General features: G+C 58.9%; 54 protein-coding genes, 3 tRNA genes and 2 pseudogenes (1 of these 59 running past the window's edge). 55 read left to right on the forward strand and 4 right to left on the reverse strand.

Annotated features, from left to right (window positions below):
• The first annotated feature begins 179 nt into the window (after window positions 1-179).
• The 3 genes from ABD112_RS08250 to ABD112_RS08260 all read left to right on the forward strand — a co-directional run bounded on the left by ABD112_RS08250 (window position 180) and on the right by ABD112_RS08260 (window position 465).
• Window positions 180-251, forward strand: a tRNA-Gly gene (locus ABD112_RS08250).
• A 40-nt stretch (window positions 252-291) separates the two neighbouring features.
• Window positions 292-362 (forward strand) — tRNA-Cys (locus tag ABD112_RS08255).
• 31 nt (window positions 363-393) lie between these two features.
• Window positions 394-465 (forward strand) — tRNA-Val (locus tag ABD112_RS08260).
• A gap of 70 nt (window positions 466-535) precedes the next feature.
• Here the strand turns inward: ABD112_RS08260 and ABD112_RS08265 are convergent.
• Complete coding sequence (locus ABD112_RS08265) at window positions 536-1,387, reverse strand: IclR family transcriptional regulator (RefSeq protein WP_343924886.1); 852 nt, start codon at window positions 1,385-1,387, stop codon at window positions 536-538.
• Window positions 1,388-1,517: 130 nt separating this feature from the next.
• Here ABD112_RS08265 and ABD112_RS08270 point away from each other — a divergent pair, with 130 nt between their 5' ends.
• The 23 genes and pseudogenes from ABD112_RS08270 to ABD112_RS08380 all read left to right on the forward strand — a co-directional run bounded on the left by ABD112_RS08270 (window position 1,518) and on the right by ABD112_RS08380 (window position 25,342).
• Window positions 1,518-2,183, forward strand: coding sequence for an ABC transporter permease (locus tag ABD112_RS08270; protein ID WP_343924888.1), 666 nt, complete (start codon window positions 1,518-1,520; stop codon window positions 2,181-2,183).
• Entirely contained in the window at window positions 2,176-3,219 is a 1,044-nt protein-coding gene (locus tag ABD112_RS08275) for an ABC transporter ATP-binding protein (protein WP_343924890.1), read from the forward strand. Before ABD112_RS08270 ends, ABD112_RS08275 begins: the two co-directional genes overlap by 8 nt.
• Window positions 3,216-4,007, forward strand: a complete 792-nt coding sequence (locus tag ABD112_RS08280) for an ABC transporter permease (RefSeq protein WP_343924892.1) — start codon at window positions 3,216-3,218, stop codon at window positions 4,005-4,007. Before ABD112_RS08275 ends, ABD112_RS08280 begins: the two co-directional genes overlap by 4 nt.
• Before the next feature lie 67 nt (window positions 4,008-4,074).
• The gene (locus ABD112_RS08285) at window positions 4,075-5,007 is read left to right on the forward strand and encodes a glycine betaine ABC transporter substrate-binding protein (protein WP_343924894.1); all 933 of its coding nucleotides are present in this window, start codon (window positions 4,075-4,077) and stop codon (window positions 5,005-5,007) included.
• On the forward strand, window positions 5,007-5,516 hold the full coding sequence (gene fae / locus ABD112_RS08290; protein ID WP_343924896.1) for a formaldehyde-activating enzyme: 510 nt from the start codon (window positions 5,007-5,009) through the stop codon (window positions 5,514-5,516). Before ABD112_RS08285 ends, fae begins: the two co-directional genes overlap by 1 nt.
• Before the next feature lie 3 nt (window positions 5,517-5,519).
• Window positions 5,520-6,626, forward strand: coding sequence for a mandelate racemase/muconate lactonizing enzyme family protein (locus ABD112_RS08295; protein WP_343924898.1), 1,107 nt, complete (start codon window positions 5,520-5,522; stop codon window positions 6,624-6,626).
• Window positions 6,627-6,657: 31 nt separating this feature from the next.
• On the forward strand, window positions 6,658-8,166 hold the full coding sequence (locus ABD112_RS08300) for an aldehyde dehydrogenase (protein ID WP_343924900.1): 1,509 nt from the start codon (window positions 6,658-6,660) through the stop codon (window positions 8,164-8,166).
• Complete coding sequence (locus ABD112_RS08305; protein WP_343924902.1) at window positions 8,163-9,116, forward strand: NAD(P)-dependent oxidoreductase; 954 nt, start codon at window positions 8,163-8,165, stop codon at window positions 9,114-9,116. Before ABD112_RS08300 ends, ABD112_RS08305 begins: the two co-directional genes overlap by 4 nt.
• Window positions 9,113-10,306, forward strand: coding sequence for an iron-containing alcohol dehydrogenase family protein (locus tag ABD112_RS08310; RefSeq protein WP_343924904.1), 1,194 nt, complete (start codon window positions 9,113-9,115; stop codon window positions 10,304-10,306). The genes ABD112_RS08305 and ABD112_RS08310 overlap by 4 nt, the downstream gene beginning before the upstream one ends.
• On the forward strand, window positions 10,303-11,790 hold the full coding sequence (locus tag ABD112_RS08315) for an NAD-dependent succinate-semialdehyde dehydrogenase (RefSeq protein ID WP_343924906.1): 1,488 nt from the start codon (window positions 10,303-10,305) through the stop codon (window positions 11,788-11,790). The genes ABD112_RS08310 and ABD112_RS08315 overlap by 4 nt, the downstream gene beginning before the upstream one ends.
• A gap of 137 nt (window positions 11,791-11,927) precedes the next feature.
• A complete protein-coding gene (gene thrS / locus ABD112_RS08320) occupies window positions 11,928-13,841 on the forward strand; it encodes a threonine--tRNA ligase (RefSeq protein WP_343925153.1) in 1,914 nt (637 codons plus the stop codon).
• A 3-nt stretch (window positions 13,842-13,844) separates the two neighbouring features.
• Entirely contained in the window at window positions 13,845-14,408 is a 564-nt protein-coding gene (locus ABD112_RS08325) for an HIT family protein (protein WP_343924908.1), read from the forward strand.
• 53 nt (window positions 14,409-14,461) lie between these two features.
• Entirely contained in the window at window positions 14,462-15,364 is a 903-nt protein-coding gene (gene pdxS, locus ABD112_RS08330) for a pyridoxal 5'-phosphate synthase lyase subunit PdxS (protein ID WP_343924910.1), read from the forward strand.
• A complete protein-coding gene (gene pdxT / locus ABD112_RS08335) occupies window positions 15,354-15,965 on the forward strand; it encodes a pyridoxal 5'-phosphate synthase glutaminase subunit PdxT (protein ID WP_343924912.1) in 612 nt (203 codons plus the stop codon). The genes pdxS and pdxT overlap by 11 nt, the downstream gene beginning before the upstream one ends.
• 18 nt (window positions 15,966-15,983) lie before the next feature.
• Window positions 15,984-16,598 (forward strand): hypothetical protein, encoded by a 615-nt coding sequence (locus ABD112_RS08340; RefSeq protein WP_343924914.1) that lies wholly within the window; start codon window positions 15,984-15,986, stop codon window positions 16,596-16,598.
• Between the two features lie 51 nt (window positions 16,599-16,649).
• Window positions 16,650-17,408 carry a YebC/PmpR family DNA-binding transcriptional regulator gene (locus tag ABD112_RS08345; RefSeq protein ID WP_343924916.1) on the forward strand — a complete coding sequence of 253 codons (759 nt, stop codon included), beginning with the start codon at window positions 16,650-16,652 and terminating at the stop codon, window positions 17,406-17,408.
• 3 nt (window positions 17,409-17,411) lie between these two features.
• Window positions 17,412-18,023 carry a crossover junction endodeoxyribonuclease RuvC gene (ruvC, locus tag ABD112_RS08350; protein WP_343924918.1) on the forward strand — a complete coding sequence of 204 codons (612 nt, stop codon included), beginning with the start codon at window positions 17,412-17,414 and terminating at the stop codon, window positions 18,021-18,023.
• Entirely contained in the window at window positions 18,020-18,637 is a 618-nt protein-coding gene (gene ruvA, locus ABD112_RS08355) for a Holliday junction branch migration protein RuvA (RefSeq protein WP_343924920.1), read from the forward strand. The genes ruvC and ruvA overlap by 4 nt, the downstream gene beginning before the upstream one ends.
• Window positions 18,637-19,668 (forward strand): Holliday junction branch migration DNA helicase RuvB, encoded by a 1,032-nt coding sequence (gene ruvB, locus ABD112_RS08360; RefSeq protein ID WP_343925155.1) that lies wholly within the window; start codon window positions 18,637-18,639, stop codon window positions 19,666-19,668. The genes ruvA and ruvB overlap by 1 nt, the downstream gene beginning before the upstream one ends.
• A 64-nt stretch (window positions 19,669-19,732) precedes the next feature.
• The gene (locus tag ABD112_RS08365; RefSeq protein ID WP_343924922.1) at window positions 19,733-20,188 is read left to right on the forward strand and encodes a preprotein translocase subunit YajC; all 456 of its coding nucleotides are present in this window, start codon (window positions 19,733-19,735) and stop codon (window positions 20,186-20,188) included.
• Between the two features lie 91 nt (window positions 20,189-20,279).
• On the forward strand, window positions 20,280-22,025 hold the full coding sequence (gene secD / locus ABD112_RS08370; RefSeq protein ID WP_343924924.1) for a protein translocase subunit SecD: 1,746 nt from the start codon (window positions 20,280-20,282) through the stop codon (window positions 22,023-22,025).
• A complete protein-coding gene (gene secF, locus ABD112_RS08375) occupies window positions 22,025-23,041 on the forward strand; it encodes a protein translocase subunit SecF (protein ID WP_343924926.1) in 1,017 nt (338 codons plus the stop codon). Before secD ends, secF begins: the two co-directional genes overlap by 1 nt.
• Before the next feature lie 112 nt (window positions 23,042-23,153).
• Window positions 23,154-25,342 (forward strand): annotated as a pseudogene (locus tag ABD112_RS08380) (RelA/SpoT family protein).
• On the opposite strand, the gene ABD112_RS08385 reads toward ABD112_RS08380, so the two are convergent.
• The 3 genes from ABD112_RS08385 to ABD112_RS08395 all read right to left on the reverse strand — a co-directional run bounded on the left by ABD112_RS08385 (window position 25,339) and on the right by ABD112_RS08395 (window position 28,103).
• Window positions 25,339-25,911, reverse strand: a complete 573-nt coding sequence (locus ABD112_RS08385; RefSeq protein ID WP_343924927.1) for a hypothetical protein — start codon at window positions 25,909-25,911, stop codon at window positions 25,339-25,341. The pseudogene ABD112_RS08380 and the gene ABD112_RS08385 sit on opposite strands and share 4 nt — an antisense overlap.
• An 82-nt stretch (window positions 25,912-25,993) precedes the next feature.
• On the reverse strand, window positions 25,994-27,223 hold the full coding sequence (locus ABD112_RS08390) for a DUF349 domain-containing protein (RefSeq protein WP_343924929.1): 1,230 nt from the start codon (window positions 27,221-27,223) through the stop codon (window positions 25,994-25,996).
• Window positions 27,224-27,308: 85 nt separating this feature from the next.
• A complete protein-coding gene (locus ABD112_RS08395; RefSeq protein ID WP_343924930.1) occupies window positions 27,309-28,103 on the reverse strand; it encodes a peptidylprolyl isomerase in 795 nt (264 codons plus the stop codon).
• Window positions 28,104-28,255: 152 nt separating this feature from the next.
• On the opposite strand from ABD112_RS08395, the gene ABD112_RS08400 reads away from it, so the two are divergent.
• From ABD112_RS08400 to ABD112_RS08540, 29 genes and pseudogenes are all read left to right on the forward strand, one after another.
• Entirely contained in the window at window positions 28,256-29,587 is a 1,332-nt protein-coding gene (locus tag ABD112_RS08400; RefSeq protein ID WP_343924931.1) for a replication-associated recombination protein A, read from the forward strand.
• A gap of 254 nt (window positions 29,588-29,841) precedes the next feature.
• A complete protein-coding gene (gene rpsD / locus ABD112_RS08405) occupies window positions 29,842-30,471 on the forward strand; it encodes a 30S ribosomal protein S4 (RefSeq protein ID WP_343924933.1) in 630 nt (209 codons plus the stop codon).
• 117 nt (window positions 30,472-30,588) lie between these two features.
• A complete protein-coding gene (locus ABD112_RS08410; RefSeq protein WP_343924935.1) occupies window positions 30,589-30,951 on the forward strand; it encodes a DUF948 domain-containing protein in 363 nt (120 codons plus the stop codon).
• A gap of 68 nt (window positions 30,952-31,019) precedes the next feature.
• On the forward strand, window positions 31,020-31,247 hold the full coding sequence (locus tag ABD112_RS08415; RefSeq protein WP_343924937.1) for a hypothetical protein: 228 nt from the start codon (window positions 31,020-31,022) through the stop codon (window positions 31,245-31,247).
• 46 nt (window positions 31,248-31,293) lie between these two features.
• Entirely contained in the window at window positions 31,294-33,948 is a 2,655-nt protein-coding gene (gene alaS / locus ABD112_RS08420) for an alanine--tRNA ligase (protein WP_343924939.1), read from the forward strand.
• Between the two features lie 3 nt (window positions 33,949-33,951).
• Entirely contained in the window at window positions 33,952-34,413 is a 462-nt protein-coding gene (gene ruvX / locus ABD112_RS08425) for a Holliday junction resolvase RuvX (protein ID WP_343924941.1), read from the forward strand.
• A gap of 2 nt (window positions 34,414-34,415) precedes the next feature.
• The gene (gene mltG, locus ABD112_RS08430) at window positions 34,416-35,816 is read left to right on the forward strand and encodes an endolytic transglycosylase MltG (RefSeq protein ID WP_343924943.1); all 1,401 of its coding nucleotides are present in this window, start codon (window positions 34,416-34,418) and stop codon (window positions 35,814-35,816) included.
• A gap of 11 nt (window positions 35,817-35,827) precedes the next feature.
• Window positions 35,828-36,694 (forward strand): shikimate dehydrogenase, encoded by an 867-nt coding sequence (locus ABD112_RS08435; RefSeq protein ID WP_343924945.1) that lies wholly within the window; start codon window positions 35,828-35,830, stop codon window positions 36,692-36,694.
• 81 nt (window positions 36,695-36,775) lie between these two features.
• Entirely contained in the window at window positions 36,776-37,981 is a 1,206-nt protein-coding gene (gene aroC, locus ABD112_RS08440; protein WP_343924947.1) for a chorismate synthase, read from the forward strand.
• Window positions 37,971-38,480 carry a shikimate kinase gene (locus ABD112_RS08445; protein WP_343924949.1) on the forward strand — a complete coding sequence of 170 codons (510 nt, stop codon included), beginning with the start codon at window positions 37,971-37,973 and terminating at the stop codon, window positions 38,478-38,480. The genes aroC and ABD112_RS08445 overlap by 11 nt, the downstream gene beginning before the upstream one ends.
• On the forward strand, window positions 38,477-39,553 hold the full coding sequence (aroB, locus tag ABD112_RS08450; protein WP_343924951.1) for a 3-dehydroquinate synthase: 1,077 nt from the start codon (window positions 38,477-38,479) through the stop codon (window positions 39,551-39,553). Before ABD112_RS08445 ends, aroB begins: the two co-directional genes overlap by 4 nt.
• Window positions 39,554-39,581: 28 nt before the next feature.
• Complete coding sequence (locus tag ABD112_RS08455) at window positions 39,582-40,037, forward strand: type II 3-dehydroquinate dehydratase (protein WP_343924953.1); 456 nt, start codon at window positions 39,582-39,584, stop codon at window positions 40,035-40,037.
• Between the two features lie 71 nt (window positions 40,038-40,108).
• Window positions 40,109-40,672, forward strand: coding sequence for an elongation factor P (efp, locus tag ABD112_RS08460; RefSeq protein WP_343924955.1), 564 nt, complete (start codon window positions 40,109-40,111; stop codon window positions 40,670-40,672).
• Window positions 40,673-41,086 (forward strand): transcription antitermination factor NusB, encoded by a 414-nt coding sequence (nusB, locus tag ABD112_RS08465; RefSeq protein ID WP_343924957.1) that lies wholly within the window; start codon window positions 40,673-40,675, stop codon window positions 41,084-41,086.
• A 92-nt stretch (window positions 41,087-41,178) separates the two neighbouring features.
• Window positions 41,179-41,979, forward strand: a complete 801-nt coding sequence (locus tag ABD112_RS08470) for an ABC transporter ATP-binding protein (protein WP_343924958.1) — start codon at window positions 41,179-41,181, stop codon at window positions 41,977-41,979.
• A gap of 46 nt (window positions 41,980-42,025) precedes the next feature.
• The gene (locus ABD112_RS08475) at window positions 42,026-43,066 is read left to right on the forward strand and encodes an aliphatic sulfonate ABC transporter substrate-binding protein (protein WP_343924960.1); all 1,041 of its coding nucleotides are present in this window, start codon (window positions 42,026-42,028) and stop codon (window positions 43,064-43,066) included.
• 13 nt (window positions 43,067-43,079) lie between these two features.
• A pseudogene (locus tag ABD112_RS08480) lies at window positions 43,080-43,906 on the forward strand (ABC transporter permease).
• 101 nt (window positions 43,907-44,007) lie between these two features.
• Window positions 44,008-44,535, forward strand: coding sequence for a bifunctional pyr operon transcriptional regulator/uracil phosphoribosyltransferase PyrR (gene pyrR, locus ABD112_RS08485; protein WP_343924961.1), 528 nt, complete (start codon window positions 44,008-44,010; stop codon window positions 44,533-44,535).
• Entirely contained in the window at window positions 44,532-45,479 is a 948-nt protein-coding gene (locus tag ABD112_RS08490; RefSeq protein WP_343924963.1) for an aspartate carbamoyltransferase catalytic subunit, read from the forward strand. Before pyrR ends, ABD112_RS08490 begins: the two co-directional genes overlap by 4 nt.
• Before the next feature lie 28 nt (window positions 45,480-45,507).
• Entirely contained in the window at window positions 45,508-46,863 is a 1,356-nt protein-coding gene (locus tag ABD112_RS08495) for a dihydroorotase (RefSeq protein ID WP_343924965.1), read from the forward strand.
• Window positions 46,856-47,350 (forward strand): PH-like domain-containing protein, encoded by a 495-nt coding sequence (locus ABD112_RS08500; RefSeq protein ID WP_343924966.1) that lies wholly within the window; start codon window positions 46,856-46,858, stop codon window positions 47,348-47,350. The genes ABD112_RS08495 and ABD112_RS08500 overlap by 8 nt, the downstream gene beginning before the upstream one ends.
• On the forward strand, window positions 47,347-48,486 hold the full coding sequence (carA, locus tag ABD112_RS08505) for a glutamine-hydrolyzing carbamoyl-phosphate synthase small subunit (RefSeq protein WP_343924968.1): 1,140 nt from the start codon (window positions 47,347-47,349) through the stop codon (window positions 48,484-48,486). Before ABD112_RS08500 ends, carA begins: the two co-directional genes overlap by 4 nt.
• Entirely contained in the window at window positions 48,486-51,800 is a 3,315-nt protein-coding gene (gene carB / locus ABD112_RS08510; RefSeq protein WP_343924970.1) for a carbamoyl-phosphate synthase large subunit, read from the forward strand. Before carA ends, carB begins: the two co-directional genes overlap by 1 nt.
• Entirely contained in the window at window positions 51,793-52,635 is an 843-nt protein-coding gene (pyrF, locus tag ABD112_RS08515; protein WP_343924972.1) for an orotidine-5'-phosphate decarboxylase, read from the forward strand. Before carB ends, pyrF begins: the two co-directional genes overlap by 8 nt.
• Entirely contained in the window at window positions 52,635-53,564 is a 930-nt protein-coding gene (gene gmk / locus ABD112_RS08520; RefSeq protein ID WP_343924974.1) for a guanylate kinase, read from the forward strand. Before pyrF ends, gmk begins: the two co-directional genes overlap by 1 nt.
• Window positions 53,557-53,817 (forward strand): DNA-directed RNA polymerase subunit omega, encoded by a 261-nt coding sequence (gene rpoZ / locus ABD112_RS08525; RefSeq protein ID WP_343924976.1) that lies wholly within the window; start codon window positions 53,557-53,559, stop codon window positions 53,815-53,817. The genes gmk and rpoZ overlap by 8 nt, the downstream gene beginning before the upstream one ends.
• A gap of 11 nt (window positions 53,818-53,828) precedes the next feature.
• A complete protein-coding gene (coaBC, locus tag ABD112_RS08530) occupies window positions 53,829-55,028 on the forward strand; it encodes a bifunctional phosphopantothenoylcysteine decarboxylase/phosphopantothenate--cysteine ligase CoaBC (RefSeq protein WP_343924977.1) in 1,200 nt (399 codons plus the stop codon).
• A 29-nt stretch (window positions 55,029-55,057) separates the two neighbouring features.
• Window positions 55,058-56,254, forward strand: a complete 1,197-nt coding sequence (metK, locus tag ABD112_RS08535) for a methionine adenosyltransferase (RefSeq protein ID WP_343924979.1) — start codon at window positions 55,058-55,060, stop codon at window positions 56,252-56,254.
• 2 nt (window positions 56,255-56,256) lie between these two features.
• Window positions 56,257-57,671, forward strand: the 5' portion of a protein-coding gene (locus tag ABD112_RS08540) for a primosomal protein N' family DNA-binding protein (RefSeq protein WP_343924981.1). Its footprint extends 562 nt past the window's final position; only the first 1,415 of its 1,977 coding nucleotides appear in the window; the start codon lies at window positions 56,257-56,259; its stop codon lies off the right edge, out of view.

The following is a 57,671-nucleotide window of genomic DNA, read 5'->3' on the forward strand; positions in this document are numbered from 1 at the left end:
CAACCGGCCACGCAAAATCCTCGGCTGGGCAACACCCGCCGAAGTCTTCCAAGAACTATCATCGAACCAAACCACACCGTGTTGCACTTCGAACTAGAACCCGGGGAATTGGCTCTCAGCGCAGACTTCGTATACAGTCATCTAGCACGCGAAAACGGGTAACCAAATCGGGTGTGAATGCGGATGTGGCGCAGTGGTAGCGCATCACCTTGCCAAGGTGAGGGTCGCGAGTTCGAATCTCGTCATCCGCTCGAGTGAGAAGTGTCAGCCTCGCTGGCGCTTCTCATGTGCGGTGGAGTGGCCGAGAGGCGAGGCAGCGGCCTGCAAAGCCGTATACGCGGGTTCAAATCCCGTCTCCACCTCGGTAATTAGTGGTTATTAACTAAATAGCATGAGCGATTGGCGCAGCGGTAGCGCGCTTCCCTGACACGGAAGAGGTCGCTGGTTCGATCCCAGTATCGCTCACGATGAAGCCCCGGTTAGCCGGGGCTTCTGCTTTTGACCCGCGGCTATTGAGCTCACCGCCTCCGATCCTCTACTTGCTCGGGCTTGCGAGCGCGGCAGAGAATTCTCGCGCCACCCGGGCCACGAAAGTTCCCGCTTCATCGAGGTGACCGCCGAGCCGAGCCTTCGGTGCGCTGACGTTGAGGGCAGCGACAAGGTTTCCCCGAAAGTCATACACGGGCGCTGATACTCCAACCACACCGATTTCGAATTCTTCATCGACGGTTGCGTAGCCGCGCGAGCGAATCAGCTCAATTTCGCGAATCAGGCTTTCTGCATCGGTGACTTTGAGATTGGATGCCGGCACGCTGTCGCCTCGCGTCGCAGTTCCGATCTGGGGTGCGGGCGACGAGACAATCGCGTCACCTCCGTTGGCTTCCAACATCTGGGAGAGTTCCTCATCACTCCAGGTGCTCACCAGCACGCGTCCGGCAGACGTGCGCCAGATTGACGTGCTCACGCCCTCCCAACCGAGGCCGCGAAATGCGTGCTCACTCAGTTCGCTCGTGAGCGTCAGTACGCTGTCACCTCGAAGCACACAGAGGTGAGTGGTCTCATGCGTCGCCGAAACAACTCTGCGCAGGAACGGCATGGCAACGTGCACGAGCTGTGCTTCTGCGGTTCGTGCAGCCAGAGCGTAGAGCTGATGCCCAAGGCGGTAGGCGAGCGATACCGGATCCCGCGCAACTAGACCGGCATCCGCGAGCGTCGACAGCGTGCGCGAAACCTGCCCTTTGTCGCGATTCGAGATCTCGGCGAGGCGCACTACGCCAAGGCCCTGCGAGGAGATTGCTTCTTGTGTGCCGAGCGCTTCGAGCAGTTCGAGATCCCGTCGCAGTCCAGCGGAATTGCGGCGTTTCGGTGGTGAAGTTATGTCGCTCATGAGATCACCGTAAACTATGGTTGACATTTCAACAACTACAGTTGCGCGAGTTCACAACTACCCCCTACAGTCTGTCCAACGGCACTCGCCGGGAACAGCGCAATCTCAACGATGAGAGGACCACGTAGACATGACGCCCTTCGACCTTGCCGGACTTTTTACGTTCTGGGGCCGACGATGGGATGACATTCTCGAGCTTGTACTCGAGCACATGTCGGTTGTAGCGATTTCGCTACTCATCGCGACCGTCATCGGAATTATGATCGGTGTCCTCGTCTGGAATCGACCAGTGCCCCGCTCAGTGGCTATTGCTTCCGCCGGCGTTGCACTGACGATCCCGTCCCTTGCACTTCTTGCCCTCATTACCCCAATCTTTGGTCTCGGGTGGACGCCGACGGTTCTGTCTCTTGTCTTTTATTCGCTGCTCCCCATCGTGCGCAACACGGTCGTTGGGCTTCGTGACGTGGCACCCGAGATTATGGAATCAGCACGCGGAGTTGGCATGAGCAACTTTCGAATTCTGGTTTCAGTTCAACTGCCGATTGCCTGGCCAATCATCCTTACCGGTGTTCGTGTCGCTGCTCAGCTGACAATCGGAATCGCCGCAATTGCCGCCTACGTTGCTGGCCCCGGCCTCGGACAGTACATCTTCCAAGGACTCTCATCGCTGGGGTCCAAGAACGCACTCAACCTCGCGCTGACCGGAACGCTCGGCGTGATCGTTCTAGCGCTCGTCGTTGACGCGCTATTTGTCCTCATCACTCGCTACACAACCTCGAGGGGTCTCCGTGCCTGAATCAACTTCCACCGGTGTAATCGCGATTGCGGACAACACCGCAGGCGTTTCCATTTCGCTTGACAACGTTGTCAAGACTTATCCGGGGCAGGCCACACCCGCAGTCGAACACTTCTCGATGGATGTCGCCCCGGGGGAGCTCATCATGTTCGTCGGACCCAGCGGTTGCGGCAAGACCACGACGATGAAAATGATCAACCGGATCATCGAACCAACCTCGGGATCAATCTCGATAGACGGGCGAGATGTGCTCTCGCTCGACCCGAATGAGCTTCGTCGCCACATCGGTTACGTAATTCAGCAGATTGGTCTCTTTCCGCATATGACGATCGCGGAAAACATTGGCGTCGTTCCTAAGCTCTTGGGCTGGACCAAAAAGAAGACTGCTGACCGTGTCGACGAATTGCTCGAGACGGTGCAGCTCGATCCTCGAGAGTTTGCAGGGCGGTACCCCAAGCAACTCTCTGGTGGTCAACAGCAACGCGTAGGTGTGGCCCGTGCACTAGCTGCCGACCCTCCAGTGATGCTGATGGATGAACCATTCGGTGCAACCGACCCGATCACGCGCGAAAAGCTCCAGGCAGAGTTCCTGCGTCTGCAGGCATCCATAGGCAAGACGATCATTTTCGTTACCCACGCCTTTGACGAAGCGGTTCTGCTTGGCGACCGAATCGCCGTGCTGAGTGAACGCAGTCAGATTGAACAGTTTGATACCCCGGCGAAAATTCTTGCGACACCGGCCAATGACTATGTCTCTTCCTTTATCGGTAGCGGTGCGGCCCTTAAACGTCTGGTGCTCGTACCCGTCACCGAGGCACACCTAGGTCTGGCATCCTCAGCAAGCAGCACGCCGTCGATCGACGCATCCGACAATCTCCGTGATGCGCTCGACCTGCTAATTGTGACCGGCGCTCCACTCATCAACGTGGTATCTCGCGACGGAAGTGCAGTCGGCTCGCTCACAGTTGCGAGCATCTCTGCGGCGCTGGGTGCAGAGGCGCCCGGAACTACAGCAGCCGCTGCGAGCACGTCATGACAATCATCACTGAGACCCAGGTTTTAGCAACTGTCTCCGCCACCGACGTGAGCTCGATTCGCGATCGCTTCTGGACGTGGAAGCGTTTCGTGACACCGCTGATTGTTGTTGTTGTTCTTGGTGGTTTGCTTGCGTGGGTTTCGTCCCTGCAACTCGACTCCATTGAAGCGCGCACACTGAATTGGCCCTACATCGTATTGCGAGTAAAAGAGCACCTCCTTTTGGCCGTGTCCGCTTCAGCTCTCGTTGCAGTGCTCGCTATTCCGATAGGCACGCTGTTAGCAAAGACAAAGTCGAAGGTGTTGAAGGGCGTCGTGCTCACCCTGGCCAATATCGGTCAGGCGACACCAGCAGTTGGTGTCGTCATTCTTCTCGCCATCATTTGGCAGACCGGATTCACAACCGCGCTTACGGCACTCGTGATCTACGCCTTCTTGCCAGTACTTCGCAACACGATGATCGGTATCCAGCAGGTCGATGCCAGCGTTCGGGAGTCAGCACGGGGAATGGGAATGACACCGCTCCAAGTTCTCTTTCGCATCGAGCTTCCGCTTGCGGTGCCAGTGATCCTTGCTGGCCTTCGCACTGCACTCGTGTTCGCAGTCGGCGTTGCGACAATCGCCACCTTCATCAACGCCGGCGGACTCGGCGACATGATCGTCAACGGTCTCAAACTGCAGCGCTATCCGGTGCTCGCAGTCGGAGCGGTGCTCGTTGCGTGTATTGCGCTTCTCATCGACTGGGTCGCAAGCCTAGCCGAAGACTTCCTCACGCCTCGCGGCGTCTAATACCCACCACAGCAATTCAGCTTCACCAAACAGCTACACCAATTCACTAACCCCATCTGGAGAAACAATGAACAAGAGAATTCTGCCCATCGTCGCCGTTGCCGCGGCCGGAATGCTCGCCCTCACGGCGTGCTCCTCCGCTGACACCGTCTCCGGTAGCCAAGGAACTGAACTCGAAGGCCTCACCGGTGATATCGGTGCGAAGGACTTCTCGGAGCAGTTCATCCTCGCCCACATCACCAGCCAGCTTCTCAACGCCCACGGCGCAGATACCGAGGCAAACACCAAGCTCGTTGGCTCGGCTAATGTGCGCCAAGCCCTCGAGAACGATGAGTTCATCGGCTACTGGGAGTACACCGGCACGTCGTGGATCACCTACAACGGAAACACAGGCCCGGTTCAAGGGACCGAAGCTCAGTTCGAAGCAACGAAAGACGCTGACGCAGCAAACGGCATCGCATGGTTGAACCCTGCACCACTCAACAACACATATGCCTTTGCGATTCGTGCAGAGAAGGCAAAAGAACTCGGGGTGAAGACCCTCAGTGATATTGCAGCCCTACCGATGTCAGAGCAGACGTTCTGTATCGAGAGCGAATTCTCCACTCGTGACGACGGCTGGCCCGGACTCAAGGCTGCATACGGACTCGACATCCCCGACTCCAACGTTGCGCTGCTCGACACCGGCGTCATTTACACGGCGACTCAGAAGGGTGACGACTGCAACTTCGGCGAAGTCTTCCAAACTGACGGCCGAATCCCTGCGCTCGACCTCGTAGTAATGGAAGACGATGCGCAGTTCTTCCCCGCGTACCAGGGAGCATTTACGCTGAGCCAGGCAACCCTCGACGAGTACCCTGAGATTGCGGAGATCATCGACCTCATCTCGCCGCTGCTCACCACCGAGCAGATGCAAAAGCTGAACGCACTCGTCGACGTTGAGGGTGAAGACCCCGAAGACGTAGCTACCGACTGGCTCACGGAACAGGGCCTCATCTAATGTCACAGGCCGTTCAGATTGGCGAAAGCTTCATTGGTGAAGGTGTCAATGCAGCGCATGTCAACACAGTGTTCGGCCACCGCGATGGACCAACGGGTGTGGCGTGGGCGACAGCTCTCGCCACACCCAGCGCAGGACACGTGCCATTTATGGCCGTACTGCGGCCATCGTTGCCGGTGAAGCCGCTCACCCTCTTCGTTACCAAAGCCGCGCCGGCTTCGGATGCACACGGGCTCAACATCTGGGGCCCAGCTCAGGCGGGAATTGCCGCAGGAGTTGCGGATGCTCTCGCCGATGGAGTCATCACTGTGGAGCAGGCAGATACTCACGTGGTCATTGCCGCAGTCTGGGTGAACCCTGGTGCGGATGATGCAGACACCGTATACCTCAACAACCGTGAGTCAGTGCGAACTGCTCTCTCCAATGGCCGGGATTCGCTTCCGACGGTGGAAGCGGTAATTGATGCTCGTCACACACCGACAAACCCCTTTTACACTCCGAAGGTTTGACAGATGAAGATCACTTCCATCTCCCTCACGCGGCTACTGCTGCCGCTTGATCCGCCGTTCAATGCGGCGTGGGATTCCAACCCGCGCACCGAGTTCACCGCCACCCTTGTCACGGTCGAGACCGATGAGGGCCTCACTGGATACGGCTCGGGCGACACCATGGACGGTTTCGCGGCCTACGAGCACCTTTTCATCGGGACTGACCCACTGCAGATTCTCAATCAGGTGCGTCGCATCGAGACCATCAACTTCCACGGCGGTCGTTACTGGCCACTCGAAGCTGCGCTGTGGGACATCATCGGGCAGGTCGCCGGACTTCCGGTGAGCGTTCTGTTCGGCGGCGCGCACGACCGACTTCCGGCATATGCCTCAAGCGGAGAGTTGAAGGCTCCCGAGGCACGAGCGGAATCAGCGGTCGCGGCCAAAGAGCGTGGCTTTAAGGCGATGAAGATCCGAATTGCACGCGATCGAATCGCGGAGGGTATTGCTTCGGTGCGCGCTGCCCGCGAAGCGGTCGGTAACGACTTCGACCTTATGGTTGACCTCAACCAGATGTGGCGCATGTCGGGGGACATCGCTGCTGCGCTGCCGCTGGCGAAGGTGCAACGTCTTGCGGCAGAACTGCACGACCTCGGAGTGCTGTGGCTTGAAGAGCCGCTGCCACAGGTTGACGTTGCAGGTGCGAAGCGAGTGCGCCAGATGACAGGGATCCAGATATCTGGCGGCGAGATGGTGCGAAGTGCGCCCGAGATGATGGCCCTGATCGAGGCGGATGCATTCGACATTTACCAGCCTGATGTCGCCCTCGCGGTCGGAATGTATCGGGCGCGACAAGTTGCTGAGTCTGCAAACCTCCGACATCGTCTCTTCACGCCCCACACTTGGAGTAACGGACTCGGCTTGCTAGCCAACCTTCATGTTGCTGCGGGCGTCGACGCCGGGCCATACCTTGAGTTCCCCTACGACCCACCAGGGTGGACACCCGAACGACGAGACTTCTTTATGAGGCCGCTCGAAATCGACAGCAATGGTGATCTCATCGTTCCTCAGCGCCCAGGACTAGGCGTAGAGATCGACTGGGACGCTGTGGCTCGTTTTACGGTTGATTAGTTACCTCACCACAAGAATGGATGCACGCGACATGAATAACTGGATCAGCGCCGCAGCGGCGCTCAAGCCGCAAACGCAGCTCTTCATCGACGGATCTTTTCGTCCTGCGCTCGATGGCTCCAGCTTCGAGAGCATTGCACCGCGGGACGGTGCGCTGATCTCGTCGATCAGCGCCGCCGGTGACGCGGATGTTGATGCGGCTGTACAGGCGGCCTCACGCGCCTTCGAGGCAGGCTCATGGTCGCGTGCCGACCGACGCCACCGGGCCCGCGTGCTTATGCGACTCTCTGAGCTCATGCTCGAGAACCTCGACGAGCTTGCGCTGCTTGAGTCAATCGACTCTGGTCATCCCATCTCGGACGCGCGCAATGTTGATGTGCCCACAGCGGCGCGTGTGTTCCGTTGGTACGCGGAGGCTATCGACAAGGTCTACGACGAGGTTGCGCCTACGCCACAGGATGCCCTAGCACTGGTCACTCGTGAGCCCCTGGGCGTCATCGGTGCCGTGGTTCCATGGAACTATCCACTCATCATCACCTCGTGGAAGGTTGCCCCGGCACTGGCTACCGGAAACTCGATCGTACTCAAACCCGCTGAATTGACGAGCCTGTCAGCGCTCAAGTTGGCAGAACTCGCGAGCGAAGCCGGAATTCCTGACGGAGTTTTCAACGTCGTACCAGGCCTCGGTGCTGTCGCTGGCCAGGCATTGGGAATGCATCCGCTTGTCGACAAACTGACTTTCACCGGCTCGCCCGCTGTTGGCCGCGCGTTCATGCGGTACGCAGGGGAGTCGAACGGCAAGCAGGTCGCACTCGAGCTTGGCGGAAAGTCGCCGCAGATCGTGCTCGCAGATGCCGACAACCTTGAGGCTGCAGCATCGGCTATCGCCTGGGGAATCTTCTACAACGCTGGCCAGACCTGTCACGGTGGAAGCCGCTTGATCGTTGACGAGAAGGCACACGACGAACTACTTGAACGAGTGCTCGCGGTGGGGTCAAGTTTGACCCTGGGCGACCCGCTGGACGAGTCGACGCAGATTGGTGCGATTGCCAGTTCGGTGCAACTCGATCGAGTGCTCGGCTATGTCGATGTGGCCCGCAGCGAGGGCGCGATCGTACACGGCGGTCAACGTCAGCACCCTGCGGGCGTCAATGGCGGATTCTACGTGGAGCCGACTGTGTTCGATGGGGTCGATAACGCCGGCCGGATCGGTCAAGAAGAAATTTTCGGACCGGCGCTAGCCGTCACTACCGTCAACGGCGCAGCTGAAGCTGTGCGCGTTGCAAACGACTCCGCGTATGGCCTGGCTGCGAGCATCTGGACGAGTGACATTACTGTCGCTCACCGTGCCGCGCAACGGCTGCGCGCGGGCACGGTGTGGATCAACACTTATGACGCTGCGGATGTCATCACACCTTTTGGCGGTTTCAAGAATTCAGGGTCTGGTCGCGATCGCTCTCTGCATGCTCTTGATTCCTACACAGCACTAAAAACCACCTGGATCAATCTCGGCGACGACTCGTTCGAGGCACAATCATGAGAGGAAGCGACATCACCATGCACTCGACTTTGCCAACAGTCGGATTCATCGGACTCGGAAACATGGGATCGGGAATGACCCGAAACCTTCAAGCCGCTGGTTACCCTTTGGTCGTCAACGATATCCGTCAGGAAGCAGCTGCTCAGCTGATTGCTGGCGGTGCCGTTTGGGCGAACACTCCCGCAGAGGTTGCAGCATCGAGCGACCTCGTCATCACTATGCTTCCTACGCCTCGACACGTTGACATTGTTGTTAACGGGCCAGAAGGTCTGCTCGCAGGGATGGCAGATGGCGGCACTTGGATCGACATGTCAACTTCGATCCCGGAAGTTGCTCAGGGCGTTCGTGCTCGACACGAGGACCGCAATTTCCACATTCTGGATGCTCCTGTGAGCGGAATGTCTGTCGGAGCGTCCAGCGGAATGTTGCAAATCTTTGTTGGGGGAGACGCTGACGATGTGGCTCGACTCCGACCGGTATTTGAGGCCATGGGAGACCCCGAGCGAATCCTGCATGTCGGACCTGCTGGCGCTGGGTATGCAGTGAAGTTGATGATCAACCAGCTCTGGTTCTCGCACCTCGTTGCCACGGCCGAAGTTCTCGCCGTCGGAGTCAAAGCCGGTGTTGACCTCGAAGTGCTGCGCGCGTCGCTCATCGCGAGTCCTGCCAACAGCAATTTCGTGCAGAACGATGTGCTCTCGATTCTCGACTACGGCGACTACGATGAAGGTTTCGCGATCGCGCTAGCCTGCAAAGACTTGGGCTTGTCGATAGACTTGGCACGTTCTGTTGGTGTCCCGATCGAGCTTTCAGCCGTCGTTGAACAGATTTTCCGTCGTGCGAAAGCACAGTACGGTGACCTCGCAGGCGAGATGTCCCCAGTGAAGCTCTACGAAGATCTCGTCGGAATTTCACTTCGCCGGGAGCCCCAGCTGGAGGCAGCCGCATGAGTGGGGCGATGCTAGCCCCGTTGCCGACTCCGATGGCAGAGCTTTCGATCACTCTTGACCCGAAGCCGGTTAGTTACTTCGGTCGCGGTCGAGTTGCGGAAGTAGGAGCGATTGTTGCGTCACTGGGTGCGAAGTCTGCCCTCATCGTTACTGACCCGTTCTTAGCGGCATCACCGATTGTTGCTGCTGTTCGCGCCTCGCTTGAGACAGCCGGTCTCACCGTCACCGTGTACGGCGATGTCACACCGAATCCGACTACGACCAACCTCGATGACGGAAGCGATCTCGCCGCGTCCGTCGGTGCCGAGGCGATCGTTTCAGTGGGTGGCGGCTCGTCACTCGACGCAGCGAAGGGTATCTCTCTTGGCGCGGTCAACCCTGAACGAGGCATGAAGCTCGACTACTCGACGGTGTTCGCTCGAGAGGCGCTGCCGATCGTGGCCGTGCCGACAACAGCTGGCACGGGCGCCGAAGTAAATGCATTCGGCGTAATCACTGATGTAGTCGGTCACCGCAAGTTCTATGTAGGTCACGACTCTGCGCTGGCGAAGGCGGCGATTCTGGATCCTGAACTGACTGTGGGATTGCCAGCATTTGCGACAGCGGCGACAGGTTTCGACGCTTTGACTCATGCGCTCGAGTCATACCTATCCATTCGCGCCAACCCGTACTCCGACGGTATTGCGTTGCAGACCATTTCAACGGTCGCAACCTATCTTCCGCGTGCTGTTACGGACGGAAGCGATCTTGAGGCGCGCAGCGAGTTGCTGTTTGCCAGTCACATTGTGGGCGTTGGCTTCTCACACACCGGTCTTGGCCTGGTCCACGGTGTCGCGCATCCTCTCGGCGGTCAGTTCAACATTCCGCACGGTTTCGCGCTCGCGCTTGTCATGCGCGGGGTGCTTCGCATCAACCGGCCGCATCGTGAAGATCGTCTTGCGCGAGTGGCGTTCGCGCTTGGCGTCGGCGACACCGTAGCAACTGTGGTGGCCAACGCTGATGCTGCAGTGGAGCGTATTTGCGCTCTCGCGCTCGAGGTCGGGCTTGGCGGATCGCTTAGCCAATTTGGCGTGACCGAGGCCGCCCTCGAGTCGCTCGCTCGCGACACTCTTGCTGACCCCGTCACGGCCAACAATCCCGCGGTGCCCACGTTCAAAGAAGTTATGTCTGTACTCAAGGAGTCTCTATGAATATCACTGCCGAACGCGAACGCGAACTGCTCGCCCTTGTCCCCACCGGTTTGCTGATCAACGGCGAATGGCGGGCTGCGAGCGACGGTGGAATGTTGGATGTCACGGACCCGTCAACTGGCGAAGTGCTTCTGTCTATTGCCAGCGCTACGCCTGAGGACGGTCAAGCTGCCCTCGCCGCCGCAGACGCGGCGCAGCGCGGGTGGGCAAAGACGGCGCCGCGAGTGCGCGCCGAAATCCTGCGCCGCGGCTTCGAGGCGGTGACCGCACGCGCAGACGACTTTGCACTGCTGATGACGCTTGAAATGGGGAAGCCTCTCGCTGAGGCGCGCGGCGAAGTCGCTTATGGTGCCGAGTTCTTGCGCTGGTTTTCTGAGGAGACCGCGCGTATCTCTGGTCGCTATGCCCAAGCGCCGGATGGCGTGAGTCGTCTGATCGTCATGAAGCGGCCAGTTGGGCCATGCTTGTTCATCACGCCGTGGAACTTCCCACTCGCGATGGCGACACGCAAAATCGCGCCAGCAATTGCCGCCGGATGCACGATGGTGCTGAAGCCTGCGACACTGACGCCGCTCACCGCGCTGCTCTTTGCTCAGGTCATGCAGGAGGCTGGCCTTCCCGCCGGAGTACTGAACGTCATCCCAACGCGCAAAGCTGGAGCGGTCACTGGGCCGCTCATTAGGGATTCGAGGCTGCGCAAGTTGTCGTTCACGGGGTCTACCGAGGTCGGGCGTCGCTTGATTTCTGACGCGGCCGCCCAAGTTCTAAGGGTCTCGATGGAGCTCGGTGGAAACGCGCCGTTCCTCGTATTCGAGGATGCAGACCTCGATCGCGCGGTGGATGGTGCACTCGTGGCGAAGCTGCGCAACGGGGGAGAGGCGTGTACCGCAGCCAACCGTTTCCTCGTTCACGAATCAATCGCAGTCGAGTTCTCCGAGAAATTTGCTGCGCGAGTGGGCGGCATGACGGTTGCGCGTGGCACCGAGTCAAGCTCCAAGGTGGGTCCGCTCGTCGACGAGGACACCCGTAGCAAGGTTCATGAGCTTGTCGAGTCGGCGCTGTCTGAGGGGGCTACGGCTGTCGTGGGTGGGCACGCGATCGATGGGCCCGGCTACTTCTATGCGCCAACAGTGCTGACAAACGTTCCGGTGGGTGCACGCATCCTGTCCGAAGAGATCTTTGGACCGGTTGCTCCAATCACCACGTTTGCCACCGAACAAGAGGCGATCCAACTGGCTAATGCGACCGAGTACGGCCTAGTTGCCTATGCATTCACGCGTGACCTTAACCGGGGACTGCGACTTGCAGAAGAGTTGGAGGTGGGGATGTTCGGGCTGAACACGGGGATGGTTTCGAACCCCGCTGCTCCGTTCGGTGGAGTTAAGCAGTCCGGTCTCGGGCGCGAGGGCGGATTCGAAGGCATCGATGAGTATCTTGAAACGCGCTACGTCGGTATCGCAGACCCGTTCGCTGACGCGGTCTAATCAAAGCCTGCGCGGTCGACGTTTCGAGTCGTCGGCCGCGCGGTTTCTTAGTGGCGCTTTCTTGGCGTGAACGCCGCTAAAGTTGTGGTGTGAGTAAGACTGGATTTGACCTGTACACCGACCGCAACGTCGTCGCCATGCGCGTCAACGGTGAGTTGAAAGACCTCGCCACGACAGTCACAGACACGGATGAGGTCGAGGCAGTCACTATCGCCTCGCCTGATGGGCTCAACATCCTTCGTCACTCGGCTGCGCACGTTGCTGCGCAGGCAATTCAGACCATTAACCCTGAGGCGAAACTGGGCATTGGCCCTCCCGTCACTGACGGCTTCTACTACGACTTCGATGTCGAGGAGCCGTTCACTCCTGAGGACCTCAAGGCCATCACTAAAACGATGGATCGCATTATTCGTCAGGGGCAGCGATTTCAGCGCCGCGTCGTAACGGAGGCTGAAGCTCGCGAAGAGCTCGCCAACGAGCCGTACAAGCTCGAATTGATCGGCATCAAGGGCTCCGTCGGAGAGGGCGATGCCGACGGCGACAACGAGTCTGTTGAGGTCGGCGGCGCCGAGCTCACCATTTACGACAACATCGACGGCAAAACCGGCGAGGTGTACTGGAAAGATCTGTGCCGCGGGCCGCACCTGCCCAACACTCGCATGATCGGCAATGGTTGGTCGCTGACTCGCACCGCAGCCGCCTACTGGCGTGGTTCGGAGAAGAATAAGCAGCTTCAACGGGTCTATGGCACGGCATGGCCTACCAAAGACGAACTGCGTGAGTACCAGGCGCGCCAGGAAGAGGCACTCAAGCGCGACCACCGCAAGCTTGGTGCTGAGCTTGACCTCTTCTCCTTCCCCGACGAGATCGGTTCTGGCCTGGCGGTATTCCACCCGAAGGGCGGCATCATCCGTCATGAGATGGAGGACTACTCGCGCAAGCGTCACGCGCAAGAGGGATACTCCTTCGTCAACACTCCTCACATCACCAAAGAGGCGCTGTTCGAAACTTCTGGACATCTTGGTTGGTACAAGGACGGTATGTTCCCTCCTATGCACCTCGATGAGGCGCGCAACGAGGAAGGAGAGATCACTCGCCAGGGTGCCGACTACTACCTGAAGCCCATGAATTGCCCGATGCACATCCTGATCTATCGTTCGAGCGGTCGCTCCTACCGTGATCTGCCGATGCGTCTCTTCGAATTCGGCACCGTTTACCGCAACGAGAAGTCTGGCGTGATTCACGGCCTTACTCGTGTTCGTGGTCTCACGATGGATGACGCCCACATTTTCACCACAAAGGAGGGGATGAAGCAGGAGCTCACCAACACTCTCAACTTCGTGCTCTCGTTGCTGCGGGACTATGGCCTTACTGACTTTTACCTTGAGCTGTCGACCAAAGATCCTGAAAAGTACGTCGGCGACGACGACACCTGGGACGAAGCAACTCAGACCCTCGCTGAAGTTGCGGCTGAGTCCGGCCTCGAGCTTGTTCCCGACCCGGGTGGAGCCGCGTTCTACGGCCCCAAGATTTCGGTTCAGGCACGCGACGCTATCGGCCGCACGTGGCAGATGTCGACCGTGCAGCTCGACTTCAACCTTCCTGAGCGCTTCGATCTGGAATACACCGCAGCGGATGGCTCCCGCCAGCGCCCAGTAATGATTCACCGCGCACTCTTCGGATCAATTGAGCGCTTCTTCGGCGTGCTCACCGAGCACTATGCCGGTGCGTTCCCGGTCTGGCTTTCGCCAGTACAAGTTGTCGGCATCCCCGTTGCTGAAGCGTACGAGGAGTACTTGGGCGGAGTCATCGACCAGTTGAAGTCTCTTGGTGTTCGTGCTGAGCTTGATGCCTCGAGTGAGCGTATGCAGAAGAAGATTCGCACGCACACGAAGTCGAAGATCCCGTTTCAGCTCATTGCCGGTGAACAGGACCAAGCCGCGGGCTCGGTGAGCTTCCGGTTCCGCGATGGCAGCCAAGAAAACGGTATCCCGATCGCGGATGCTGTCGCACGCATTACTGACGCGATCGCAACTCGAGCGCAGGTCTAGTTCGTGCGCGACTATGACGGTGCAGAGTTGCCAGCAGGGGAGTCGAGCAACGACTTCGCCGCGGTACCTGATGCGTTTCAACGGCTCTGGACGCCACACCGCATTGCATACATTCAAGATCAGACGCAGCCAGACAAAGACGACTGTCCATTCTGCGTCGCGCCGAGCCTGGATGACGAAAAGGCTCTGATCGTCGCGCGCGGTACTCATGCGTATGTGCTGCTGAACCTTTTCCCCTATAACAGTGGTCACCTTCTCGTGTGCCCCTATCGCCATGTCGCGCTTTATGACGAGGCAATGGATGAGGAGGTTGCTGAGATTGCGTCCCTGACCCAGACGGCAATGCGCGTCCTGCGGGTGACCTCGAAGTCTCACGGCTTCAACATCGGCATGAATCAGGGTGCGCTGGCTGGCGCGGGTATTGCAGACCATTTGCACCAACATGTTGTGCCCCGCTGGGCTACCGACTCAAATTTCTTTCCTATTGTCGCCGGCACGAAAGCGATTCCACGACTGTTGGGCGAAGTGCGCGATGAGCTCGCCTACGCTTGGCCGACGAACCACTGAATCTGAATTGGCTACGCCCTGAGTCGCTGACGCAGCGGTAAAATTGGTTCACTATGAGCGACAACACTTCATCAAACCAATCGGGCACGAGCCGCGTTAAGCGCGGACTCGCTGAAATGCTCAAGGGCGGCGTCATTATGGACGTCGTCAACGCAGAACAAGCGAAGATCGCGGAGGACGCTGGCGCAGTTGCCGTCATGGCTCTTGAGCGCGTTCCTGCCGACATCCGCTCGCAGGGTGGAGTTGCTCGCATGAGTGACCCCGACCTGATTGACGGAATCATCGACGCTGTTTCGATTCCCGTGATGGCAAAGGCCCGGATCGGTCACTTCGTTGAGGCGCAGGTTCTTCAGGCGCTCAAGGTCGACTACATCGACGAGTCCGAAGTTCTGAGTCCGGCCGACTACGTGAACCACATCGACAAGTGGAACTTTGATGTTCCGTTCGTCTGTGGTGCAACGAACCTCGGCGAGGCGCTTCGTCGCATCAGCGAGGGTGCTGCGATGATCCGCTCGAAGGGCGAAGCCGGCACCGGTGATGTTTCAGAGGCGACCAAGCACATCCGCACCATCAAGGGCCAGATCAACGAACTTCGTTCGAAGACCGTTGACGAGCTCTACGTTGCGGCAAAAGAACTTCAGGCCCCCTACGAACTTGTCCGGGAGATTGCGGAGACGGGCAAGCTTCCGGTTGTGCTTTTCACAGCTGGTGGAGTTGCGACTCCCGCTGACGCCGCACTCATGATGCAGCTGGGCGCAGATGGAGTCTTCGTTGGTTCGGGAATCTTCAAGTCGGGAAACCCGGCTCAGCGCGCAGCGGCAATTGTGAAGGCAACAACCTTCTTCGATGACCCCAGCGTTATCGCAGCAGCCTCGCGTGGACTTGGTGAGGCCATGGTCGGCATCAACGTCTCTGACCTTGCCGCTCCTCACCGTCTCTCAGAGCGTGGCTGGTAGTTCACCAGTCGATCAACTCCCCATTGGAGTTCTTGCCCTCCAGGGCGATTTTCGTGAGCACCTTAATGTGCTCCAGCAGTTGGGCGAGACCGCAGTAGCGGTCAAGACGCCTCAACAGTTGGAGCACATTGCGGGCCTCATCATTCCCGGTGGTGAATCCAGTGTGATCGACAAATTATCTCGCCTTTATGGGCTTGCGGAGCCCATCAGATCCGCTATCGCCGCCGGACTGCCCGTGTACGGCACTTGTGCCGGGCTGATCATGCTCGCAGACACGATACTCGATGCGATCGAAGGCCAACAGTCCTTTGGCGGTCTCGACGTCGTTGTGCGACGTAATGCTTTTGGCTCACAAACTGAGTCCTTTGAAACGAGCCTCAGCGTGCCCGAATTGGGAGATGAGCCGGTGAACGCGGTGTTCATTCGAGCGCCTGTAGTGGAGTCCATGGGCCCCCAAGTTCGCGCTCTTGCAACTCTTGACGACGGCCGCGTAGTTGCCGTCGAGCAGGGCAGACTCATGGGCACGTCGTTTCATCCCGAGATCACCGGCGACACCCGCTTTCACGAATACTTCGTAGCGCGGGTGCGCAGCAGCAACTAGTTCCTGCATCATGGGTGGATGCAACTGTATGCAGACCACGCTCCTCGTCGGGCCCGCCAACTGAGCAGCGACATCATCGCCCTAGTATTCATCGCCATCTGGATCGCGCTTGGTGTGTGGGTCTATCAACTGATTGCCGCCTTCCAGCAGCTCGGCCTTCAGATGCAGGAAGCGGGCGCCGGATTCAAATCGACGATGGTCGAACTGGGCGACACCCTCGGGTCGGTTCCGCTTATCGGATCAGGCATCCGAGTTCCCTTTGATGGAGCGAGTGATGCAGGCGCGGCTTTGGAAAACGCCGGGCAAAGTCAACAAGATACGGTTCTTGCCACCGCAACCGCCGTCGGCGTGATCATCGCGGTAGTGCCCGTCGCATTAATCCTTCTGTTGTGGCTGCTGCCCCGTGTACGATTTGCGCGTCGGGCGACCGAAGCGAAGAAGCTCCTGAGTTCGCCTGGTGGCGCCGATCTGCTCGCTCTGCGTGCATTGTCGACCCACAAACTGGCGGAACTTGCCGAGATTGCGCCAGACGCTGCTTCGCTGTGGAGAGCAGGCGATCCTGCGACTGTTGCGCGGCTAGCTCAACTCCAATTACGCTCACTCGGCGTGCGCAGCGCGCTCGTGGAGCAGTAGCACGGGGATTCGCGGAGGCGGATAGCCAACCGGCCCGTTAGAATGGTGTGCATGTCAGGGCATTCTAAATGGGCAACTACCAAGCACAAGAAGGCGATAACTGATTCTCGCCGCGCGAAGTCATTCGCGAAACTGATCAAGAATATCGAGGTCGCCGCCAAGATCGGTGGAGCTGATCTCTCGGGCAACCCGACTCTTGTCGACGCTATTCAAAAGGCGAAGAAGACGTCGGTACCCAACGACAACATCGATCGCGCAGTCAAGCGTGGCTCTGGCCAGCTTGGTGACGCTATCGAATATCTCAACATCATGTACGAAGGCTACGGCCCTAATGGTGTCGCGCTCCTGGTCGAGTGCCTCACCGACAATAAGAACCGTGCTGCAGCGGATGTTCGCACCATTATGAGTCGCAATGGCGGTTCGCTTGCTGATCCAGGCAGCGTTGCCTACAACTTTGAGCGCAAGGGCGTCATCTCGATCACGAAAACCGAGGGCGTCTCTGAAGACGACATCCTTATGGCCGTCTTAGATGCAGGCGCTGAGGAGGTCAAGAACCACGGCGAGGGCTTCGAAGTAATTACCGATACGGCTCACCTCGTTCAGTCGCGTGACGCGCTGCAGGAGGCTGGGATTGACTACGACTCGTCAGAAGCTGAGTTCGTACCGAACCTCAAGGTTGAAGTCGATGCTGACACTGCCCGCAAGGTTTTCAGACTTATCGACGCTCTCGAAGAGTCCGACGATGTGCAGAACATCTACTCGAACTTTGACATCACGCCTGAGGTGCAGGCCGAACTCGACGAGGACTAGTCAATGGTGTTGCGCGTAATCGGGATTGATCCCGGGCTTACGCGGTGCGGTATCGGGGTCGTAGATGTTGCGGCGAATCGACGCGCGACTTTGGTGCACGTTGGTGTTGTGCGCACGCCGCCCGATATGCCGCTGGAGCAACGACTTCGAGCGATCGGCGACGGAATCGATGCAGTGATCGCTGAGTTTGAGCCTCAACAGTTAGCGCTCGAGCGTGTCTTCGCTCAAAACAACGTCAGCACAGTGATGGGCACCGCTCAAGCGAGCGGTGTCGCGATGTATATCGCTGCCAGTCACGGGATCGCGGTCACTCTCCACACGCCCACCGAAGTGAAGCTCGCGATCACCGGATACGGTGGCGCCGAGAAGAAGCAAGTTGGCACTATGGTGGCGCGCGTTTTGGGCCTCGCTGAGGCACCTAAGCCGGCGGATGCTGCTGATGCGTGTGCTCTAGCGATCTGCGGCGCATGGAACAACGCGCCGGGTTTCGTTGCAGCGCCTGCTGCTGCCGGAGTTCCCGGTGGAACAGCATCCGGTGCATCATCGTTGACACCAGCTCAGGAGGCGTGGCGGTCAGCCGAGAAGTCGGCGGGTGCTCGTAGGCTGGAGTCATGATTTCTTCCCTTCGCGGCACCGTTCTCGCCGCGGTCGGAACCTCGATTGTTGTCGAGGTCGGGGGAGTCGGCCTCTCTGTGAGCGTTACCCCCGAGCACGCCCTTTCGGTTCGTGTTGGTGATGAGACGCAATTGAACACTGCTCTTATCGTTCGCGAAGATGACCTCGCGCTCTTTGGCTTTCGCACTTCGGATGAACTCGGTGCGTTCAACCTCTTGCGAGGGGTTACTGGAGTCGGCCCCAAGAGCGCTATGGGTGTTCTTGCAGCACTCACGCCTGACGACATCGCTCGCGCCGTCACTGAAGAGAACGACTCCGCCTTTCGCAAGGTATCGGGCATCGGTCCCAAAACCGCAAAGCTCATCGTTCTCAATCTGGCAGGCAAACTATTCGTTACTGCTCCCCAGCGTGGCGCTCAACCCGTTGTCTCCACGCCAGTGTCCGAAAGTGTTTCACTGGCGCTGCAGGGGCTTGGATGGTCGGAGAAGCTCGCTCGACCGGCTGCAGAGGCGGCCTTCCGTGAGGCTAGCGACGCAGAGAAGGGCAATACGCAAGCCATCCTGAGACGCGCGTTGTTGCTCGTTGGTTCTCAGCCGGTGAGCGGTGGTTCGTGATGCCTGAAAACGAAGACGTCGTGGCCAACCCCGCCGTTCAGCCAGACGCAGAACTCGCCTTTGAGGGTGCTCTGCGACCGAAGTCTCTCGACGAATTCGTTGGGCAACAAAAAGTACGTGGGCAGCTACAACTGCTCCTGCGCGCCGCCGCCATGCAGAACCGCACTGCGGATCACATCCTGCTCGCGGGTCCGCCGGGGCTTGGCAAGACCACCTTGGCGATGATTGTCGCGCATGAGAGCAATCGTCCGTTGCGGATGTCGAGCGGCCCGGCAATCCAGCACGCTGGCGACCTCGCAGCGGTGTTGTCGTCGTTGCTGCCCGGAGAAGTTCTCTTTATCGACGAGATCCACCGGATGGCACGCTCCGCCGAAGAGATGCTCTACCTCGCGATGGAAGACTTCCGTATCGACATCATGGTTGGAAAGGGCGCTGGGGCGACATCCATTCCGCTCGATATTGCCCCGTTCACGCTGGTCGGCGCCACTACGCGGTCTGGTCTGCTTCCCAATCCGCTTCGCGATCGCTTCGGCTTTACGGCTCACCTTGAGTTTTATGACGAGCCCGAGCTCGAGCAGGTGCTCGTTCGTGCAGCCGTAATGCTCGATTTAGAGATCGGGCGAGACGCAATCGCCGAGATTGCCGGTCGATGTCGGGGCACGCCTCGAATCGCAAACCGGCTGCTGCGGCGCGTGCGCGACTTCGCACTGGTCAACGACATCCCTGCGTCTCGGGATGCCGTTCGTGCTGCCCTTGAGCTCTATGACGTCGATGAGCGGGGTCTCGACCGCCTTGACCGCGCAGTAATGCAGACCGTACTCACTCGTTTCGACGGTGGACCAGTGGGGCTCAGCACTCTCGCAGTTTCCGTTGGCGAAGAAGCTGAGACTGTCGAGTCGGTTGTCGAGCCGTTTCTCGTTCGTATTGGCCTGCTATCACGCACGCCGCGAGGAAGAGTCGCTACTCGAGCCGCTTGGGAGCACTTTGGAGTAGCCGACCGGAATTCGACTCTATTCAGTGATGAACTATAGTTTTACTGGCTTAGCACGCGCCTCAGCTTGAGCGCCAGGCCCACAGACCACCGAAAGGTACCTCATGGATCCTCTTTCTATTGCGATGCTCGCCATTCTTGGCGTGCTCATCTTCTTCATGTTCCGCAACAGCCGCAAGCGCAAAGCTCAGATGGCAGAGCTGCGCGACCAGATGCTTCCCGGGGTTGAGGTTATGACCAACTTTGGGCTCTTCGGAACGCTCATCACCAACGACACCGTTGCCAACTCGGCCGAGATCGAGATCAGCAAGGGTGTCATCGTCAAGGTTCACAGCCAGACACTCGCCAAGGTCGTCGTTGACGAAGTCGCTGAAGAGGGCGCAGAGGGTGCACCTCGTTCAGTTGAAGAAGCCATGGAGATCGCTAACCGCGAAGCTGCTGAACGTGAATCAGGAGAAGCAGGAGAAGAGACCTCACAGGCTGCACCGAAGCCTGAGTACGGCGAGCTCTCTGATTCCGAAGCTCCCAACTCGGCCGAGTCGAAAAAGGCGTCCGAGTAACCCACTAGTGTTGAGAGTCGTCCTTCCCGAGGGCGGTTGTCCAATGGCGTGCGCTTCTGCACTGCTCTGTTAAGAAAGCTGAGTCAATTAGGTGGCAAGAACTACCCCTGTGAAAAACGCGTGGCGAGCCATCGTCTGGCTCACGGCACTCACGGTGGGGCTCTCCGTATTGATCGGTGCTGGCTCCATTTTCGGTTCGGCCTCCTGGGCTCCGAAGCTAGCTCTTGACCTTGAGGGAGGAACGCAAATTGTTCTCGCGCCTCAACTTGAGAGCGGCCAGACAGTTACTGGTGAGCAGCTAGCTCAGGCGGTGTCGATCATTCGCGATCGAGTTGACGCCAGTGGTGTGGCCGAAGCGGAAGTGACTACTCAGGGCGCAAGCAACGTTGTGGTGTCGATTCCTGGTGTTCCTGATGAAGAGACGCTTAATCGCATCCAGTCGTCGGCGAAGCTCGAGTTCCGCCCGGTGTTGTACACCGAGGTTGTCTCGACTGCTACGGCCGAGGCAACTCCAGAGCCCACTGATTCAGCTGAAACGCCAGACGGCGAATCGGCAACAGCTACCCCGGAGCCAACACTGGCTACTACTCCAACAGCAACGCCTACTGATGCCAGCGATCTCAACTGGATTACCGAAGCGCTGTTCGACGAGTACAGCAACTTCGATTGTGCGGCGCTCGACGCTTTCAGCGTTGCTCCGGCAGCTGAGCCGCTCATCACGTGTGACGCGGATGACGCGTTCAAATACATTCTTGGCCCGGTTGAGGTTGAAGGCAGCACGATTACCGACGCGAGCAGTGGCTTGATTTCGAGCTCGCAGGGCGTCAGCACCGGGCAGTGGGGCGTGTTTCCCACGTTCAACGGCGAGGGCACCAAAGACGTCGCAGCAATGACGACTCGCCTCTTCGGCTTCGATCAGACTGACCCGCGCAACCGATTCGGAATCGTGCTCGATGGTCGAGTTATTTCGGCACCCACAACTCAGGGAATCATTACGGGCGGTAATCCGCAGATTTCCGGTTCGTTCGATCAGGACAGCGCTAAAGTTCTTGCCGATCAGTTGAAGTTTGGCGCGCTGCCCATCGGATTCGAAGTGCAGAGCAATCAGACCATCTCGGCAACCTTGGGAACGACCCAACTCAACTCCGGTTTGATCGCCGGTTTGATCGGACTGCTCTTAGTTGTCATCTACTCGCTCTTCCAATACCGCCTGCTTGGTTTGGTTACGGTTGCGTCGCTTGTTGTTGCTGGTGTACTCACGTACCTCGTAATTGCGTATCTTTCGTGGCGTCACGGCTACCGGCTGTCATTGGCTGGTGTTGCTGGACTAATCGTGGCCATTGGTTTCACAGCCGATTCGTTTATCGTCTACTTCGAGCGCATTCGAGACGAACTTCGTGATGGTCGTTCACTGACAGGAGCTGTCGAAGCTGGTTGGAAGCGTGCACTGCGTACGATCTTCGCCGCGAAGGCCGTCAACCTGCTTTCCGCCGTAGTGCTGTTCGTACTCGCCGTTGGCAACGTACGAGGCTTCGCGCTGACGCTGGGCCTCACTACCGTGATCGACGTGCTCGTTGTCGTTCTCTTCACTCACCCAATGCTGCAGTTGCTCGCAACCACGAAATTCTTTGCGAGCGGACACCCGATTAGTGGTCTTGATCCACGAGCTCTTGGCGCTGTCTACCGGGGCCGTGCACAGTTCCGCACACCGGTTGCCACAAAGGCCACAGCGGGCGCGAGCCGCGAGGCTGTGCGTCGTCAAACTATTGCTGAACGAAAAGCTGCTGAGTTGGCGGGAACCGCCAAAGATTCCAGCTCAGATGGAAAGGAATCCTGATGGCTAGCTTCTCGAAATTCGGCAACGACCTCTACACCGGTGAATTATCGGTCAACTTCATCGGCCGCCGCAAATTGTGGTATATCCTCGCGGCAGTATTGATCGCGATATCGATCACTGTTCCTGCGCTTCGTGGTGGGTATGTTTTCGGTATCGAGTTCACTGGCGGTTCACAATTCCAGATCGATTCGGTCGCAGCGTTGGCCGATCCAGACACGAACGCCGAGGCTCAGAATCTCGCAACCGACACGGTTACCAGCGTTGTTGTTGATTCGGATCCTAAAATCACTGTCGTCGGCACTGATTCGTTGCGAATCCAGACAGAGCAACTGGAATCCGATGAGTCAAACGCGGTACGCGATGCCCTTGCCGGTGCGTTCAACGTCGACAACGACCAAGTAGCCGCGTCGTTCGTCGGCCCGTCATGGGGCGCGGACATCACGAGCTCCGCGCTGCGCGCCTTGCTCGTCTTCATCGCCCTTGCCGCGATCATGATGGCGATCTACTTCCGCACGTGGAAGATGTCCATCGCTGCCATGATTGCCCTTCTTCACGACATTGTGATTACAGCCGGTGTCTACGGAATTTTTGGATTCGAGATCACACCATCCGCCGTAATCGGGTTCTTGACGATTCTCGGCTTCTCGCTCTACGACACCGTGGTGGTGTTCGACAAGATTCGTGAGAACACGTCTGAAGATGGTTCCGAATCTCGCCGAACGTTTGCCGAGTCGGTCAACCTGGCGGTCAACCAGACCCTCGTCCGCTCAATCAACACTGGAGTCGTAGCAGCGCTACCCGTCGGTGCCATTCTGTTCATCGGAGCGTATGTGCTCGGTGCGGGAACGTTGCGCGATATCGCACTTGCACTGTTTATCGGAATTGTGGTTGGTACCTATTCCACAATCTTCATCGCTGCACCGCTCTATGCGCAGTTCCGCGAGAACGAGCCGGATATTCTCAGTCGCACGAAGCGGTTGACTGCATCGCGCGCCGAAGCGAAGGAACGCAAGTAGTCAGCATGTGCGGGCGTGGATTCGAACGTTCGCGGGCTAAGAGGCGCCTCTGTAACGCCGACGGCATCCTTGCGCCCTTCCGCGTTCTAGAATTGTTCTAGGAGGAAGCGGGATGAGCGAATCACCACAGTCAGCTGCCTCGTTCCGCGCGCTACTGCCGAGAATTTTCTCTCGCGCTCAACCTGCGGGCGCCGTTGAGAATCTGCTGCGCACAGTAAAGACCCATCACCCTAAGGCCAACCTTGCGCTCATTGAGCGCGCGTACGCCGCCGCATTCCGAGCGCACGACGGGCAGAAGCGCAAGAGCGGTGAGCCCTACATCACGCACCCCGTTGCGGTGGCACAGATACTTGCAGAGCTAGGCATCGGCGAGAAGACCATCGCAGCCGCTCTCCTGCACGACACAGTGGAAGACACTGCATATTCGCTTGATGAATTGCGGGTTGAGTTTGGTGACGAGATCGCCATGCTTGTCGATGGAGTAACGAAGCTCGATAAGGTCAAGTACGGCGACAGCGCACAGGCCGAAACGGTGCGCAAGATGATCGTTGCAATGTCGAAAGACATTCGAGTTCTTGTGATCAAGCTTGCCGACCGCCTCCACAACGCACGAACCTGGGGCTTTGTTCCGCGCGAGTCCGCGTCCCGCAAGGCACAAGAAACTCTCGAAATCTATGCTCCGCTGGCTCATCGCTTGGGCATCCAAGCGATCAAGATTGAGCTTGAAGACCTGTCGTTCGCTGTCCTGCATCCCAAGATTTATGTCGAGATCGAGAGTCTTGTCACCAAGCGCTCTCCAATGCGTGATGAGTTCGTCAAGGAAGTCATTGCTTCGGTCAATGACGACCTCAAGACCTCTCGAATCAAGGGAACCGTCGCTGGTCGCCCCAAGCAGTACTACTCGATCTACCAGAAGATGATCGTTCGTGGCCGCGAATTTGACGAGATCTATGATCTGGTCGGCATCCGCGTTCAGGTCAACTCTGTTCGCGACTGCTACGCAGTGCTCGGATCTATTCACGCACGGTGGAATCCGATTCCTGGTCGCTTCAAGGACTACATCGCGACTCCCAAGTTCAACCTCTACCAGTCACTTCATACGACAGTCATAGGCCCACACGGGCGTGCCGTCGAGATTCAAATTCGAACGAGCGAGATGCATCACCGCGCCGAGTTCGGTGTAGCAGCGCACTGGAAGTACAAGGATCGCAGTGCTGGCAGGATTGTCGAGTCTGGCCCAGTTGACAGCGATATGGCATGGCTCGCCCACATCACCGATTGGCAAGCTGAGACCTCAGACCCCAGCGAGTTCCTTGAATCTCTGCGATTTGAGATCGGCGCAAAGGAAGTTTACGTTTTCACACCTCAGGGGAAAGTCGTTGGACTTCCGGCCGGCGCAACTCCGGTCGACTTTGCGTATGCGGTGCACACCGAAATCGGGCATCGAACAATGGGTGCCAAGGTCAACGGGCGTCTTGTTCCCTTAGAATCAGAACTGACCAGTGGCGATTCCGTCGAGGTATTCACCTCTAAGAGTCCGGATGCCGCTCCGAGCCAAGACTGGCTTAGCTTTGTAAAGAGCACGCGGGCGCGCAACAAGATTCGTGCGTGGTTTACCAAGGAACGTCGCGACGAAGCTATTGAGCAGGGCAAGGATGCGATTGCTCGCGCTATGCGCAAGCAGAACATGCCGTTGCAGAAGCTCATGAATCACGAGTCGTTTGCTGACCTCGCATCGACAATGCGCTACGACGATGTTTCGGCTTTGTATGCAGCGGTCGGCGAGGGGCATGTCTCAACGCAATCTGTGATCGAGAAGCTCGTCGCGTCGCTGAGTTCAGGCACGGAAGAGGATGAAGGCGAACTCACCTTCCCTGCGCAGGGAAAACTGCGCCCGTACAAGCACTCAGACTCTGGAATCCTTGTTCGCGGTGCGCCAGATATTTTGGTGAAGTTGGCACGCTGCTGCACTCCGGTACCTGGCGACGACGTCGTTGGCTTTGTCACCCGCGGTGCAGGTGTCTCGGTTCACCGTGCGGATTGTAAGAACGTGCAGTCGCTGCTCGACGAGCCCGAGCGCATGATCGAAGTCGAATGGGCCCCCACCTCCAAGAGTCTCTTCCTTGTACAGATTCAGGTTGAAGCANTATTCTTTCCGCGACCGTCAACACTTCTACTGACCGTCTCGCAATCAGCAAGTTCGTGTTTGAGATGGGCGACACAACCCACCTCGACCGCGTACTCAACGCTGTTCGTCGCGTTGACGCGGTCTACGACGTCTACCGTGTCAATAGCGGCTAGCTTGCTGTAGCCTGCGTTTGGCTCGCACAGGCCAGCGCAAGCCGCTCAAGAGCGATTCGTTTCTTCGGTAGGTTGCGTCGTGCTGACAGCGAGTCCGAACACGCTGCATGGTCTAACTTGCCGTCTGCCATCAGCGTGGCAATGGCGGAGATCTCACGGTCGCCGAATTGTTCGCTGAATCTCAAAAGGTCGATGACGGTGCGGAGTCTCGAAGTCACGCTCACACCGGCTACGGTGTCAATTTCTTCTGCGGAGATCACTACCTCGCGCAGAGTCGCATTAAGACTCGGGTGCGGTCGGGTGCGCGCCCCGATTGCAACGCACAACTGATGCCGGCGTGGGGGAGCGATCAGCGCACCCCACACCCAAGCTGCGCTCAACTGCTCGGCGATGACGCGTGGATCGAGCCCGACTCCGAGTGCTCGCGCACGCAAGTGGATAGTTTCGAACTCGTCGATGGGACAGAAGCACTGATCGAGGGCATAGAGCTCGCCGTCGAGGGCGGCACATTGGAGTTCAACAAGGGGGAGATCGAGTGCACTGAGCACAGAAGGAAGTCGCGGGGTCATTCTCCTATCGTGCAGCCGTACTCGCGCCAATAGTTTGCCAACGTCAGTTCAGTGGACAAACCATCGGCCTGTGGACGGTCTGTTACTTCAGCGCGCCGAGCCATGCCTTGCGCGCATCGAGCGCATCCTGAGCTGCCGCAATTTTTTTAGCGTCGCCGCTGGCCTGAGCCTCAGCCAGTTCGGCTTCGAGCTTGGCGATTGCTTCGTGGAGCTGGCCCAAGAATCCCTCGGAACGTTCTTGGCGTTCTGGGTTGCTCTTGTTCCAGTGATCCTCGTCGAGTTTGCGCACGGCAGTTTCGATCTTTCGCAGGCGTTCCTCTGCGACTTTGATCTTGTCGCGGGGGACCTTGCCAATTTCGTCCCAGCGTTTTTGGATCGACAGCAGTGTCTTTTTTGCTTGAGCGCGGTCGGTAGCGGTCAAGAGTGGCTCGGCTTCGTCGAGCAACGCCTTCTTGAGATCCCAGTTCGCCGTGAACTCGACGTTATCTTGAGCGTCGACTTCAGACTTAGCGGCGTAGAGCACGTCGCCAGCTTGTTTGAACTTCGCCCATAGTGCGTCGTCAAATTTTTTGCCAGCGCGGCCAGCAGCCTTCCAGCGATCTAGGAGGCGTCGGTAGCTCGGGATTGCGTCAACACCCTGTGAGACGAGAGCTTCGGCCTCGTCAACAAGTACTTGTTTGTCGGCGCGTGCCTGCTTGTGAGCAGTGTCGAGTTCGGCGAAGAACGCACGGCGGTGGGTGTCGATCGTGCTGCGAGCGGCTCGGAATCGCTTCCACAGCTCGTTAGCTTCTGCCTTCGGAAGGCGAGGGCCATCTGCTTGGTGTGCTTTCCAACGCCCAAAGATGTCATCGATCTGGGCTGTGACTTGTTTCCACTGAGCCTTTGCCGGGTCGGCGGCAGCGAGAGTCTCGGCTTCAACCACGAGTGCTGTGCGGGTAGCGATCGCTTCGCCGAGTGCAAGTTTGGCTTCTTCGCCCTGCTTCTCGGTGAGTTTAGTTACTGAGCCACCGAGGGCCTCTACGCGAGCGGCGAGCGCAGCGAGGTCGCCGACAGCGTTGGCTGTCGCAATGGACTCGTTGAGGGTGCTGATCGCCTTAGCGACGTCTGCAGCGGGCGCACCGTTCTTCACGCGCTGCTCGAGCAGCGTTACCTGGCCGGCAAGTTCGTGGTACTTGCGGGTGAAGTAAGCCAAAGCCTCTTCTGGCGTTCCATCGGGATATTGACCGACAGCGCGTTCGCCTTCTGCTTCGCGTACAAAGACCGTACCCGTCTCATCGACGCGTCCCCACTGGTTCTGCTCCTGTGTAGCCAATTACTTCACCTTGCTGGTTATGCCGGAAGCCGCTGCCCGGGTGAACCCAAGCTTAGGACAACCACGCTTGCGGTCGTTGACGCTGTTACTGGATCGTGAAGCCCGTGATGCTTGTGGCAGTCACCGGCGCTCCATCTTCGGCATCGTCGACGATGCCTCCAGCGATGATCTCGGATTGCAAAACATCGAGACCAGAAACGACCGTACCGACAATGCTGTAGCCGCCGGCGGTGTCGTCAGGGATTATTGCATCGTCAAAGACGATGAAGAACTGGTGTCCATTTGAGAAGGCGTTGTTGCCGGTGCGTGCCATCGCGATGGTGCCTGCCGGGTAGAACCCGCCGACTCCCGCGTTTTCAATGGGCCCATAGGCGTAGTCGGCGTCGCTAGCGCCGGTGCCGTCGAGGGAGCCGCACTGAATGAGACCAGCGTTCTCCGTTTTCACGACGCGGTGGCAGGTCGTTCCTCCGTAGTAGTCAGAGGCAACGGCGTCAACAATCGAGGCGACGGCTTGGGGTGCCGCTGTTCCATCGAGTTCGATTCCGAGAGCGACGTCGTTGAGCGTGAGCTCGCCGGTCCAGATACGGTCTTCAGATACTGACGCATCCGGCACGTCGCCGACATTCTCTTGGGGTGCCGCGGACGGTTCAGGCGTAAACGACGGCGCTGGTGCTGGCGTTCCGGGCCCGTCACTGAAGTAGAACACTTGAGCTGTTGCTACGAGGGCAATCACGATGAGGCCGACACCAACAGAAAGCAGGTTGTCGCGCTTGCGTCGCGCGAGAGTGCCCTCATGAACTGCGTTGCGAGCAGAATAGTGGCGCAGGCGTTCCCGAGCGTCTCGTTGCGCGCGTGAATGCTTCTTGTTGGATGCCACCATTACTCCTTGAAGGATTGCGGATTTCGCCGCGGTCGTAGGAACGCCACACTGAACCTTACGGTCTCGTGCGAATCTCGACCAAACGCCACGGCGTTCCAGCGCTGAGCGCGATCGCTGCTCTTTGGGTCAGTGCAGACGATTACGATTGGGTTATGGATGCTTCCGCAAGTCTTCACAGCGGGGCCACGCCTCTTGCTGTGCGTATGCGTCCGCTGGCGCTGGATGAGATTGTCGGCCAGAAGCACTTGCTTCAGCGCGGCTCGCCGCTCATGAGCCTCGCGTCAGATGCCGAGGGTAGTCACGGTTCGGCATCCATTATTCTGTGGGGGCCTCCTGGAACCGGCAAGACCACCATTGCCAAGGCCATAGCGCGAGATTCGCAGCGCAAGTTCGTGGAGCTCTCTGCGGTGACGGCCGGTGTGCGAGATGTTCGCAAGACGATGGATGAAGCACTCACCGCTCGCGATCTCTATGGGGTCTCTACGGTTCTTTTTCTCGACGAGATTCACCGGTTCAGCAAGGCGCAGCAGGATGCCTTACTTCCCGGTGTCGAGAACGGTTGGGTGATCTTGATTGCCGCGACCACCGAGAACCCGTCCTTCTCAGTGATCTCCCCATTGCTATCGCGGTCCCTTCTCTTGACACTCAATCAGCTCGCCGATGACGACCTGAGAGAGTTGATTGACCGTGCAGTGAGCGATCAACGCGGGCTCAAAGGTGCGGTGTCGCTCGAGCCAGAAGCGCGCGCGCTACTCGTTCGGCTGTCCTCTGGCGACGCTCGACGCGCACTGACGGCTCTTGAGGCGTCGGCGGTGTCAGCCGCTAACGACGACGACGCGGCAACCCCCGTAGTGGTGACGGCAGAACACGTCGCTAACGCGGTTGATCGTGCCCTGCTGCGCTACGACCGTCAGGGTGATGAGCATTACGACGTCACTAGCGCATTCATCAAGTCGGTGCGTGGATCTGACGTCGACGCGGCGTTGCACTACTTGGCTCGGATGATCGAGGCCGGCGAAGACCCGAGGTTTATCGCTCGACGCGTGATCATCAGTGCTGCCGAGGATGTTGGGGTAGCTGATCCGCAAGCTTTGGTGATTGCTGTGGCGGCTGCCGACGCTGTGCAACTGATCGGCATGCCCGAAGGTCGCATTCCGTTGGCTGAGGCCGTTGTTTATCTCGCAACTGCGCCAAAGTCGAATGCAGCTTACGTGGCATTGGATGCCGCGATTGCTGACGTTCGTGCGGGCAAAATCGGTCGTGTGCCTAAGTCCCTTCGCGATGCGCACTATCCGGGGGCGAAGCGGCTGGGCCACGGTAAGGGCTATCGGTACTCTCACGATTCGGAGTTTGGCGTCGTTAATCAGCAATATTTGCCCGACGTGCTGAAGGGCACCGAGTACTACACGCCGACAAACAACGGAAACGAGCGAGAAGTGTCGGCGCGTTTAGCCAAGTTACGAGAAATCATTCACCGCGATTAGCACTCTCAGGCGCGGGGTGACGAAGGGCGCGGTGTTTCGCGGCGTCGGCTGGCTCAGCGTGTTAGAGTTATGCGTCCCATCGATACGGTTTCGGCGCGCGGCTGCAATGAAACCGGATATCGCGGAGCAAAGGTCTGTAGCCGACCAGTCTCCATTGGGCCATCCCTCTACTTTCTTTTGGTGTGTTGTGTACGCGCGTTCGCGTGCGAGTAATCACCAGAGTGTTCTTACTTGAATCAATCGAAAAGGATCTTGTGTCTACTAAGTCACGTACCCGCAGCAAGACTCGCCTCTCGCGCGCACTGGGCATTGCCCTCACGCCGAAGGCGGCAAAGTACCTCGAAAAGCGTCCCTATGCTCCGGGTGAGCACGGCCGCACCAAGCGCAAGCAGGACAGCGACTATGCTGTTCGTCTTCGCGAGAAGCAGCGTCTACGGGCCCAGTACGGTATCCGTGAAGCTCAACTAAAGATTCAGTTCGAAGAGGCTCAGAAGACCGCCGGTCTGACCGGTGAGAACTTGGTTGAGCAGCTCGAAATGCGTCTCGACGCTTTGCTCGTTCGTTCGGCAATCGCCCGCACGACCGCTCAGGCTCGTCAGATGATCGTTCACCGCCACATCTTGGTTGACGGCCAGCTCGTTGACCGTCCGTCGTTCCGCGTCAAGCCTGGACAGCTCATGCACGTCAAGGCTCGCAGCGAAGGCATGGAAATCTTCCAGGTTGCCGCAGCTGGCGGACACGTGGATGTTCTTCCGAAGACGCCTGGCTACCTTGAGGTAGAAATCGACAAGCTGCAGGCACGCCTCGTGCGCCGCCCGAAGCGCGCCGAAGTTCCCGTGACCTGCGAAGTTCAGCTCGTTGTTGAGTACTACGCAGCACGCTAACTAACGTGGAAAGGGCCGGGGCTTACGCCTCGGCCCTTTTTCGCGTTCGGCGGCATGTTGGAGTGTTTGTCGAATAGCGTGTAACTACCACTATTTTTGAGACTGATCGGAGTAGCCATGACTGGCGGAGATATCGCAGGGCTCATTGCGGCAGGAGTATTCGCAATTCTCGTGGGGTTGCTGGCAATTCCGTTGCTCAAGCTGGGTCGCGTGTTCGACGAAACTAGTTCAGCCATCCGTGGAGTGAGCGACAATCTTGACCCCATGCTGACCGAGGCGACGGCCACGATCTCTGAGACGAACCGCCAGTTGGCTCGCGTAGATGCGATCACGCGCAACGTCGAGGAAACCACGGGCAACGTCTCCGCGCTCATCGCGCTAGCAGCCGCCACCGTTGGCGGCCCACTGATCAAGATCGCCGGACTCAGCGCTGGCGTGCGTGCGGCTGTGCTGAGCATCCGCCCGAAGCGCCGCCGCTGAGGCACCTAAACCGCCTAAGCTAGTACGGTTCTTGCACCGTTCTTGCACCCCAATCTGAAGGAGAAATTATGAAGAGCGCAGTTCTTTTCGTTGTTGGCATCGCAGTCGGTTTTGTAGCAGCACATCAGGTAGCCAAAACTCCTGAAGGCAAGCAGTTCTTCTCGGATGTAGACAGCAAGACTCGCGAATTTACGAGTGCGGTTGTTGACGGCTATCGCGAACGTGAAGCAGAGCTTCGCGCCGCGGTTGGCGAGGCCGAAGAGGCCCTCTCGGACTTCTCGCAGCGTTCTAAGTAAGACATTCAGGGCCCTCGGGCCGCATTATTGAGTTCCCGGGGATCCCATGCAGACCGCAGACATTCAGAACCGTTGGTTGACCTATTTTGGTGACCGTGGTCACACCATCGTTCCTTCAGCATCGCTTGTGAGCGATGACCCGACGCTGTTGTTTACGGTCGCGGGCATGGTTCCCTTCGTTCCGTACCTGACCGGCCTAGTGCCGGCACCGTACGACCGCGCAACCAGCGTGCAGAAGTGCATCCGCACACTCGATATCGAAGAAGTAGGCAAGACCCCCCGCCACGGTACGTTCTTCCAGATGAACGGAAACTTTTCGTTCGGCGACTACTTCAAAAAGGAAGCTATTGGGTTCGCGTGGGAGTTTCTGACTCTGCCCGAGGCTGATGGTGGGCTCGGATTCCGACCAGAAGACCTGTGGGTCACCGTCTATGAAGACGATGACGATGCGGTCGCATACTGGAAAGACACGGCCGGTCTGCCGGATGAGCGCATCCAGCGGCTGGGCATGGACACCAACTACTGGTCGACCGGGCAGCCTGGGCCAGCTGGACCCTGTTCAGAGATCTTCTTCGACCGCGGCCCGGAGTACGGCGCCGACGGAGGCCCCGCTACCGACGACGACCGTTACGTTGAAATCTGGAACCTCGTGTTCATGCAGTACCTCCGCGGTGAAGGCAAGGGCAAAGAGTTCTCGATTCTCGGCGAACTTCCCAAGCAGAACATCGACACCGGGATGGGCTTGGAACGCGTCGCGTTCCTCAAGCAGGGTGTCGAGAACATGTACGAGATTGACCAGGTTCGCCCAGTGCTCGACAAAGCAGCAGAACTTTCCGGTCGCACCTACGGTGCCGATCACGAAGCCGACGTTCGGTTGCGAGTAGTCGCCGACCACGTGCGATCGAGCCTCATGCTCATCGCGGACGGCGTGACCCCGAGCAACGAGGGCCGCGGCTACGTTCTGCGGCGCCTCCTTCGGCGCACGGTGCGCGCCATGCGTCTGCTCGGCGTCGAGGGCACAACTTTCGCTGAGCTGTTCCCGGAATCTCGGGACGCCATGAAGGCTGCTTACCCCGAAGTGGAGAAGGACTACGACCGCATCTCTCGCATCGTTCTTGCTGAAGAAGACGTCTTCATGCGCACCCTCGCGAGTGGAACAACGATCCTCGATACAGCGGTCGAGAACACCAAGAAGTCCGGCGCGTCAGAATTACCGAGTGACACCGCATTCCTGCTGCACGATACTTTTGGGTTTCCGATCGACCTCACCCTCGAGATGGCTGCCGAAGCTGGCCTGTCCGTAGACCGTGACGCTTTCGACACACTCATGAAGCAGCAGCGTGACCGTGCGAAGGCAGATGCCGGCTCCAAGAAGCAGTTCCTCGCCGACCTTTCGGTTTACGGCGCATTCCGGGCGCTGGGCGAAACTACTTTTACGGGCTACGAAAACCTCCAAACCGACTCAAGCGTCATCGGAATCATCGTCGATGGCGTGTCAGTGTCGCGTGCGATATCCGGCCAAATTGCTGAAGTGATCCTCGCCGAGACCTCGCTTTACGCGGAATCCGGTGGCCAAGAAGCGGATGCTGGCGCAATCGTCGGGGCCAGCTATCACCTCGAAGTGCTCGACGTACAGCGCCCGGTGAAGGGGCTCATCAGCCACAAGGTCCAAGTGACTGCTGGCGAGGTCGGAGTCGGAGACCCGGCTACCGCGCTTGTTGATGCTGAATGGCGCCGTGGGGCGACCCAGGCGCACTCGGCAACCCACGTCATCCACGCTGCATTGCGTCAGATTCTGGGCAAGGATGCTCACCAGTCGGGTTCGTACAACAAGGCCGGTTACATGCGGTTGGACTTCTCCTGGTCGCAAGCGCTATCGGTCGAGACCAAATCAGAGATTGAAGAAGTCGCCAACACTGCGGTGCGCGACAATCTCGAGGTCACGACCCGAATTATGGCGCTTGATGACGCCAAAGACTTGGGCGCGATGGCACTCTTCGGAGAAAAATATGGTGACTCTGTTCGTGTTGTCGAAATTGGTGGACCGTGGTCGCTCGAACTCTGTGCGGGAACCCACGTCGGCCGCTCGGCCGAGATCGGCCTGATCTCGCTTGTCGGCGAGTCGTCAGTTGGTTCGTCAAACCGCCGCGTTGAATCACTCGTCGGTATGAATGCGTTCCGCAACTTCGCTGCCGAACGCGCAATCGTGTCCGAACTGACCACCAACCTGAAGACGCCGCGGGAGCAGTTGCCCGACCGGATCGCTGAACTTATGGCGAACCTGAAGTCGGCGGAGCGCAAGATTGCCCAACTCGAGGCTGGCCAGTTGTCCCAGCGTGTACCCGCCTTGGTCGAGACCGCCCAGATGCTGGGTTCGGTAAAGGCAGTCGTTGAAAATGTTGGCGAACTTCCGTCGACCGATGACCTCCGCGGACTTGTGCAGTCAGTTCGTGAACGACTGGGCTCTGAAGCAGCAGTCGTAGCACTCGCTGCGACGGTCGGCGACAAGCCAGCGGTGATCGTGGCAACAAACGATGCATCTCGTGCTCACGGTTTTGCTGCCGGTGCACTCGCCAAGGCTGCTGCTGGCGTGCTCGGCGGCGGCGGCGGCGGTAAGCCCGATATTGCTCAGGGCGGTGGCGCGAACCCCTCAGCGATCCCTGACGCGCTCGCGCTGATTACGTCGACCCTCTCGGCATAGCCGATGCGCTCGGGTACTCGACTCGGCATTGACGTTGGCAAGGTACGGGTTGGTGTCGCGCGCAGCGATCCGCACGGGATGCTGGCGACTCCAGTAGAGACTATTCAGCGTGCTGACCGCAGCGTGCAACTAGTTCTCGCCCTTGCGACGGAACACGATGCTGTGGAATTTGTTGTTGGCCTCCCGATCGCTCTCTCTGGTCGGGACACTGCGTCCACGGGCGATGCTCGTGAGTTCGCCCAACAACTCGCCGACAGCTCGGATCTTCCTGTGCGCCTCGTCGACGAGCGGATGACAACGATGAGTGCGAACTCTGCACTGCGGGCATCCGGTCGAACGGCTAAGAATTCTCGCTCGGTCGTCGATCAGGTAGCCGCCGTTATAATTTTGCAACACGCCCTCGACTTCGAGCGCTCAGCGGCGAGACCGCCAGGCGAGCTTGTCGAACCGACGCTAGGATCCTGATTATGGCTGATGAACCGAACTGGGAAGACATCTTCAGCGATCAATCCAGTGAGAGTGCACCCAAGTCAGCCCGCGCTGCAGCATTGCACGGCACAGACGGCACTGAAAGCATTGAAAGCACTGATGACCGTTTAGGCAGCGCTGAAGGTTCAGAAGGTTCAGAAGGTTCAGAAGGCGCAGAAGCGGCTACCCCTCTGGCGCCTTCTGGTGAACAGCCTATGACGCGTCGCGAGGCGCGAGAGGCTCAAGAGACGCGGACCTCACGCAGGTCACAGAACTCAGCCGACCCCGTCGCCGAGTCTTCGACGGTGGGACCCCCTCGACGCAAGGGCCGTCTCTGGCTCATTCTCGGGCTCCCTCTTCTCGTCATCGCCTTGGCCGGCGCAGCGGTTGCGGCTTACGGCTGGATCAACTACGAAGAGAAGATCCGCGAAGTGCTCGGATGGGAAGTGCCGAACGACTTCGAGGGCGCGGGAAATGGCGAAGAGGTAGTCGTTACGGTCAACTCAGGCGATATTGGTTCCGATATTGCGCGGAGCTTGAACGTCGCCGGCGTCACGATGACGTTCGATGCGTTCTACAATCTGCTGCTGTCCCAGGAAACCGACCCTGCATTCTTCCCTGGCAACTACTCGCTCCAAAAGGAAATGAGCGCTCAGTCTGCGCTCGACGCACTACTCGACCCTGAGAACAAGGTAACCGACAGGCTCTTGATCACGGAGGGCACGACTCTGCCCGATGCGCTTGAGATTATTTCTGAGACGACAGGCATCGCTCTGGCAGACGTGCAGGCAGCATCCGAAGATCTTGCCCACTTTGAGCTCCCCGCCGAAGCAATCAGCCTCGAGGGCTATCTGTTCCCGGCAACCTACGACCTCAACGGCGCCCAAGACCCTTACGCGGTGCTCGATCTGATGGTCAACACGATGTACGAGAAGTTGGATGCCGCTGGTGTCGCCGTTGAGGACCGCTACCGAATTCTGACTATGGCAGCGCTCCTGCAGCGTGAGGCTGGCCCGAACACTGACGACTTCTACAAGATCGCTCGAGTGTTCTATAACCGGCTCGACCAGGATATTCTGCTGCAGTCTGACGCGACAGTCGCCTACGGCACCGGAAACCTGCACACCGTGTGGACGACGGATGCCGAACGCGCCGATGCAAGCAACCCGTACAACACCTATGCGAACCCTGGACTGCCCGTCGGTCCTATCGGACTTCCCGGCGAGTTGGCGATCGATGCAGCGATGAATCCTGTTGCGGGGGATTGGCTCTTCTTCGTGCCGATCAACCTCGCGACAGGCGAAACGGTCTTCACGACCAACGTCGATGACCACGAAGCGGCAGCGCAGCAACTCCGCGACTGGTGCGCCGAGAATGAAGAAAATGGGAGCTATTGCTAGAGAGTTCACGCATGCCTCCTGTGGCATCCGATCGTTCGAAGCTCGCTGTTCTTGGCTCTCCGATCGCGCATTCATTGAGCCCAGCGATTCATCGGGCGGCCTATGCGACTCTCGGTTTTGACTGGCAATATGACGCCGTCGAGTTGTCTGGGGACGCTCTGCCGGCTTTCCTCAGTGCCCTTGATGGGCGTTGGCGTGGCTTGTCGTTGACGATGCCGCTCAAGCGTGACGTGGTACCACTGCTCGACTGGACAGATCCGCTCGTGGAGCTCGTCGGCGGTGCCAACACTGTCGTGATGTCCGATGACGGTCTCCGCGGTTATAACACCGATGTCGAAGGCGCGATGCGCAGCTTTCTCGATGCAGGGCTGTCAAGCCTGGAGTCAGTGTGGATCCTCGGGGCCGGAGCCACCGCGTCATCGTTGCTCGTGGCATCCATTCGAATGGGCGCACAGAACATAGAGATTTTCGCGCGCACCCCCGCGAAAGCTGAGCCGCTGAAGGAGTTGGGCGGATCACTCGGTGCGAGCGTGGTGGTTCGGCAGTGGAAAGAAGCAGCGTTGTCGGTCGAGATTCCTTCCGTCATCATCTCCACGGTTCCCGGTGGGGCAATGGATCTGCACTTCGACGAGAGCGTGCGCACCGCAGCCGCGCTGTTCGATGTCGCTTACGACCCGTGGCCCAGCGAGGTCGCGAAGAGTTGGATGGCCGTCGGCGGCACCGTGATTTCCGGTCACGATCTGCTGATCAATCAGGCAATCGCCCAAGTGCGCATCTTTGCTGCGGGCACGCCAGACGTTCCGCTTGCTCGCGAAGCTGATGCGATTGACGCGATGCGCGCCGCGATTGAATCTCCGGCGAGCCACGACCACTCCTGATCACGCGAGTTCAGGGACCTGAGGCGGGGAAGCTTCACTCCGGGTAAAAACTGGCACCCTCTCGTGTGGGAGGATTGACGTATGCTTCGATGGTTAACGGCCGGTGAATCGCACGGCCCAGAATTGGTCGCAATTCTTGAGGGGATGCCGTCAGGCGTGCCCATCTCACCTGAACAAATTCAGGCAGACTTAGTGCGCCGCACGCTCGGCTACGGCCGTGGTGCCCGCATGAAGTTTGAGCAGGATGAGCTCACGCTGAGTGGCGGAATCCGTTTTGGCCTCACCATGGGTAGCCCCGTCGCGTTGCGGATCGGCAACACCGAGTGGCCTCGCTGGGTTGAGGTCATGAGCCCCGTGCCGGTTGATCCTGAAACTTTGCCCAAGGGTCGTGGTGCTGCCCTTACCCGTCCGCGCCCCGGTCATGCCGATCTCACGGGCATGCAGAAGTACGACTTCTCTGAGTCTCGCAACGTTCTTGAGCGCGCGAGTGCCCGCGAAACCGCGGCACGGGTTGCTCTCGGTGCTATTGCTCGCGCTTTCCTCGACGGCCTCGGTATCCGCCTTGTCAGTCACACCCTCTCGATTGGCACAGTGCGCGCGCCGGACGGGAGCCCACTGCCAACTCCTGGCGATGTGGCAATTCTCGACGCCGACCCCCTGCGGTGCTTCGATCCAGAGACTTCACAGCGCATGGTTACCGAAGTGGATCTCGCTCACGAAGATGGCGATACTCTCGGCGGAGTTGTTGAGGTTCTCGCCTACGGTTTGCCGCCGGGTCTTGGCTCGTACACGCACTGGGATCGCCGAATCGATTCACAGCTTTCAGCCGCACTCATGGGCATCCAAGCGATTAAGGGCGTAGAGGTTGGAGACGGTTTCGAGACTGCTGCCCGCCGTGGTTCCGTCGCGCACGACGAACTCGTCCACTCCGCCGAAGGCATCTCTCGTGAGAGTGATCGTGCAGGCGGCATCGAGGGCGGAATGTCGACCGGCACCGTGCTGCGTGTACGTGCCGCAATGAAACCAATCTCCACTGTTCCTCGTGCTCTTCGCACCGTCGACATTGCGACAGGTGAAGCGGCAGTGGCGCACCACCAGCGTTCTGACGTCTGTGCGGTTCCGGCTGCTGGCGTCGTCGCAGAAGCGATGGTTGCTCTCACCCTCGCGAACTCTGTACTTGAGAAGTTCGGTGGGGATTCGCTCGGCGAGACCAAGCGAAACCTTGAGTCGTATCTCGCTGCAATTCCTGACGCTCTTCAGACGACTCGGGCTACCTATGCTCAATGATGGCGGAGCGATCGTAGTCATCATTGGCGCACCCGGTTCGGGAAAGACCAAAGCGGGAAAGAAGCTTTCCAAGATTTTGGATGTCCCACTAATCGATACCGACAAGATTGTCGTAGCTTCACACGGCCCAATTTCTGAGCTCTTTGCCGAGTTCGGCGAAGAGTACTTTCGGGAGCGCGAACGCGAAGCGGTGGCAAACGCTCTGCTCGAACCCGCCGTCGTCACATTGGGTGGGGGCGCAGTGCTCAATCTCGCCACGCGCGCAGATCTCGCATCGCACCGCGTTGTCCAATTGACGATGTCGAAGGCTGCTGCTCGTCTGCGCATAGCGGGCAGCAAACGTCCGCTCGCCAAGAACGCCGATGAGTGGGAGAAGCTGGTCGAGACCCGTCGGCCCATCTACGACGAGCTATCGTCGCTCACGATCGATACCTCACTGAAGCCAATGGAAAAAGTCGCGCGAGAGATCGCCGACTGGTTGGGAACCCAACAACAATGACTGAAACCACGATCATCCCGGTCGCCGGCGCGAACCCGTACGACGTACTCATCGGGAGAGGGTTGCTGCCGCAACTTGCAGAACAGCTTGGCCCCCGTGTCGCAAAGGTGTTGATCATCCACCCGGCAACGTTGGGTGCGCGTGCCAACGCGCTGCGCGACTCGCTTGCGGAGAAGTATGAAGTTCTCCTTGCCGAGGTTCCGGATGCCGAAGACGCTAAACGCGTTGAGGTTGCCGCGTTCTGCTGGCAGATCATGGGCCAGACCGACTTCACTCGCACGGATGCCGTAGTGGGTTTCGGCGGCGGGGCAACGACTGACCTCGCTGGTTTTGTTGCGGCAACCTGGCTGCGCGGAATAAAGGTTGTTCACTGCCCCACGAGTGTCGCTGGGATGGTTGATGCTGCAGTCGGCGGCAAGACAGGCATCAATACCGCTGAGGGTAAGAATCTCGTGGGGTCGTTTTACGCGCCAAGCGCTGTTGTGGCTGATTTCGATGTTCTCGATGACCTGCCTCGTAACGAGATTTTGGCCGGTTTTGCGGAGATAGTGAAGTGCGGTTTCATCGCTGTGCCCGAGATTCTCGACCTCATTGAGGCTGATGTCGATGCCGTGACTGACCCTCACTCGGAGTCATTCCGTCGGGTCGTCGAGCTCTCCATTGAACTGAAGGCGCGTGTTGTTGCCGAGGATTTCAGGGATTTTGGCGCCCGCGAGATTCTGAACTATGGCCACACCCTGGGCCACGCCATTGAACATGCTGAGCGTTACCGGTGGCGCCATGGTGCTGCGGTTGCGGTCGGCATGGTCTTTGCTGCGGAACTTGCCCACCTTGCTGGTTCGCTGAGTTCTGAAGTTGTCGACCGGCACCGCAGCATCCTGCAGTCGCTGAGCTTGCCCATCGATTACCCCCTTGGTCGCTGGAAAACACTGCTTGCGACGATGCAGCGCGATAAGAAGGCTCGTGCGGGCATGATCCGCTTTGTGGTTCTCGATTCGGTTGGCCGAACGTCGATGCTGAACGGGCCAGACGAAGCGATGCTTTATTCGGCGTACCAAGAAGTCGGGGTCTAGCTGGCGCTCGCCTCGCTAGAGTGGAGCGGTGACTACAGTATTTGTCCTCAACGGGCCCAACCTCAGTCGGCTTGGCAGCAGAGAGCCTGACGTTTATGGCGGGGGAACACTCGTTGACCTTCGTGCCGCTCTCGAGGCCCACGCCGGTAGTCTCCCAACCGCGGCCGCGCTGTCGCTCGACTTTCGTCAGACTGACAGCGAAACAGAGCTGATTTCGTGGTTGCACGAGGCAATTGACACGGGATCACCAGTGATCATGAACCCTGCTTCCTTTACTCATTACTCTTACGCGTTGCGGGATGCTGCAGCCCAAGTGACAGGCGCAGGGCTTACGCTCGTCGAGGTGCACATCACGAATCCGCACGCGCGTGAGGAGTTTCGCCACACGAGCGTGATCTCTGGTGTTGCCACCGGTGTGATCGCTGGCTTTGGCTTCGAGTCGTACATTCTCGGCCTCGACGCAGTTGCTCGGCGACTCAGTTAGACTGCAATGTCGCATTTGTCGCCTTCGCGACGGAACCGCGCTTTTGCTCGTTAACAGAAACGGATTTACGCATGGCCTCTACCGCTGACATCAGGAACGGCGTCGTTCTCAACATGGACGGTGGATTGTGGACCGTTATCGAGTTCCAACACGTCAAGCCAGGCAAGGGCGGCGCCTTTGTCCGCACCAAAGTGAAGAACGTGCGCACCGGCAAGACCGTTGACCGCACCTTCAACGCTGGCGCGAAGATTGAAACCGAGACCGTTGACCGTTCAGAGTTCCAGTACCTGTATAAGGATCTCGAGAACTTCGTGTTCATGAACACGAGCGACTACGACCAGATCACCTTGAGCGCTGCCGCTGTAGGCGACGCCTCGAACTTCATGCTCGAAAACCAGAACGTGGTAATCGCGTTGCACAATGGTGAGCCGCTCTATGTAGAGCTGCCAGCATCCGTAGTTCTCGAAATCACGTACACGGAGCCAGGTCTTCAGGGCGACCGTTCAACGGGGGGCAGCAAGCCCGCCACCGTTGAGACTGGCTACCAGATTCAGGTTCCGCTGTTCCTTGAGCAGGGCACCCGAGTCAAGGTCGACACCCGCGATGGCGGCTACCTCGGTCGCGTGAACGACTAAGTGGGGGCACGCAGCAAGGCGCGCAAGCGCGCGCTTGACCTTATGTACGGTGCCGATGTTCGTGGCGAGAGCATTAACGAAGCGTTGGCAGCAGAGTCGTCACGAGCGATGAATGACCCAGCACGGGCAACCTCATGGGCGTATGCCCAGCAGGTTGTTTTGGGAATCACTGCTCATGGTGACGAGATCGATGAACTCATCGAAACCTATTCTCAGGGATGGCCACTCAACCGGATGCCTGCGGTGGATCGCGCACTCTTGCGTATTGGTCTGTGGGAAATCTTGTACAACGACGAGGTGCCGACGGGTGTCGCTATCTCTGAAGCCGTCGAATCTGCCAAGGTGCACTCCACCGAAGATTCGGCTGGTTTCATCAATGGTTTGCTCGGTCGGATCGCCGCCAGCCACGAATAGTTAGCCCTTATGTGACGTAGCGTTACGCACTCGCGTGACGCTACGTCATGGCTCAGATTGGCAGCGCGATCGTGTGGTCCTAGCGTTCAGGGATGAGTTCTTCATCCCTACGCCGCACAACCGCAGCAGACGCGCTATCTGTGTCGATCCGCGCGCTTTCGCGGAGTTTTGGCGAGCGTCGTGTGCTCCTTGACATCACACCAGGTGAGATCGTCGCGCTTATCGGCCCCTCTGGTTGCGGCAAGTCGACGCTTCTGCGTCACATTGGTGGGCTAGATTCGCCGACCTATGGAACGATCGACATCGGCGGAGAGCCTGTTACTGGTCTCGACGCGCGTACGGCGATTGCGTTTCAAGAACCGCGTCTACTTCCGTGGCGTTCGATCACGCGAAATGTCGAGGTTGGGCTTCCGCGAGGCAAGCGCAGTAACGGTGAACGTGACCGGGCCGCTGATCTTCTTGAGTTGGTGAAACTTTCTGCAGCGGCTCATCTTCGTCCGCGTGAGATTTCTGGCGGCATGGCCCAGCGTGTTTCGTTGGCGCGCGCGTTGGCGCGTCGGCCCGGCGTGCTTCTGCTGGATGAGCCTTTCGGGGCACTCGATGCGCTGACCCGTTTTGCGATGCAAGACCTACTCCTCGAATTGCATGCGGCAGAGCCGGCGACAATTGTCATCGTGACCCATGACGTCGACGAAGCGCTTTATCTCGCCGATCGCGTCATTCTCCTTGGGGCGCCAGCCAGCGAGGCATCCTCTGAACCCGCGAGCATCCTCTCCACGGTCACGGTGCCTGGTGTCCGACCGCGTGACCGGGGCAGCGGCGACCTAGCCGAATTGCGCGTCGAATTGCTTGACGGCCTCGGCGTTCCCACCCATCACCTCACCTCTTCTTAGTGCCCCATCCTCTCTTCTCTCCCAATCTCATTTCACGAAGGAAACTATGTCTCGCCGATCTCTCGTCTCTACCCTCGCGGCAAGTGCTGTTGCGCTTACGCTCGGTCTCTCCGGTTGCGTTGCTGGTGAAGGTTCAGCTCTTGCTCCTGAAGCCGTGAACAATGCCGGTGGCTGGACCAGCGACCAACTGACGGTGGACTTCGCCAGCTACAACCCGCTCAGCCTCATCATCAAAGAAGAGGGTTGGCTAGAAGAAACCCTTGGCGACGATGTCGAAGTGACGTGGATTCAGTCATCCGGTTCGGCCGCTGCAAACGATGCACTGCGCGCAGGAGCCCTCGACGTTGGTTCCACTGCTGGGTCTGCAGCACTTCTGGCGCGCGCCAATGGTTCGCCAATTAAAACGGTTGATGTCTACTCGCAGCCGAACTGGTCCGCCATCGTCGTTGCCGCGGATTCTCCTATTCAATCGGCCGAAGATCTGCGCGGTAAGAATATTGGGGCCAATGCGGGAACCGACCCATACTTCTTCTTGCTTCAGACTCTCGCGGAGTTCGGAATCGGACTTGATGAGGTCACGATCACCCAGCTTCAGCACGCTGATGGAAAGACTGCCTTGGAGTCAGGAGCCGTGGATGCGTGGGCTGGGCTCGACCCGCTCATGAGTGCATCCGTTGTGAATGCCGGTTCGCGAATCGTCTACGACAACCCAGATTTCAATAGTTACGGGTTCTTGAACGCGACCGAAAGCTTCTTGGAGAAGTCGCCCGACCTCGCGCAGCTGGTCGTCGATGCCTACGAGAAGGCACGTCAGTGGGCTGCTGATCGCCCGGATGACGCTGCCGCGATTTTTGCCGATGTAGCTGGTATCGATCTTCCGATCGCTCATTCCGTGTCGCTGGAACGGACAAATCTCGCTATTCACCCCGCCCCGGGTCAGAAGCAGCGTGATGTGCTCAACGTGATTGGCCCGATTTTTGTCGACTCGGGTGCCGTTGCAGACCAGTCGCAGATTGATGACGCTCTCGCGTCACTGTTCGAGGCGTCGTTCGTCGACGGTGCGGATCCGAGCCGTGTCACAGAATAATAGGTCGAGTGTGTTGGAGCGGCCCGTCGTAGGTAACGTCGAGGCCGCCCCGGCGCCCATTCCCACCACAACTTCTCGTCGCCCACGTCGCTGGGTGCGCGCGACCATTCTGGGCGCGGTTGTCCCTATCGTTTTGGTCGTACTGTGGCAGACAATCGCGACGTCGGGACTTGTGCCGAGCTATCGTCTGCCGACACCGTTCAGCGTCTGGGCCGCTGGAATGGATCTCGCTGAGCGAGGGGTGCTCTATCAGCACGTCGCTATCTCGACTCAGCGTGTGCTGTTGGGCTTCGCGATTGGATCCGTCGTAGGTCTGGCGCTTGCGGCGATCGTCGGATTGTCATCTCGGTTCTCTGAACTCTTTGCGCCGACACTGGTCGCCGTGCGCGCAGTACCGTCGCTCGCGTGGGTGCCGCTGCTCGGGCTCTACCTCGGCTACGGTGAAGACTCGAAGGTCGCGCTTATTGCGATCGGCGCGTTTTTCCGGTGTACACGACTGTCACGTCGGCTCTGCGGCATGTGGATGCTCACCTGGTCGAACTGGGCAGAAGCTACGGCTACTCCGGCACGGCCCTACTGAGTCTCGTGCAGTTGCCTGCCGTTGTGCCCGCGGTCATCTCTTCTCTCAGGCTTGCGCTTGCGCAAGCCTGGCTGTTTCTTGTAGCGGGGGAGTTGCTCGGAGCATCCTTGGGTCTCGGTTATCTGCTTGTGGACTCTCAACAGAACGGCCGTATCGATCGGCTGTTCCTGACAATCCTCTTGCTTGGACTGCTCGGTAAACTCACTGATACTGCGGTCGGCCTGCTCGAACGTTTCTTGCTCAAACGTTGGGGGTCGTAGAGCCGTCAAACGTGGGTATGAATTGGGCCTCTGAGCACGCTATAGTCGGTGAAACAGATTTCCTTTAAATTCCGTCCAGAGAGGCGGGGAAGGAGGTCAGAATGTCTGTACGTACAGTGCTGCAGCATGCTGATATCACCCGAGCGTTGACTCGTATTTCCCACGAAATTCTTGAGTCCAATCGCGGTTCAGACGATCTCGTCATCCTCGGCATCCCGACGCGCGGCGTCACGCTCGCAAAGCGGATCTCGGCGATCATTCAGTCAGTGGACTCCGCGGTCATCCCGGCCGGTGCACTCGACGTCACGATGTATCGCGATGATCTCGCCCAGAATCCCACGCGGGCAACAGGGCCAACCGACATCCCGAGCGGCGGCATCGATGGCAAGACCGTCGTGCTGGTTGACGACGTGCTTTACTCCGGCCGCACCATCCGTGCTGCCCTGGACGCTCTCGGCGATCTTGGCCGTCCGCGCGCTGTGCGATTGGCCGTGCTCGTCGACCGCGGCCATCGCGAGTTTCCGATTCGTGCCGACTTTGTGGGCAAAAACCTTCCAAGCTCGATGGAGGAACGCATCAACGTGCGCCTTGAAGAGATCGATGGAGCCGACGAGGTGACGATCGGATGAGGCACCTACTCACGACGCAGGGCTTGCGTCGCGACGAAGCCATCGCGATTCTCGATGTTGCTGAAGATATGGCTGCAGTCGGCGAGCGCGAAGTCAAAAAACTGCCGACGCTACGCGGCAAGACCGTCATCAACCTGTTCTTCGAAGACTCCACGCGCACCCGAATCTCATTTGAAGCCGCAGCGAAACGACTGAGCGCAGACGTCATCAATTTCGCAGCTAAGGGATCGAGCGTGTCAAAGGGCGAGAACCTCAAAGACACCGCCCAGACGCTCGCAGCGATGGGTGCCGACGCTGTTGTTGTGCGGCACTGGGCATCCGGTGCTCCTAAGACTCTTGCCGACAGCGGATGGATCGACGCTGGCATTGTGAATGCGGGTGACGGCACGCACGAGCATCCAACTCAAGCGCTGCTTGACGCCTTCACCATTCGTCGTAGGCTTCACGGTTCAGCTGCACGAGGCCGGGACCTAGACGGTGTAAGCGCCACGATTGTTGGCGATATCGTGCACTCCCGGGTCGCCCGCTCAAACGTGTGGCTACTGACAACGCTTGGTGCGCGAGTCACGCTCGTTGCCCCGGCGACCTTGCTGCCGGTAAACCTCAGCGGTTGGCCCGTAGAGGTGTCGTATGACCTTGATCACGCCATCGCTCAACGCCCTGATGTCATCATGATGTTGCGTGTGCAGGGCGAACGAATGGCTGCCGCGTTCTTCCCGAATGCTCGCGAATATTCCAAGCAGTGGGGACTCAATGACGAACGGATGCGGGCCCTGCCAGCAAGTAGCATGGTTATGCACCCTGGGCCGATGAATCGTGGCCTAGAAATCTCGGCTGCAGCCGCAGATTCGCCGCAGTCGACAGTGCTCGAACAGGTAAGAAACGGCGTCTCAGTGAGGATGTCGGTGTTGTATCACTTGCTGTCCGGAGCTGTGGAGCGGTGAACGCAGAACTAGCCCGTGCCGTCCCTGCATGTGCATCACCCCAGAGAAGAGGACTCTCGTGAGTATCAGAATCGTCAACGCAACTTTGCCTAACGGCAAGCGCGCCGACTTCACGATTGATCGTGGCGTGTTCACCGACGATAGTTCTGCGGATCGCACAATCGACGCAGCCGGGCTGCAAGCTCTTCCGGGTCTTGTCGATCTTCACACTCACCTGCGCGAACCAGGCTTTGAACAGAGCGAAACTGTATTGTCAGGCAGCCGTGCCGCGGCAATGGGCGGCTTTACTGCCGTCTTTGCGATGGCGAACACCATGCCGGTGCAGGACACTGCCGGAGTAGTTGAGCAAGTGCAGTCGTTGGGGGACACCCACGGCTACGCTACGGTGCGCCCCATCGGTGCGGTCACTGAGGGTCTTGCGGGAACTACGCTCTCTGAGATTGGCGCGATGGCGAACTCGCGTGCGGGAGTCCGCGTGTTTTCCGACGACGGCAAGTGCGTGCACAACGCTCTACTGATGCGTCGCGCGCTTGAATACGTGAAGACCTTTGACGGGGTCGTCGCTCAGCATGCTCAAGAGCCGACCCTCACCGTGGATGCGCAGATGAACGAGGGCGCTGTATCGAGCGAGCTTGGCCTCGCCGGATGGCCTGCGGTCGCCGAAGAGTCGATCATTGCCCGCGATGTTCTGCTCGCCGAGCATGTCGGTGCGCGGCTCCACATCTGTCACCTCTCCACCGCGGGCTCGGTTGACGTGATTCGCTGGGCCAAAGCCCGCGGCATTTCGGTTACCGCTGAGGTCACCCCGCATCACCTCCTGCTGACCGAAGAACTTGTTCGTGGCTATGACGCTCGTTTCAAGGTGAACCCACCGCTTCGCCGCGATGAGGATGTGCAGGCGCTTCGAGCAGCCCTTGCCGACGGAACCATCGACATCGTCGCGACCGACCACGCACCGCATCCGCCCGAGGCGAAAGAGTGCTCGTGGGCCGAAGCCGCCTTTGGCATGGTCGGGCTCGAATCTGCCCTCAACATCGTACAAGAAGCAGTTGTCGACACCGGGCAGCTGAGCTGGGTAGATATCGCGCGCGTTCTCTCGCAGACGCCAGCGCAGATCGGTCGTCTCGATGGCTATGACATCCCATTTGCCGTCGGATCGGCAGCGAACCTTGTGCTTCTTGATTCGAGCGCACGCTCAACGTTTAGCGCTGACTCGCTGCGCGGCAAGAGCGTGAACTCTCCATACTTGGGGCGCACGCTTCCCGGTCGAGTCATGACGACCATCCACAACGGCTATGAAACTGTCCGGGATGGTGATGTTGTTGAGGTTGACGAGGTCGCTCACAACGCTCGCCTCGCGGCTGCGGAGGCGAACCATGTCTAAAGATGTTTCAACGCTCATTGTGATTGGCGTTGTAGTGCTACTTCTTGGCCTGATGGTGGCGGGTTGGTACGCGCGTAAGCGTCGCCAGTCGCACATCGCTGTGCCGCAGCAACCACCAGTCGACCTTCCTGCCGGACACCCCAGCTTTAACGGTAAGTACGTGTCAACAACTCTCGCGGGAGACCAGCTCAATCGCGTCGCCGTTCACAGCCTAGGATTCCGCGGTAACTGCACAATTGAAGTTCACCCAGCGGGCATTGCGGTTTTCCGTGCTGGCGAACGCGATCTCTGGATTCCCCGCGCCGACGTGCGAGGAATCGTGCGCGCAACGTGGACTATCGACCGTGTGGTCGAACAAAACGGACTGCAGGTGATCGAGTGGACACTCGATGGGACCGCGGTCGATAGCTATTTCCGAATGGACGACCCTGAAGCTTCCGACAAGGAGCTCGCTGGTGTTGTTAGCAATGAAAGGCAGTCCCAATGACTTGTGAAGCAGCAGTGCTCGTATTGGAAGATGGCACACGCTATCTCGGGCAGGCCTACGGTGCCCGCGGACAGCGACTCGGCGAAGTGGTGTTCGCGACCGGAATGACGGGTTACCAGGAGACGATCACTGACCCCAGCTATGTGGGCCAAATCGTCGTCATGACGGCACCTCATATCGGCAACACCGGCGTCAACGACGAAGACCCAGAATCATCACGAATCTGGGTCTCCGGCTTCGTGGTTCGAGACGCCAGCCGCGTTGTCTCGAACTATCGAGCTAATGGCTCCTTAGATGATCAGCTCACCGAGCAGAGCATTGTGGGTATCAGCGGCGTAGACACTCGAGCGATCACCCGTCGCCTGCGGGACTCTGGCTCAATGCGTGGCGGCATCTTCTCGGGTACTGACGCCGAGCTGAGCCACGAAGAACAGCTCACAGCAGTGAAAGATACCGCGCAGATGACCGGTCGAAGCCTCTCTTCAAAGGTTTCGACGGCTGAAACATATGTGGTTGACGCTATTGGTGAGAGCATCGGCCGTCTGGCTGTGCTCGACCTCGGTGTGAAGACCTCTACTCTCAACTACTTGGCCGAGCGTGGCTTTGAGGTGCACGTGCTGCCTCAGACCGTCAGCTTCGACGAGATGCTTGCCATTGAGCCGGTTGCCGTCTTCTACTCGAATGGCCCTGGCGACCCCTCCGCATCCGACGCCCATGTTGCACTCCTGACCGAAGTACTCAAAAAGGGGTTGCCATTCTTCGGGATCTGCTTCGGCAACCAGCTCCTGGGTCGCGCGCTCGGCTACGGCACCTACAAGTTGCCGTTTGGTCACCGCGGAATCAACCAACCCGTCATCGACGTAAATACCCTGCGTACCGAGATCACCTCGCATAACCACGGCTTCGCGGTTGACGCCCCAGTTGGCGAGATCAGCCAGTCACCAGCCGGCTTCGGCCGGGTCGAAGTGAGCCATGTCAACCTCAACGACAACGTTGTTGAGGGTCTGCGCGCACTCGACGTTCCCGCTTTCTCCGTGCAGTACCACCCCGAGGCGGCCTCCGGTCCGCACGACGCAAATTACCTTTTCGACAGGTTCCGCGACCTTGTTCTCGAGAACGCAAAGGACAGCAAGTAATGCCCAAGAGACAAGACATTTCATCGGTGCTCGTTATCGGTTCTGGCCCGATCGTCATTGGCCAGGCAGCAGAGTTTGACTATTCGGGAACGCAAGCGTGCCGCGTGCTGCGTGAGGAGGGCATCCGTGTCATTCTCGTGAACTCGAACCCAGCGACGATCATGACAGACCCCGATTTCGCGGACGCGACCTACATTGAGCCGATCACGTGGGAGGTTATCGAGACGATCATTGCCAAGGAGCGTCCGGATGCCCTGCTTCCGACCCTTGGTGGCCAGACCGCACTCAATGCTGCCATCGAGCTCGACGCTCACGGCATCCTCGAGAAGTACAACGTTGAGCTAATCGGCGCCAACCTCGAGGCCATCAACAAGGGCGAGGACCGCCAGATCTTCAAGCAGCTTGTGCTTGATTGCGGTGCGGATGTCGCCAAGTCACACATTGCTACTACCGTTGCTGAGGCGGTCGATTTTGCCGAGGATCTCGGGTATCCGCTCGTGATTCGCCCCTCGTTCACCATGGGCGGACTGGGTTCTGGTTTCGCGTACACACGCGAAGAACTCGTGCGTATGGTCACTGATGGGCTGCATCAGAGTCCAACCACTTCAGTGCTTCTCGAAGAGAGCATCCTGGGCTGGAAGGAGTATGAGCTCGAGCTGATGCGTGATACCGCAGACAATACTGTTGTCGTGTGTTCGATCGAGAATGTCGATCCTGTTGGTGTTCACACTGGTGACTCGATCACTGTTGCCCCGGCGCTGACGCTCACCGACCGCGAATACCAGAATCTGCGAAACATTGGCATCGACATCATTCGGGCGGTCGGTGTTGATACCGGTGGTTGCAACATTCAGTTCGCGATTGACCCCGCTGATGGCCGTGTCATTGTTATTGAGATGAACCCGCGGGTTTCCCGTTCGAGCGCTCTTGCCTCTAAGGCGACGGGCTTCCCGATTGCGAAGATCGCCGCAAAACTGGCGATTGGGTACCGCCTCGATGAAATCCCGAACGACATCACCAAGGTCACCCCCGCAAGCTTCGAGCCAACTCTCGACTATGTCGTGGTGAAGGTTCCCCGCTTCGCTTTTGAGAAGTTCCCGGCGGCTGATACCCGCCTGACGACCACCATGAAGTCGGTAGGCGAGGCCATGGCAATCGGCCGCAACTACTCAACAGCGCTACAAAAGGCGCTCCGTTCGCTCGAGAAGCGCGATTCAAGCTTCCACTGGAACGGGCCGGTCGGCAACAAGGCTGAACTGCTCGCGCTCTCATCGATTGCCACTGATGGTCGCATCATTACTGTGCAGCAAGCGATGCGTGCTGGGGCGACAACCGAGGAGGTCTTCGAGGCCACCAAGATTGATCCCTGGTTCGTCGATCAAATCGCGCTCATCAACGAAGTAGCAGTCGATGTTGCGGATGCTCCTGAACTCAGCGCCGCGCTGCTGACCCACGCCAAGAATCACGGCTTTAGTGATATCCAGATCGCAGAGATTCGCGGCGTCTCTGAGGCCGAAGTTCGCGACCGGCGCTGGAATCTTGATGTGCGTCCCGTCTTCAAGACGGTCGATACCTGCGCGGGGGAGTTCCCCGCTCTGACGCCATACCACTACTCGAGCTACGATTCTGAAACCGAGGTGGTTCCGAGCGACAAGCGCAAGGTTGTCATCTTGGGTTCGGGCCCAAACCGCATCGGTCAGGGCATCGAGTTCGACTACTCCTGTGTGCACGCTTCGTTCGCTCTCTCCGATGCGGGCTACGAAACGATCATGATCAACTGCAACCCGGAGACAGTGTCAACGGACTATGACACCAGCGATCGCCTCTACTTCGAACCCCTAACGCTCGAAGACGTGCTGGAGATCATCCACGCGGAAAGCAAGAGTGGCGAGCTGATGGGCGTCATCGTTCAGCTCGGCGGCCAGACCGCTCTCGGACTTGCTCAGGGGCTTAAGGATGCCGGCATCCCGATTCTCGGAACAACCCCCGAAGCAATTGACCTTGCTGAGGAACGAGGGCTGTTCTCGGCCATTCTCGACAATGCAGGCCTTCTTGCTCCCAAGAACGGAACGGCAACCAACCAGGCCGAAGCGATCGCCATCGCCGAGAACATTGGATATCCCGTCCTGGTTCGCCCGTCGCACGTTCTCGGCGGGCGCGGTATGGAAATTGTGTACGACACGGTTGCACTCGCCGACTACTTCGATCGGGTGCGCGATGTCGTGATCATCTCAGAGACGTCGCCGCTGCTGGTCGACCGGTTCTTGGATGACGCAATCGAGATCGACATCGACGCGCTTTATGACGGTACCGAGTTGTATGTCGGCGGAATCATGGAGCATATCGAGGAGGCCGGGATCCACTCCGGTGACTCAGCATGCACCCTTCCTCCGGTGACGCTCGGGCGCGATGTGCTCAAGCGAGTCCGCGACGCGACACTGGCAATAGCCGAGGGTGTGGGCGTGCGTGGACTAATAAACGTGCAATTCGCCATTGGGCAGGGCATCCTTTACGTGCTCGAAGCCAACCCGCGCGCTAGCCGCACCGTGCCGTTCGTGTCGAAGGCTCTTGGTATCCCGCTGGCGAAGGCAGCTGCTCTCGTCATGGTTGGCTCCAGCATCCGTTCGCTCGTAGAGAGTGGCCTGCTCCCCGTTCTTGACGGCTCGCAAGTGCCCTCAACGTCGCCGGTGTCGGTGAAGGAGGCCGTGCTTCCGTTCAAACGCTTCCGCACCGTAGAAGGCAACGTTGTCGATTCGGTGCTTGGCCCGGAGATGCGCTCGACCGGTGAAGTGATGGGTATCGACTCCAACTTCCCGAAGGCTTTCGCGAAGAGTCAAGAAGCTGCTTACGGTGGATTGCCCGACAGCGGTACCGTGTTCGTTTCGGTTGCTGACCGTGACAAGCGCGCGGTGATTCTCCCGGTGTTGCGCCTCAGCCAGCTGGGATTCACGATCCTCGCCACTGACGGTACTGCCGAGATCTTGGCCCGCAACGGTATCGAAGCTCACGTGGTGCGCAAGTACTTCATGGGTCAAGAAGTTGATGCTGAAGAGCCGTCGATTGTCGAGCTCATCAACGCGGGCAAGGTGGATGTTGTCATCAACACGCCTAGCGGACGAAGCGCTCGTGCCGATGGCTATGAGATTCGCACGGCAACAGTCGCGGCTGACAAGCCCATCTTTACGACGATCGCCCAACTTGCCGCCGCCGTGGCATCGTTCGAGGCGATCCGAGACGGTTTCGACGTGCGGTCGCTTCAGGATTACGCCCTCGATCGTGCGGCTGAGCTCGAGAAGGTAGCGAACAATGCCTAGTTTCGCATCGCGGCTCGCCGCCACCTTCGAGGAGTTCGGCGGTGTCTGTATGGGCATCGACCCTCATCCCTTCCTGCTCGAAAGTTGGGGACTCTCCAATGACGTCCATGGCGTTCGCGAATTTGCGTTGCGTGCAGTGGATGCCGCAGCAGGCAACGTAGGAATGATCAAGCCGCAGGTTGCATTCTTCGAGCGCTTCGGTTCTGCCGGCTATGCGGTGCTCGAGGAGTCTTTCGCATTGGCGCGTTCAGCTGGGCTGCTCGTTATCGCCGATGTTAAGCGCGGCGATCTTTCCTCATCGGTTGATGCCTACGGTCAGGCCTGGCTTACGCCGGGATCGCCGTTGGAGGCAGACGCGATGACCGCGGTTGCGTATCAGGGTGTCTCCGAGCTTTCGGGTCCGTTTGAATTAGCGCGAGACGCGGGTAAGGGCATTTTCGTGCTCGCGGCAACGTCGAATGCTTCGGCTCACAGCATCCAATCTGCTCGCATTCTTGAGGGCGAACACGAGGGTGCCACGGTCGCTGCCAGTGTCGTTCGCGATGTTCGTGCGCTGAATTCAGAGAGCGGACTTGGTTCGTTTGGCGTTGTTATTGGTGCGACGGTGAATGTGGCCGACTACGGCATGAGCGTCGACGAGTTGATTGATCTACCTGTTTTGGCGCCAGGTTTTGGTGCTCAGGGAGCCCAGGTTGAGCAGGCGCGTGAGCTTTACGGTGCCGCGGTCGCCAACACGATCGTCACGGTCTCGCGGAGCGTTCTCCAAGAGGGATCGAGCCAGATTTCGTCGGAACTACGCTCATTGCGGTCGCAACTTCGTGAGCAGGTGCGCTAATGGGTCCGCGTCCGGAACCCCCAGAGGTCGACCGTGCTGCTGCATCGAGGGCAGCGATTGCTGCCCGCAGGGCTCGCGCTTCCGTCAAGCGCGAAGTGGCCGAGCGTGCTCGGACCGCGCTGAGCGTCGCGCGCACAGCGTGGGCGACGCCGGACAGCCCTGAAGCGAGACTGCTGGTGCGCGAGCTTCTACTCAGCGTGCCATCGCTCGGGCCGACCCGCGTTGACACCGTGATGGAAGAACTCGCGATCGCCGAACGCAAACGGGTAGGTGGTCTCGGTCCGAAGCAACGCGATCGACTCACCGCCTACCTCACAGATCGCCAAGGCCCAGAGCCGACGCGCCTCGTGGTCCTCGCTGGCCCGACTGCTGTCGGCAAGGGAACAGTCTCGAGCTACATCCGCGAAAATCATTCGGATGTCTTGCTCAGCGTTTCAGCGACAACTCGTAAGCCTCGGCCGGGGGAGATCGAGGGAGTTCACTACTACTTCGTCAGTGATGACCAATTCGACGCGATGATCGCGAATGATGAGCTGCTTGAATGGGCGGTCGTGCATAATTCCTACCGCTACGGCACGCCACGCCCGCCGATCGATGCGGCTCTTGCCGAGGGCAAGCGCGTTCTGCTCGAGATCGATCTGCAGGGTGCCCGATCCGTTCGCACCGTGATGCCCGAAGCCCTACTGGTGTTCCTATTGCCGCCAACGTGGGAAGAATTGGTGCGTCGATTGATCGGTCGTGGCACCGAGGATGGTGCCGAACAGGCCCGCAGATTAGAGACCGCAAAGGTCGAATTGGCGGCTCAAGAAGAGTTCGATGTGAAAGTTGTGAACACAGAAGTAAGCCAAGCGGCTCAAGAAGTCGTAGAATTGATGGATGCGCCCGCTGGCGCGACCACTTCCGACTCCAAGGAGCACTCCAATGGCTGACAAGAACTCGGGCATCATTGATCCCCCCATCGACGAATTGCTGTCGAAGGTTGACTCCAAGTACCAGCTCGTAATCTTCGCGTCCAAGCGCGCTCGCCAGATCAACGACTACTACGCAGACCTCCACGAGGGCAGCCTGTTCGACAACGTCGGACCACTCGTTGACTCCACGATCGAAGACAAGCCCCTTTCGGTTGCTCTTCGCGAGATCAACGAAAACAAGCTCGAGCTCAAGCGACTCAGCGGCGAATAGTAGCTACTTCGGTGACCGCGCTCAACGTAGTCGTCGGAATTTCTGGCGGAATCGCTGCCTATAAGGCGGTCTCCGTTGTGCGGGAGCTTGTGCTCGCGGGCCACGACGTTCACGTCGTCGCCACGAGCAACGCGCTCAAGTTTGTGGGATTGCCGACGCTTGAGGCGATAAGTCGCAACCCCGTTCATACAGACCTCTACGAGGGTGTGGATGAGGTGCGCCATGTTTCTGTCGGCCAGGCTGCCGACGTGATCGTGGTCGCGCCCGCTACTGCCAACACGATCGCCAAGATCGCGACTGGTCAGGCAAGCGACTTCCTCGGCAACACCATTCTGGCCAGCACAGCGCCGATTGTTGTTGCTCCAGCCATGCACACCGAAATGTGGCTCAATCCGGCAACGGTCGCCAATATTGAGACGCTGCGGTCACGCGGCATCTACATTGTTGGTCCAGAATCAGGCCAGTTGACTGGCACAGACAGCGGACCCGGCCGGATGTCAGAACCGAACGACATTGTTGCCGCCGCTTTAGCTGCGGTGGCATCCTCTCGCGATCTCGCCGGCCGCACCGTGCTCGTCACTGCGGGCGGCACCCGCGAGCCTCTCGATCCTGTTCGATTTATCGGCAATCGTTCGAGCGGAAAGCAGGGTGTTGCTGTTGCGAGCGCTGCTGCCGCACGTGGCGCTTCCGTAGTTCTGATCGGTGCCAACCTTGAGGTTTCGGCGCCGGCGGGCGTCCGGCTCGTTGAAGTAGGCACAACGCTAGAGCTGCAAACGGCTGTTGAGGCCGAAGCTACAGCGGCAGATCTGGTGGTCATGGCTGCTGCGGTTGCTGACTACCGCCCGGCCGAGACCGCTCAGTCCAAGATTAAGAAGCGCAGTGATTCGAGCACGCTCGAACTGCGTCTGGAAGAGAACCCTGACATCTTGCGTGGGCTGTCACACAACCGTTCACGCGATCAACTGATCGTCGGGTTTGCGGCAGAGACTGAACCAGACGACGATGCGCTTCTGCAACTGGGTCGCGCCAAAGTTGCACGCAAGGGTTGTGACTTTCTGGTTCTCAACCGTGTGGGTTGGACTGAAGGCTTTGCCTCGGACCGTAACACTGTCGTCGTTATCGACAAGGCCGGAGATAGAGTGGGCGAGGCAAGCGGAAGCAAGTTGTCGGTGGCCCACCGCATTCTGGATCTTGTGTTCGCAGCCCGCTGACATCCATTCATCACTACCGGAGACGGCTTATGACTTCGCCCCTGCGCACCTTCACCTCGGAGTCTGTTACCGAGGGACACCCCGACAAGATTTGCGATCAGATCAGTGACAGCATCTTGGATGCTCTGCTTGAGGAAGATCCTCACGCTCGTGTTGCGGTTGAGACCCTGGTAACCACTGGTCTTGTTCACGTCGCTGGCGAGGTCACAACATCCGGTTATGCCGACATTCCCGCTATCGTTCGGGACCGCATTTCTGAGATTGGGTACAACTCCTCGGCCGTTGGCTTCGATGGTCGTTCCTGTGGCGTCTCGATCTCTATCGGCGCGCAGTCGCCAGACATTGCGCAGGGGGTTGATGTTTCTTTGGAGACCCGTGAAGGAGACTCGAGCGACGAACTCGACGTTCTCGGCGCTGGTGACCAGGGCGTCATGTTCGGCTACGCGACCATCGAAACCCCTCAGCTCATGCCAGCACCGGTCTGGCTTGCGCACCGGATGGCGGAACGACTTGCTGAGGTTCGCAAGCTCGGGCTGGTTGACTATTTGCGTCCAGATGGCAAGACCCAGGTGACGGTTGGCTACGAGGGCGATATCCCGCGCAGCATTGAGACTGTCGTACTGTCGACCCAGCATTCGCCACACGTCTCGACGGCACAGTTGCGCGCCGAGATCGAAGAACTCGTCGTTCGTCCCATTGCCGAGAGCTCTGGTCTTGATCTGTCGAACCTGCAAGCGATCGTGAATCCAAGCGGCCGTTTCGAAATCGGTGGTCCGCAGGGCGACGCTGGAGTAACCGGCCGCAAGGTAATCGTCGACACGTACGGCGGAGCATCGCGTCACGGCGGCGGCGCATTCAGTGGCAAAGACCCGTCGAAGGTTGACCGCTCGGCTGCCTACGCCATGCGCTGGGTTGCCAAGAACGCTGTAGCGGCAGGCCTTGCCGATCGTCTCGAGATTCAGATTGCCTACGCAATCGGTCGCGCTGCGCCGGTGAGCCTGTATGTGGAAACGTTCGGCACGGGTCACGTTTCTGACGAGGCCATCTTGGGTGCGATCAATGAAGTATTTGATCTGCGACCTGGCGCCATCATCCGTGACCTTGATCTCTTGCGGCCCATTTACGCGAAGACGGCAACCTACGGTCACTTCGGTCGTGAACTTCCCGAGTTCACGTGGGAGCGACTCGACCGCGTTGAGGCTCTTCGCAGGGCCGCTGGGCTCTAGAGATGACTGAAGCATCCATCGCACGGGTGCTCATTGACTCTCCGCTGCCGCAACTCGACAGACTATTCGATTACGCAATTCCCGAGAACCTTCGGGAGGAAGCCCGTGCTGGCGTTCGAGTCAAGGCTCCGCTGAAGACTCTGGGCCGCCTGGTCGAGGGGTGGATTGTTGAACTCACCGATACGGTGGGCTACGCAGGCAAGTTGAGTGAGCTCGATTCGGTCATCTCACCGTTCCCCGTTCTCGCGCCAGAAGTCTGGACTCTTGCCCGTGCGGCGGCGGATCGGGCCGCGGGAAACGCAGCCGATGTGTTGCGATTGGGGATCCCTAAGCGTCACGCCCGAGCTGAAAAGTCACTTCCGGAGCCTGCAATGGTTTCCTACGAGCATTCAGGCGAACCGCTGGCGGTCACCTATTTCGATGCTGATTCGATCACCACCCTTTTCGCTGCGAACAAACGCGCGGCCCTGGCCGCGCCGACCGGGGTCGTTGAAATTTCGCCAGGCAAGTGGGTCGGCCGATGGGCGGTGACCATGGCCGAATTGGCCGCCCAGACGCTTGCTCGTGGCTCGACGGCGATCTTGGCCACTCCTGATTTTCGTGATCAGGAGCAACTCGAAGCCGCAGTAACTGCACTCGTCCCCGAGGATCGAATTCTGCGCCTCGATGCGCGCCAGAGCGTTCAGCGTCGCTATGGAAATTTCCTGAGGACGCACGACGGCACTCCTTATGTGATCATCGGCAACAGGTCGGTCGTGTACGCACCAGCGACGAAGTTAGGCCTTCTCGTGGTCTGGGACGACGGAGACTCGCTTTACAGCGAGAACCTCTCGCCGTACATCCACACTCGAGACGCAGCGTTGCTTCGCCAAGAGCAGCAGCAGTGTGCGCTCGTATTCTTGAGCCACTCCCGCAGCACCGAAGTGCAGCGCCTTGTTGAGGTCGGGTGGTTTGGGGCAATGAGCCCCGGAGGAATTCGTCCGCCGAAGGTGATCCCTTCGGCCAATCAGGTCAGCCAAGATCGGCTTGCCGCAATTGCTCGCATCCCGTCGGCAGCGTGGAAAGCAGCGCGTGCGGGGCTCGATGAGGGCCCAGTTCTGGTTCAGGTAGCCCGTCCCGGCTACGCCCCTAGGCTCGCTTGTGCGGATTGCGCTCAGACTGCACGATGTACAACCTGTGCCGGACCACTGGCGCAACGCTCCGCCTCCTCGACACCAAGCTGTGTGTGGTGTGGGGCGTTGGCCGTGAAGTGGCGGTGTCGTGAGTGTGACGGCACTCGTCTGCGGATGGTTGGTTCCGGCAGCGCCCGAACCGCTGACGAGTTGGGGCGAGCATTTCCCGGCTACCGCGTGATTGTGGCCGATGGAGATCATCAGGTCACAACCGTCTCGTCAGAGCCGTCGCTGGTGATCGCAAC

The organism is Rhodoglobus aureus (assembly GCF_039527955.1).
GTDB lineage: Bacteria > Actinomycetota > Actinomycetes > Actinomycetales > Microbacteriaceae > Rhodoglobus > Rhodoglobus aureus.

Coding starts and splice junctions, on each gene's coding strand:
- ABD112_RS08415 (WP_343924937.1), top strand. CDS start 31,020: ATGAAGAGCGCAGTTCTTTTCGTTGTTGGCATCGCAGTCGGTTTTGTA.
- rpoZ (WP_343924976.1), top strand. CDS start 53,557: ATGGCTGACAAGAACTCGGGCATCATTGATCCCCCCATCGACGAATTG.
- ruvX (WP_343924941.1), top strand. CDS start 33,952: ATGCGCTCGGGTACTCGACTCGGCATTGACGTTGGCAAGGTACGGGTT.
- ABD112_RS08270 (WP_343924888.1), top strand. CDS start 1,518: ATGACGCCCTTCGACCTTGCCGGACTTTTTACGTTCTGGGGCCGACGA.
- ABD112_RS08265 (WP_343924886.1), bottom strand. CDS start 1,387: ATGAGCGACATAACTTCACCACCGAAACGCCGCAATTCCGCTGGACTG.
- ABD112_RS08500 (WP_343924966.1), top strand. CDS start 46,856: ATGTCTAAAGATGTTTCAACGCTCATTGTGATTGGCGTTGTAGTGCTA.
- ruvC (WP_343924918.1), top strand. CDS start 17,412: ATGGTGTTGCGCGTAATCGGGATTGATCCCGGGCTTACGCGGTGCGGT.
- ABD112_RS08365 (WP_343924922.1), top strand. CDS start 19,733: ATGGATCCTCTTTCTATTGCGATGCTCGCCATTCTTGGCGTGCTCATC.
- ABD112_RS08315 (WP_343924906.1), top strand. CDS start 10,303: ATGAATATCACTGCCGAACGCGAACGCGAACTGCTCGCCCTTGTCCCC.
- mltG (WP_343924943.1), top strand. CDS start 34,416: ATGGCTGATGAACCGAACTGGGAAGACATCTTCAGCGATCAATCCAGT.
- ABD112_RS08445 (WP_343924949.1), top strand. CDS start 37,971: ATGCTCAATGATGGCGGAGCGATCGTAGTCATCATTGGCGCACCCGGT.
- alaS (WP_343924939.1), top strand. CDS start 31,294: ATGCAGACCGCAGACATTCAGAACCGTTGGTTGACCTATTTTGGTGAC.
- pyrR (WP_343924961.1), top strand. CDS start 44,008: ATGTCTGTACGTACAGTGCTGCAGCATGCTGATATCACCCGAGCGTTG.
- ABD112_RS08300 (WP_343924900.1), top strand. CDS start 6,658: ATGAATAACTGGATCAGCGCCGCAGCGGCGCTCAAGCCGCAAACGCAG.
- ABD112_RS08345 (WP_343924916.1), top strand. CDS start 16,650: ATGTCAGGGCATTCTAAATGGGCAACTACCAAGCACAAGAAGGCGATA.
- ruvA (WP_343924920.1), top strand. CDS start 18,020: ATGATTTCTTCCCTTCGCGGCACCGTTCTCGCCGCGGTCGGAACCTCG.
- secF (WP_343924926.1), top strand. CDS start 22,025: ATGGCTAGCTTCTCGAAATTCGGCAACGACCTCTACACCGGTGAATTA.
- efp (WP_343924955.1), top strand. CDS start 40,109: ATGGCCTCTACCGCTGACATCAGGAACGGCGTCGTTCTCAACATGGAC.
- ABD112_RS08400 (WP_343924931.1), top strand. CDS start 28,256: ATGGATGCTTCCGCAAGTCTTCACAGCGGGGCCACGCCTCTTGCTGTG.
- ABD112_RS08410 (WP_343924935.1), top strand. CDS start 30,589: ATGACTGGCGGAGATATCGCAGGGCTCATTGCGGCAGGAGTATTCGCA.
- ABD112_RS08395 (WP_343924930.1), bottom strand. CDS start 28,103: ATGGTGGCATCCAACAAGAAGCATTCACGCGCGCAACGAGACGCTCGG.
- gmk (WP_343924974.1), top strand. CDS start 52,635: ATGGGTCCGCGTCCGGAACCCCCAGAGGTCGACCGTGCTGCTGCATCG.
- aroC (WP_343924947.1), top strand. CDS start 36,776: ATGCTTCGATGGTTAACGGCCGGTGAATCGCACGGCCCAGAATTGGTC.
- ABD112_RS08470 (WP_343924958.1), top strand. CDS start 41,179: ATGAGTTCTTCATCCCTACGCCGCACAACCGCAGCAGACGCGCTATCT.
- ABD112_RS08310 (WP_343924904.1), top strand. CDS start 9,113: ATGAGTGGGGCGATGCTAGCCCCGTTGCCGACTCCGATGGCAGAGCTT.
- ruvB (WP_343925155.1), top strand. CDS start 18,637: ATGCCTGAAAACGAAGACGTCGTGGCCAACCCCGCCGTTCAGCCAGAC.
- ABD112_RS08435 (WP_343924945.1), top strand. CDS start 35,828: ATGCCTCCTGTGGCATCCGATCGTTCGAAGCTCGCTGTTCTTGGCTCT.
- ABD112_RS08305 (WP_343924902.1), top strand. CDS start 8,163: ATGAGAGGAAGCGACATCACCATGCACTCGACTTTGCCAACAGTCGGA.
- carB (WP_343924970.1), top strand. CDS start 48,486: ATGCCCAAGAGACAAGACATTTCATCGGTGCTCGTTATCGGTTCTGGC.
- ABD112_RS08475 (WP_343924960.1), top strand. CDS start 42,026: ATGTCTCGCCGATCTCTCGTCTCTACCCTCGCGGCAAGTGCTGTTGCG.
- metK (WP_343924979.1), top strand. CDS start 55,058: ATGACTTCGCCCCTGCGCACCTTCACCTCGGAGTCTGTTACCGAGGGA.
- aroB (WP_343924951.1), top strand. CDS start 38,477: ATGACTGAAACCACGATCATCCCGGTCGCCGGCGCGAACCCGTACGAC.
- ABD112_RS08490 (WP_343924963.1), top strand. CDS start 44,532: ATGAGGCACCTACTCACGACGCAGGGCTTGCGTCGCGACGAAGCCATC.
- ABD112_RS08295 (WP_343924898.1), top strand. CDS start 5,520: ATGAAGATCACTTCCATCTCCCTCACGCGGCTACTGCTGCCGCTTGAT.
- pyrF (WP_343924972.1), top strand. CDS start 51,793: ATGCCTAGTTTCGCATCGCGGCTCGCCGCCACCTTCGAGGAGTTCGGC.
- ABD112_RS08280 (WP_343924892.1), top strand. CDS start 3,216: ATGACAATCATCACTGAGACCCAGGTTTTAGCAACTGTCTCCGCCACC.
- fae (WP_343924896.1), top strand. CDS start 5,007: ATGTCACAGGCCGTTCAGATTGGCGAAAGCTTCATTGGTGAAGGTGTC.
- ABD112_RS08340 (WP_343924914.1), top strand. CDS start 15,984: ATGCAACTGTATGCAGACCACGCTCCTCGTCGGGCCCGCCAACTGAGC.
- pdxS (WP_343924910.1), top strand. CDS start 14,462: ATGAGCGACAACACTTCATCAAACCAATCGGGCACGAGCCGCGTTAAG.
- ABD112_RS08285 (WP_343924894.1), top strand. CDS start 4,075: ATGAACAAGAGAATTCTGCCCATCGTCGCCGTTGCCGCGGCCGGAATG.
- ABD112_RS08495 (WP_343924965.1), top strand. CDS start 45,508: ATGTGCATCACCCCAGAGAAGAGGACTCTCGTGAGTATCAGAATCGTC.
- ABD112_RS08385 (WP_343924927.1), bottom strand. CDS start 25,911: ATGACCCCGCGACTTCCTTCTGTGCTCAGTGCACTCGATCTCCCCCTT.
- carA (WP_343924968.1), top strand. CDS start 47,347: ATGACTTGTGAAGCAGCAGTGCTCGTATTGGAAGATGGCACACGCTAT.
- thrS (WP_343925153.1), top strand. CDS start 11,928: ATGCGCGTCAACGGTGAGTTGAAAGACCTCGCCACGACAGTCACAGAC.